General features: G+C 64.9%; 51 protein-coding genes (2 of these 51 only partly in view). 22 read left to right on the top strand and 29 right to left on the bottom strand.

Annotated elements, in window-relative coordinates:
* From ABIC94_RS24135 to ABIC94_RS24100, 8 genes are all read left to right on the top strand, one after another.
* On the top strand, positions 1–8,188 hold the 3' portion of the coding sequence (locus ABIC94_RS24135; protein ID WP_354375517.1) for a two-partner secretion domain-containing protein. It extends 1,415 nt beyond the left edge of the window; 8,188 of the gene's 9,603 nt are visible here — the last part of the coding sequence; the start codon falls outside the window, past its left edge; it ends in the stop codon at positions 8,186–8,188.
* A 1-nt stretch (position 8,189) separates the two neighbouring features.
* Entirely contained in the window at positions 8,190–8,510 is a 321-nt protein-coding gene (locus ABIC94_RS24130; protein ID WP_354375516.1) for a hypothetical protein, read from the top strand.
* Between the two features lie 345 nt (positions 8,511–8,855).
* Complete coding sequence (locus ABIC94_RS24125) at positions 8,856–9,230, top strand: hypothetical protein (RefSeq protein WP_354375515.1); 375 nt, start codon at positions 8,856–8,858, stop codon at positions 9,228–9,230.
* 221 nt (positions 9,231–9,451) lie between these two features.
* The gene (locus ABIC94_RS24120; RefSeq protein WP_354375514.1) at positions 9,452–9,742 is read left to right on the top strand and encodes a hypothetical protein; all 291 of its coding nucleotides are present in this window, start codon (positions 9,452–9,454) and stop codon (positions 9,740–9,742) included.
* 271 nt (positions 9,743–10,013) lie between these two features.
* Positions 10,014–10,430: a hypothetical protein gene (locus tag ABIC94_RS24115; protein WP_354375513.1), complete on the top strand. Its 417-nt coding sequence runs from the start codon at positions 10,014–10,016 to the stop codon at positions 10,428–10,430.
* A 67-nt stretch (positions 10,431–10,497) separates the two neighbouring features.
* Positions 10,498–11,289: a hypothetical protein gene (locus ABIC94_RS24110; protein ID WP_354375512.1), complete on the top strand. Its 792-nt coding sequence runs from the start codon at positions 10,498–10,500 to the stop codon at positions 11,287–11,289.
* Positions 11,290–11,414: 125 nt separating this feature from the next.
* A complete protein-coding gene (locus tag ABIC94_RS24105; RefSeq protein WP_354375562.1) occupies positions 11,415–13,157 on the top strand; it encodes a ShlB/FhaC/HecB family hemolysin secretion/activation protein in 1,743 nt (580 codons plus the stop codon).
* Positions 13,141–13,968 carry an AP2/ERF family transcription factor gene (locus tag ABIC94_RS24100; protein ID WP_354375511.1) on the top strand — a complete coding sequence of 276 codons (828 nt, stop codon included), beginning with the start codon at positions 13,141–13,143 and terminating at the stop codon, positions 13,966–13,968. Before ABIC94_RS24105 ends, ABIC94_RS24100 begins: the two co-directional genes overlap by 17 nt.
* A 105-nt stretch (positions 13,969–14,073) precedes the next feature.
* On the opposite strand, the gene ABIC94_RS24095 is transcribed toward ABIC94_RS24100, so the two are convergent.
* The 13 genes from ABIC94_RS24095 to ABIC94_RS24035 all read right to left on the bottom strand — a co-directional run bounded on the left by ABIC94_RS24095 (position 14,074) and on the right by ABIC94_RS24035 (position 27,233).
* Complete coding sequence (locus ABIC94_RS24095) at positions 14,074–15,141, bottom strand: aldose epimerase family protein (protein ID WP_354375510.1); 1,068 nt, start codon at positions 15,139–15,141, stop codon at positions 14,074–14,076.
* Positions 15,138–16,784: a Mur ligase gene (locus tag ABIC94_RS24090; RefSeq protein ID WP_354375509.1), complete on the bottom strand. Its 1,647-nt coding sequence runs from the start codon at positions 16,782–16,784 to the stop codon at positions 15,138–15,140. The genes ABIC94_RS24095 and ABIC94_RS24090 overlap by 4 nt, the downstream gene beginning before the upstream one ends.
* 77 nt (positions 16,785–16,861) lie before the next feature.
* A complete protein-coding gene (locus tag ABIC94_RS24085) occupies positions 16,862–17,395 on the bottom strand; it encodes a GNAT family N-acetyltransferase (RefSeq protein WP_354375508.1) in 534 nt (177 codons plus the stop codon).
* Between the two features lie 13 nt (positions 17,396–17,408).
* Entirely contained in the window at positions 17,409–17,996 is a 588-nt protein-coding gene (locus tag ABIC94_RS24080; protein WP_354375507.1) for a helix-turn-helix domain-containing protein, read from the bottom strand.
* A gap of 36 nt (positions 17,997–18,032) precedes the next feature.
* Positions 18,033–19,700: an alpha/beta fold hydrolase gene (locus tag ABIC94_RS24075; RefSeq protein WP_436318090.1), complete on the bottom strand. Its 1,668-nt coding sequence runs from the start codon at positions 19,698–19,700 to the stop codon at positions 18,033–18,035.
* Between the two features lie 54 nt (positions 19,701–19,754).
* A complete protein-coding gene (locus ABIC94_RS24070; RefSeq protein WP_354375506.1) occupies positions 19,755–21,014 on the bottom strand; it encodes a putative Na+/H+ antiporter in 1,260 nt (419 codons plus the stop codon).
* A 126-nt stretch (positions 21,015–21,140) separates the two neighbouring features.
* Entirely contained in the window at positions 21,141–22,484 is a 1,344-nt protein-coding gene (locus tag ABIC94_RS24065) for a lytic murein transglycosylase (protein WP_354375505.1), read from the bottom strand.
* Between the two features lie 100 nt (positions 22,485–22,584).
* Entirely contained in the window at positions 22,585–22,890 is a 306-nt protein-coding gene (locus tag ABIC94_RS24060) for a copper-binding protein (RefSeq protein ID WP_354375504.1), read from the bottom strand.
* A gap of 15 nt (positions 22,891–22,905) precedes the next feature.
* Positions 22,906–23,397, bottom strand: a complete 492-nt coding sequence (locus ABIC94_RS24055) for a cupredoxin domain-containing protein (RefSeq protein WP_354375503.1) — start codon at positions 23,395–23,397, stop codon at positions 22,906–22,908.
* Between the two features lie 73 nt (positions 23,398–23,470).
* Positions 23,471–24,895 carry a multicopper oxidase family protein gene (locus ABIC94_RS24050; RefSeq protein WP_354375502.1) on the bottom strand — a complete coding sequence of 475 codons (1,425 nt, stop codon included), beginning with the start codon at positions 24,893–24,895 and terminating at the stop codon, positions 23,471–23,473.
* A gap of 30 nt (positions 24,896–24,925) precedes the next feature.
* Complete coding sequence (locus tag ABIC94_RS24045; RefSeq protein WP_354375501.1) at positions 24,926–26,347, bottom strand: TolC family protein; 1,422 nt, start codon at positions 26,345–26,347, stop codon at positions 24,926–24,928.
* A complete protein-coding gene (locus ABIC94_RS24040; protein ID WP_354375500.1) occupies positions 26,344–26,712 on the bottom strand; it encodes a hypothetical protein in 369 nt (122 codons plus the stop codon). The genes ABIC94_RS24045 and ABIC94_RS24040 overlap by 4 nt, the downstream gene beginning before the upstream one ends.
* Positions 26,713–26,828: 116 nt before the next feature.
* Positions 26,829–27,233 carry a hypothetical protein gene (locus ABIC94_RS24035; RefSeq protein WP_354375499.1) on the bottom strand — a complete coding sequence of 135 codons (405 nt, stop codon included), beginning with the start codon at positions 27,231–27,233 and terminating at the stop codon, positions 26,829–26,831.
* A gap of 234 nt (positions 27,234–27,467) precedes the next feature.
* Between ABIC94_RS24035 and ABIC94_RS24030 the strand changes: the two genes are divergently transcribed.
* A complete protein-coding gene (locus tag ABIC94_RS24030) occupies positions 27,468–28,235 on the top strand; it encodes a M48 family metalloprotease (RefSeq protein ID WP_354375498.1) in 768 nt (255 codons plus the stop codon).
* Between the two features lie 95 nt (positions 28,236–28,330).
* Here ABIC94_RS24030 and ABIC94_RS24025 read toward each other — a convergent pair whose 3' ends face one another.
* The gene (locus ABIC94_RS24025) at positions 28,331–29,716 is read right to left on the bottom strand and encodes an MFS transporter (protein WP_354375497.1); all 1,386 of its coding nucleotides are present in this window, start codon (positions 29,714–29,716) and stop codon (positions 28,331–28,333) included.
* Between the two features lie 352 nt (positions 29,717–30,068).
* Between ABIC94_RS24025 and ABIC94_RS24020 the strand changes: the two genes are divergently transcribed.
* From ABIC94_RS24020 to ABIC94_RS24010, 3 genes are read left to right on the top strand one after another with little or no spacing between them, the layout of a single operon-like run.
* On the top strand, positions 30,069–31,052 hold the full coding sequence (locus ABIC94_RS24020) for an amidohydrolase family protein (RefSeq protein WP_354375496.1): 984 nt from the start codon (positions 30,069–30,071) through the stop codon (positions 31,050–31,052).
* Between the two features lie 25 nt (positions 31,053–31,077).
* Entirely contained in the window at positions 31,078–31,947 is an 870-nt protein-coding gene (locus ABIC94_RS24015) for an intradiol ring-cleavage dioxygenase (RefSeq protein WP_354375495.1), read from the top strand.
* 7 nt (positions 31,948–31,954) lie between these two features.
* Positions 31,955–33,016 carry a maleylacetate reductase gene (locus ABIC94_RS24010; protein ID WP_354375494.1) on the top strand — a complete coding sequence of 354 codons (1,062 nt, stop codon included), beginning with the start codon at positions 31,955–31,957 and terminating at the stop codon, positions 33,014–33,016.
* A 6-nt stretch (positions 33,017–33,022) separates the two neighbouring features.
* Here ABIC94_RS24010 and ABIC94_RS24005 read toward each other — a convergent pair whose 3' ends face one another.
* Entirely contained in the window at positions 33,023–33,979 is a 957-nt protein-coding gene (locus ABIC94_RS24005) for a LysR family transcriptional regulator (RefSeq protein WP_354375493.1), read from the bottom strand.
* A 24-nt stretch (positions 33,980–34,003) separates the two neighbouring features.
* The gene (locus ABIC94_RS24000; protein WP_354375560.1) at positions 34,004–34,501 is read right to left on the bottom strand and encodes a MarR family winged helix-turn-helix transcriptional regulator; all 498 of its coding nucleotides are present in this window, start codon (positions 34,499–34,501) and stop codon (positions 34,004–34,006) included.
* A gap of 173 nt (positions 34,502–34,674) precedes the next feature.
* Here ABIC94_RS24000 and ABIC94_RS23995 point away from each other — a divergent pair, with 173 nt between their 5' ends.
* A complete protein-coding gene (locus tag ABIC94_RS23995; RefSeq protein WP_354375492.1) occupies positions 34,675–35,940 on the top strand; it encodes an acyl-CoA dehydrogenase family protein in 1,266 nt (421 codons plus the stop codon).
* A 12-nt stretch (positions 35,941–35,952) separates the two neighbouring features.
* Positions 35,953–36,519, top strand: coding sequence for a flavin reductase family protein (locus ABIC94_RS23990; protein ID WP_354375491.1), 567 nt, complete (start codon positions 35,953–35,955; stop codon positions 36,517–36,519).
* A gap of 57 nt (positions 36,520–36,576) precedes the next feature.
* Here the strand turns inward: ABIC94_RS23990 and ABIC94_RS23985 are convergent, their stop codons facing one another.
* The 7 genes from ABIC94_RS23985 to gabT form a co-directional block, all read right to left on the bottom strand.
* Positions 36,577–38,055: an NAD-dependent succinate-semialdehyde dehydrogenase gene (locus ABIC94_RS23985; RefSeq protein ID WP_354375490.1), complete on the bottom strand. Its 1,479-nt coding sequence runs from the start codon at positions 38,053–38,055 to the stop codon at positions 36,577–36,579.
* Positions 38,056–38,304: 249 nt separating this feature from the next.
* Positions 38,305–39,261, bottom strand: a complete 957-nt coding sequence (gene speB, locus ABIC94_RS23980; protein ID WP_354375489.1) for an agmatinase — start codon at positions 39,259–39,261, stop codon at positions 38,305–38,307.
* Positions 39,262–39,272: 11 nt separating this feature from the next.
* Entirely contained in the window at positions 39,273–40,091 is an 819-nt protein-coding gene (locus tag ABIC94_RS23975; protein ID WP_354375559.1) for an ABC transporter permease, read from the bottom strand.
* Positions 40,092–40,116: 25 nt separating this feature from the next.
* Positions 40,117–41,373 (bottom strand): ABC transporter permease, encoded by a 1,257-nt coding sequence (locus tag ABIC94_RS23970; protein WP_354375488.1) that lies wholly within the window; start codon positions 41,371–41,373, stop codon positions 40,117–40,119.
* Between the two features lie 27 nt (positions 41,374–41,400).
* The gene (locus tag ABIC94_RS23965) at positions 41,401–42,429 is read right to left on the bottom strand and encodes an ABC transporter substrate-binding protein (RefSeq protein WP_354375487.1); all 1,029 of its coding nucleotides are present in this window, start codon (positions 42,427–42,429) and stop codon (positions 41,401–41,403) included.
* 85 nt (positions 42,430–42,514) lie between these two features.
* A complete protein-coding gene (locus tag ABIC94_RS23960; RefSeq protein WP_354375486.1) occupies positions 42,515–43,609 on the bottom strand; it encodes an ABC transporter ATP-binding protein in 1,095 nt (364 codons plus the stop codon).
* Between the two features lie 28 nt (positions 43,610–43,637).
* Positions 43,638–44,930 (bottom strand): 4-aminobutyrate--2-oxoglutarate transaminase, encoded by a 1,293-nt coding sequence (gene gabT / locus ABIC94_RS23955; protein ID WP_354375485.1) that lies wholly within the window; start codon positions 44,928–44,930, stop codon positions 43,638–43,640.
* 162 nt (positions 44,931–45,092) lie between these two features.
* Between gabT and ABIC94_RS23950 the strand changes: the two genes are divergently transcribed.
* The gene (locus ABIC94_RS23950) at positions 45,093–46,502 is read left to right on the top strand and encodes a PLP-dependent aminotransferase family protein (RefSeq protein ID WP_354375484.1); all 1,410 of its coding nucleotides are present in this window, start codon (positions 45,093–45,095) and stop codon (positions 46,500–46,502) included.
* Positions 46,503–46,529: 27 nt separating this feature from the next.
* Here ABIC94_RS23950 and ABIC94_RS23945 read toward each other — a convergent pair whose 3' ends face one another.
* The 5 genes from ABIC94_RS23945 to ABIC94_RS23925 all read right to left on the bottom strand — a co-directional run bounded on the left by ABIC94_RS23945 (position 46,530) and on the right by ABIC94_RS23925 (position 51,543).
* Positions 46,530–47,510 carry a Bug family tripartite tricarboxylate transporter substrate binding protein gene (locus tag ABIC94_RS23945; RefSeq protein ID WP_354375483.1) on the bottom strand — a complete coding sequence of 327 codons (981 nt, stop codon included), beginning with the start codon at positions 47,508–47,510 and terminating at the stop codon, positions 46,530–46,532.
* Positions 47,511–47,609: 99 nt separating this feature from the next.
* Positions 47,610–48,575: a Bug family tripartite tricarboxylate transporter substrate binding protein gene (locus tag ABIC94_RS23940; protein WP_354375482.1), complete on the bottom strand. Its 966-nt coding sequence runs from the start codon at positions 48,573–48,575 to the stop codon at positions 47,610–47,612.
* Positions 48,572–49,378 (bottom strand): citryl-CoA lyase, encoded by an 807-nt coding sequence (locus ABIC94_RS23935; RefSeq protein WP_354375481.1) that lies wholly within the window; start codon positions 49,376–49,378, stop codon positions 48,572–48,574. Before ABIC94_RS23935 ends, ABIC94_RS23940 begins: the two co-directional genes overlap by 4 nt.
* Before the next feature lie 13 nt (positions 49,379–49,391).
* Entirely contained in the window at positions 49,392–50,318 is a 927-nt protein-coding gene (locus ABIC94_RS23930; protein ID WP_354375480.1) for a dioxygenase, read from the bottom strand.
* 61 nt (positions 50,319–50,379) lie between these two features.
* Complete coding sequence (locus tag ABIC94_RS23925; RefSeq protein ID WP_354375479.1) at positions 50,380–51,543, bottom strand: CaiB/BaiF CoA transferase family protein; 1,164 nt, start codon at positions 51,541–51,543, stop codon at positions 50,380–50,382.
* Positions 51,544–51,671: 128 nt separating this feature from the next.
* Between ABIC94_RS23925 and cynR the strand changes: the two genes are divergently transcribed.
* Both cynR and ABIC94_RS23915 read left to right on the top strand, forming a co-directional pair.
* Positions 51,672–52,586: a transcriptional regulator CynR gene (cynR, locus tag ABIC94_RS23920; RefSeq protein ID WP_354375478.1), complete on the top strand. Its 915-nt coding sequence runs from the start codon at positions 51,672–51,674 to the stop codon at positions 52,584–52,586.
* Positions 52,587–52,644: 58 nt separating this feature from the next.
* Positions 52,645–53,556, top strand: coding sequence for a beta-1,6-N-acetylglucosaminyltransferase (locus ABIC94_RS23915; RefSeq protein ID WP_354375477.1), 912 nt, complete (start codon positions 52,645–52,647; stop codon positions 53,554–53,556).
* Between the two features lie 6 nt (positions 53,557–53,562).
* Here ABIC94_RS23915 and ABIC94_RS23910 read toward each other — a convergent pair whose 3' ends face one another.
* A complete protein-coding gene (locus ABIC94_RS23910; RefSeq protein ID WP_354375476.1) occupies positions 53,563–53,790 on the bottom strand; it encodes an alpha/beta fold hydrolase in 228 nt (75 codons plus the stop codon).
* Between the two features lie 112 nt (positions 53,791–53,902).
* Between ABIC94_RS23910 and ABIC94_RS23905 the strand changes: the two genes are divergently transcribed.
* From ABIC94_RS23905 to paoC, 5 genes are all read left to right on the top strand, one after another.
* Positions 53,903–54,181: a hypothetical protein gene (locus ABIC94_RS23905; RefSeq protein ID WP_354375475.1), complete on the top strand. Its 279-nt coding sequence runs from the start codon at positions 53,903–53,905 to the stop codon at positions 54,179–54,181.
* 25 nt (positions 54,182–54,206) lie between these two features.
* A complete protein-coding gene (locus ABIC94_RS23900; RefSeq protein WP_354375474.1) occupies positions 54,207–55,190 on the top strand; it encodes an AraC family transcriptional regulator in 984 nt (327 codons plus the stop codon).
* Positions 55,191–55,436: 246 nt separating this feature from the next.
* Positions 55,437–56,078 (top strand): aldehyde dehydrogenase iron-sulfur subunit PaoA, encoded by a 642-nt coding sequence (paoA, locus tag ABIC94_RS23895; RefSeq protein ID WP_354375473.1) that lies wholly within the window; start codon positions 55,437–55,439, stop codon positions 56,076–56,078.
* The gene (locus ABIC94_RS23890) at positions 56,075–57,025 is read left to right on the top strand and encodes an FAD binding domain-containing protein (protein ID WP_354375472.1); all 951 of its coding nucleotides are present in this window, start codon (positions 56,075–56,077) and stop codon (positions 57,023–57,025) included. Before paoA ends, ABIC94_RS23890 begins: the two co-directional genes overlap by 4 nt.
* Before the next feature lie 5 nt (positions 57,026–57,030).
* On the top strand, positions 57,031–57,190 hold the 5' portion of the coding sequence (paoC, locus tag ABIC94_RS23885; RefSeq protein ID WP_354375471.1) for an aldehyde oxidoreductase molybdenum-binding subunit PaoC. The gene runs 2,051 nt beyond the window's last position; 160 of the gene's 2,211 nt are visible here — the first part of the coding sequence; it begins with the start codon at positions 57,031–57,033; its stop codon lies beyond the right edge, outside the window.

Raw genomic sequence — 57,190 nt, 5'->3', positions numbered from 1 at the left:
GCTGTCGGTGGCCAGCATGGCGGTCACGGGCCCAACCTTCAGCAACGCGGGCGGGACGCTCACCGTCAGCAACAGCTTCAGCGCCAACGTGGGCCAGTTGAACAACACCGGCGGGACGTTGAACGCGGGCAGCCTGAACCTTGCGACCACGGGCGACCTGATCAACGTCGACGGCAAGCTGACCAGCGCCACCGATACCACCCTCACGGTCGGAGGCAAGGCCGACAACACGCGCGGGACGATTTCGAGCGCGGGCGCGCTGGCTGCGAACGTGGCTGGGGCCACCCTCAACGACAGCGGCACCCTGGCCTCCAATCAGAGCCTGACGCTCAACACCGGCTCGCTCGGGAATACCGCCGGCAGCATCCAGTCGGCACAAGCCGGAGTGCAGCTGGCGGTGGCGAACCAGCTGACCAACGGCAGCGGCGGCACCATCGGTGCGGCCATCGACCTGAACGTACAAGCCGGCTCGCTCGCCAATAGCGGCAGCTTGCGTGGTGCGAACGATGTCAATGTCGCAGTCGGCGGTGCGCTGACCAACGACGGCAGCCTCACGGCCGGACGGCACACAACGGTGACCGCCGGCAGCCTGCAGAGTGGCGCCACTGGCGTGCTCGGTGCCGGTATCCAGAACGATGGCAGCCTCGGCAGCGCGGGCGATCTGCGCGTGACCAGCAACGGCGCCCTTATCGCCAACGGCACCAACCTTGCGGCCGGCAACGCCACGCTGCAGGGCGGGAGTGTCGATCTGTCGGCCAGCCAGACCAGCGCGGCGAACATCGCGGTCACGGCCACGCAAGGCAACGTCACCACCAGCGGGGCGACCGTGGTCACGCCCGGCACGCTCGCCATCACCGCCAATAGCAACGCCGCGCAAACCCTCGTCAATGCGGCCGGACAACTCAACGCCGGCCAATTGCAGATCAGCGTCTCGAACCTCGCCAACACCAACGGCGGCCAGATCGTGCAGACCGGCACCGGGGCAACGGTCATCGCCACCCGCGGCACCCTGAACAACGACGGCGGCCGCATCGCGAGCAACGGTCAGGACCTCACGCTGCAAGGCACAAGCATCACCAACGCAGCCGGCAAGATCGAGCATGCTGGCACCGGCACCTTGAGCATTGCGGGCGGCAACTTCAGCGGCGCCAGCGGCCAGATCACGGCCAACGGCGCACTGGCGGTCGCCATGTCCGGCGCCTTTACCCAGGACGGCGGAGCAACCAGCGCCAAGCAGATCACCATCGACGCGGGGTCGCTCAGCAATCGCGGCGGCCAGATCGTGCAGACCGGCGCCGACGCCACGCGCGTCACGGTGGTGGGCGCCATGGACAACAGTGGCGGGACGCTGGCCAGCAACGGTGGTACGACTGTGGCGGCCGGCAGCCTGGCCAACCAAGGCGGCACCATTCGGGCTGCCGAGACCTCCGACCTCGGCCTGGCCGTGGGCGGCTTGCTCGACAACAGCAACCAGGGCGTGATCGGCGTGGGCGGCAGCACCACCATCGCGGCCGGCAGCCTGAACAACAACGCGGGCGGCGTGACCGCGGTCGGCGATCTGAGCGCCACCGTCGGCGGCGCGGCCTCGAACGTGGGCGGCACCCTGGCGGCCAACGGCAACACCACGCTCGTGGCCGGCACGCTGGACAACAGCGGCGGAACGGCTGCGGCGGTCACCGGCAACCTGAGTGTCACGACCTCGGGTGCGACGACGAACAACGGCGGCACCCTGCAGGCCGGCGCCGCGACCACGCTGCTGAACAGCGGCCTGAACAATGTCGGCGGCAAGGTCTTCGGCAACAGCCTGTCCGTGGACACGCGCGGCAATGCACTGGACAACAGCGCGAAGGGCACGCTGGCAGCGACCACCACCGTGAATGTGAACTCGGGTGCGCTGAACAACGATGCCGGCCTGATCCAGTCCGGCGCAGCGATGACCATTCACACAAATGGCAATGCGCTCAGCAACACCAATGCAGCAGGCTATACCTCCGGCCAAGGCGGCATCACCAGCAGCGCTACGCTGGACTTGACCGCAGGGAAGGTCATCAACACGGGCGGCTTCATTGGCGCAAAGAGCGCATTGGTCGCCAATACGCAGGCCTTCTCCAACACGGGCAAAGGCCAGGTGCTCGGGCAGTCCACGGTAACGCTCGACACCCATGGCGCCGCATACGACAACACCGGCGGCCAGACCCAGGCACTGGGCAACCTCAGCATCAACGCGGGCGAGATCGATAACACCGGCGGTCTCATCCGCTCGATCGAAACCACAGCACTCAATGCCGCGACCATCGTCAATGCCAGCACGCTGGGCGCTGACCAGGGCATCGAAGGCAAGAACGTGGCCATCGGCGCTGGCGACCTGAACAACATCGAGGGTGCCATCCGGGCTGATGTCAATGCCACCATCACCAGCGGCGGCACCGTGACCAACACCAACGGACTGATCTCTGCTGGCCACACGCTGGGCATCGTCGATCCGAACCGCGCGAACCCCACTGCCAAGACGCTGAATGTCATCAACACCGGGGGCACCCTGGTCGCCGGCACGGCCGCCGCACTCGGCGCAGACAGCAAGCAGATTGCGGCCTTCGGCAAGCTGGAGATCGACGCCAAGAGCTTCAGCGGCGACGGCACGACCGTCGGCGTCAACGACCTGAGCATCGCACTCGCGCAAGATGTGACGAACAACGCCGAGGTCAAGGCGGGCGGCAATCTGACCTACGCGACCACCGGCAAGCTGACCAACAACGGCAAGCTGCTGGCGGGTGGCACGGTCACCGCCAGCGGCAACGAGGTCGACAACACCGTGACTGGCGAGATCACGGGCGACACCACCATCGTCAGCGCCGCGAGTACGGCTACCAACCGGGGACTGATCGACGGGCGAGATACCCAGATCAATGCGGGCGCCACCACCACGAATGGCGTCACGACCGGAACCGGCACGGTCCGGAATCTGGGCACTGGCCGCATCTATGGTGACCTTGTGTCGATCGCGACTGGGACGCTGGACAACGACGCGGAAACCGTCGGCGGAGCGGCCCGCGCAGGGACCATCGCCGCGCGCGACATCCTGGACATTGGTGCCGACACCATCAACAACCGCGAGCATGCATTGCTGTTCAGTGCGGGCGACATGTTCATCGGCCGAGGCCTGGATGCCGAACGCTACGCCACCGGCCAGGGCGGTACGCTCAACAACCTGAGCGCCACGGTCGAGTCGTTGGGCGACATGACCATCGCGATGGGCCAGATCAACAATTTCGACAACCACTTCGCCGTGGTGCGAACCAGTACGGGCCCCGTCCTCGACAAGCAGACCATCACCCCCCTGGGGGGCATCGAACTCCCGGCCGACCAATTCGTGCTGGACCGCGGTGGCCGGATCTGGACGACCATCATCAACGGCCAGGTGGTCAGCGGCAGCGGCTGGATCGAACGCCAGTACACGACCACCACCGAAATCGACCAGGCCTCCAATCCACCCGATCCGGGCCGCATCTACGCTGGCGGCAAGCTGAGTATCGACGGCAAGCTGCGCAACCGCGACAGCCAGGTGATGGCGGGTCCTCAGTCCACGTTTGATCCTGCGGACATCGACAACACCCCCACGCAGGGCCAGCGGGTCGTGACCGTCGGCGGCCTGCAATCCTATGCACCACCCGAGAAGGGCAGCCAAGTCATCGGCAGCTTCATCCCAGAGCAAAAGTCGATCTACACCATCGACTTGGGATCGAGCTGCTTCAACGATTGCACCAGTGTGACGCCCTCGGGCACGAAGCCGAATGCCGCTCAAGGCACCGTGGTCAGCGACCGGGCCGGCATGGCCGGCGCGGTGACGGCCGGCACGCGAGCGCGCGCCATTGTGGAGGTGCCATCGGCGGTCGGAGGCTCCATCAAGACGAGCGGCAATACCGCCGATGGCGCGGGTGGCGCCGACGGCGCCTCGGGCACGGGCGGCACCAGCACCATCGCGCTGGTGGTGCGCACCAGCCTGCCCAACACGACGGTTCCCACCACCAGCCTCTTCGGCATTCACGCCGGTCCTGGCGGCTACCTGATCGAGACCGATCCGCGCTTTGCGAATTACCGGACCTGGCTGAGTAGCGACTACCTACTGAACAGCCTCGGACAAGACCCGAACAACATCCTCAAGCGCCTGGGTGACGGCTTTTACGAGCAGAAGCTCATCCGTGAGCAGGTTGCTCAACTCACGGGCTACCGCTTCCTGGATGGCTACTTCAATGACGAAGACCAGTACACCGCCCTGATGAATGCGGGAGCGACCTTCGCGAAGGAATACGGCCTGCGCCCCGGTATCGCACTGACGCCGGCACAGATGGCCCAGCTCACCAGCGACATCGTCTGGCTGGTGGAGCAGACCGTGACCCTGCCCGACGGCATGACGCAACAGGTGCTGGTGCCGCAGGTGTATGTGCGCGTACAGCCCGGCGACATCACGGGCTCGGGCAGCGTGCTGTCGGCCGATCGGATGATCATCAAGGGCAAGGGTGACCTGACCAACGGCGGCACCATCGCCGGGCGCACCCTGGTTTCCATCAACGCCGACAACATCAACAACCTTGGCGGCCGCATCGCGGGCGGCAGCGTCGCGCTGGATGCAACCAATGACATCAACAACATCGGCGGCACCATCACCGCGGCCAACTCGGTGTCGCTGAAGGCCGGACACGACATCAACATCGAGACCACCACCAGCGCACAAAAGGGCTGGCTGGCCAACAAGACCAACATCGACCGCGTTGCGGGCGTCTACGTCACCAATCCTGGCGGCACGCTGGTCGCGAGCGCGGGCAACGACGTGAACGTGATCGGCGGCATCCTGTCGAACAAGGGGCCGGGCAGCTTCACCTCCGTGACGGCCGGCAAGAACATCAACCTGGGCACCGTCACCGAATCCAGCAGCCGGCTGTCGATCTTCGGCCCCGGCACCTACGCCGGCGATGCTTCCAGCAAGGAAACCGGCAGCACCATCATTGGCAACGGCACCGTGCTGCTCAACGCCAAGGGTGGCGACATCAATGCGCGGGCAGCCACCGTGGACGCGGGCAGCGGCTTGCTGAGCCTCTCCGCCGCGGGTGACATCAACATCACCTCGGGTGTCGATGCCAAGGCGTCCATCGGGGCTGGCCAGTCCACCAAGAAGGGCACCTTCAGGTCGACCACCACCGGTTTCACAGGCGAGGCCCAGTCCAGCAACAGCATCGGCAGCAGCTTCACGGGCGGTGTGGTCGCGATGGATGCGGGCAACAACCTGAACATCGAAGGCGCGCGCATTGCCGGGCGCGACGGCGTGGCGCTCCACGGTGGCAACAGCGTCAACATCTACGAGGCGCGCAACACCGCCAGTGTCAGTGGCGAATTCAGCAAGAAGACCACCGGTCCCGTTCGGGATCAGATCCTCAGCCAAAACAAATCGAACGGGAACACCCTCGAAATCAAGACCGACATTGCCGCGCCGACCAGCATCAGCAGCGAAAACGGCGGCGTCCTGATCCAGGGCGGCGTGGTCAATATGCGCGGCGCGCAGGTCAGCGCGGCCAAGGACATCAAGATCGAGGGCAGCGATGTCAACATCGCCGCGGCGGAGAACCGACTGGAGGTCAACGCCTCCGAATCGAGCAAGGGCGGCAGCTTCAACGCCATCGGCTTCCATTCCTTCGGCAAGGGCATCAACGCCAAGCTGACCGACAAGATGGAGAGTTCCGCCACATCACTGACGAACACCACGCTCAACGGTGCGAACGTCAACATTGCCGCTATCGGTGCGCCCGGCAGTGCGGGCGGAACACTGAACCTTGCAGGCACCACGGTCAACACGCCGGGCACACTGACGCTGACGGGCGACCGGGTCAACCTGCTGCCACAGACCACCGAGGCGACCACGCGCAACACCAGCCAGGGCGGCGACGTGGCTTGGCAGAAGACCACCGACAAGGGCACCACCGACCAGAAGCTGAACTACAACCAGCTCAACGTGGGCCAGTTGGCGATCAACGCCAACCACATCCAGGCGGGCCTGGGTGCGAAGGACAGCGTTGAAGCCCTGGGCAAGCAGCCCGGCATGGATTGGGTCAACCAGCTGCAGAACGATCCCAAGCTCAAAGACAAGGTCGACTGGGTCAAGGTCGAGGAAGCGCACAAGAACTGGGACTACCGCCAGCAGGGCTTGACGCCCGAGGCGGCGGCGGTGGTGACCATCGTCGTGGCGTATTTCACGGCGGGGGCGGCGTCGGGCATTGGCGGTGCAGCAGGTGAGGCCGCTGCGGTAGGGGCCGGCGAAGGGGTCGCGCTCGCCGGCGGCGGCGCATTCGTGACGGGGACCGGCGCCGCGATTTCCGGCGTGGTGGGGGGAGCCGTGACGGCGGGCGTTACCGCACTCGCGAGCCAGGCAGCGGTGGCGCTGATCAACAACCAGGGCGATATCGGTGGCGCACTGCACGATCTCGGCAGCAGCGCGAGCGTCAAGAACCTGCTGACGGCCATTGTGACGGGCGGTGTTCTGGGGGGGCTTAACCTGAATCCGACGGGCCTGCCTACCGCAGGCGGGGGTAGCCAGGAGTTCTTTACTCAACTCGGACAGAACTTGCAGGCAGGGGCGGCGCGCGCGGTGATCGGGACAGCGATCAATGGCGGCAGCTTCGAGGAGAACCTGAAGGACGGATTGAAGAATGCCATCTTGGATACGGTCGCCGCGCAAGGCGCCAATGCCATCGGGGACAACTTCGAGGGCTTGAGCAACAAGGTCGCGCATGCGATTGCGGGATGCATGGTTGGTGCCGCACGAGCGGACAGCGCGAGTGGGTGCGGTGCTGGCGCGCTAGGTGCGGCCATCGGTGAGATCGCCGCGGAAGCCTACGGGCGAAAAGCTGACACCGTGCAGTTCGCCGCCATGATGAGCGCTCTCGCGGTGGCAATCACGGGCGGAGATGCGGCGCAGATCAATCTTGGAAGCCAAGCGGGCAGCAATGCCGCTGCCAACAATTTCTTGAATCACCCGGATACGGTCAAGCTTCGTCAGCTAGCAGCCGATTGCAAGACAAGTTGTACTTCGAGTCAGCGGGAACTGTTGGCCGATTTGCTAGCTAAAGATAGCGAAACAAATGCTGCGTTAAATAGCTGCGCAGGAAATCAGTCCTCGTACTGCCAATCCGTGCGTTCCGACTTCGCTGCCGCCGCGGCAACCTTCCTGCCAGCCGATGAGGAAATTTGGACTTGGGCACGCAAGCAGTCCGAGGCTTCCGCCGGAAAATACACCGCGGCGCAGATTTACGACGCTTACCGCTCGAGCTTTCAACCAGGTGCCGTGCCCAATATGACTGTTGGCGATCTGACGGAGGTCGCTGACTGGATGCGAGAACGCATTGTTGGCGACAAAAATGATCGCGCCAATAATCCTGGCGAAGAGCCTCTAAGCGTCATTGCGATGGGTTGGGCCGTTGGAAATTACAACTCTGCAGTTGGTGCACTTAGTTCCATTACAACTGCGACCGCTGGTGCGCTAAGAGTGGGGATGCAAAGTGCAGGGCTATCCCTCGTCTCCGGAAATTCGTTGACATCCGTGGCAAATGAAGGGGTTCCAAACTATTCCAGTGGACGTTCGTATGGGTCGTTCGTATACCGCGACGATCGAGGCAATGTGATAACACCAACTGGCGGCTCCACCTCTGTCGGTATTAAATGGACTGTCAGTGAGGTCAAGCCTGCCCCATCTTTTATTCAGAGTGGTGAAACTACATGCGGGCAGATGTGCGGCGCACGAATAGCTCAAGAGTTAGGATTTCCATCCGTTAATGAGCAAAGCTTCATAACGACGCTGGGGACGGGAACTACAACTCCAGAACAATTGGGAAAGGCGCTGGGAAAAATCACCGGCGGCAGTATCACGGGTGGGATGTGGCCGCAGGAAAGTGCGAAAATGACATCTACTCAAACCACGTCTGCGATCAATTACTTGACAAATAACGGAGCCAATTCGTTTGCTGCACTTTTCAATGCGCCAAGTTCAAAGCCGGGCGACGGGCATTGGGTGGTTGTTCAAGGGTTTGACTCAAAAGGGAACATAAAAATCCTTGACCCTGCGGGCTTGTCATATGTAATGAAGCCGGATGACTTCAAAGTGGCATGGAAGTACGGCGGTTTGGTAAAAAATGGAAAATAGAATGAAATCATTTGATCTTCTTGATATTTATTTTTTGAATTCCGTGTACAGAATGAAAATTCTGTACGAAGGAGTGGAATTTGAATTTCAAACGAGTCAAGTCAATCCCGACGGATTATGGGTGATCCCGGATGGTCAAACTCGGATGGTGTTCGGCAACTATGCGATGTACCAAGATAGGGTTTTGGCGCGAATTTTTGTTCTGGCTATTGGACGAGATTTACGATTTCCAATCAAAGGACTAGTATGGGAGGAGTTGGTGAACTTGATTGAAGACTTGGATGCTTTGGATGCGTTGATTGGCAGTCGATTTGATTTCTAAATTCTGCTTCTTTGCGGCGCTTGCTGTGGATGAGGTGCATAACATTGCTGCTGCCAAAGATCTGGCCAAGCAGTTGACGTCGCAATCTGTAAGATCGTCATTAATGGAACGGGAAATTGACGCAGGATGCGATTAAGAGGGCGAATGTGTGCCAAGTTTAGAGGCTGGTAGCCCGAGCAATCCTGCCATTCCTATCGGTTTTTGGAAAACATGAAACGAAACGTTCTGCAGCCCTGCTGGTGACTTCAAAATAAATTTTTACAAGAGTCCGGCTACCGGCGAGGTGTTTTATGGCTTGGATTGCAAGGCCGTATTCAATAAAATGCCTGGAGTGCCTAAAAAGCCATGAAAATTAAATGCATTCAACTGTTGAACGCAGATGGACAGGAAATCGAATCGTCACCTTGGCTGAAGCTTGGTCGTATTTATCACGTGATGAGGATTCATGTCGCCTTAGATGGGACGCGTAGATTTACCATCATTAGTCACCATCCCAAAGGAGAGTGGCCGCAGTGGGGTAGTCATCAGACTGAATGCTTTGAAATTGTTAGCGAAGCGATACCGTCAAATTGGCGTACTGTGGTTTACCAAGGCACGACCGATATCGCTCCTTCTGCTTGGCAAGAGTCTGGGTTCTATGAGGCATTTAGTGACCATGACCCAGTCGCTTATCCAATTTTCGTGCGAGAGCGGGACATTATTCTGAGTGAAGACCCCTGAGCCGCATGACGAGCCATGAAAGTTAAATGCATCCGATTATTGAACGTTGATGGACAGGAAGTCGAAATCGACGCTTTCGTTGGCACTTGGCTGCATTTTATCATTAAATGGAATTTACATTGAGTCTATGAAGTTTCGATTGGCGGGCAGACGCGTCGAATTGCCGTCACAGTATCAAGAAATGGCTTTGTGGTCGGTGCCATTCCGGCAGGAGGGCAAGAGTGAAAGAAATCAAATTAATGGCGGATTACGGATGCTTTCCTCTCTGGAAGGCTGGGCCAGGCGAGTACGGAAACATTGATCCTCGGAGCCTTGCCATATCGCTAAAACTGCAGGCAGAACTTATTCGTTGGGCGGATGCTTTTAACCAAACGCTGGACGCAAAATACCCCTCGAACTCTGGGTTCAAAAATAATGACGATGAGCTTGCGTTTAGGCGAGAGACGCTTAGATTGACCGAGTTGTTGAGAGCCGAACTTGGTCCGGAGTATGTTGTGAACGCGCATTTGTAGCGATTGCTTGCCCCATCCGCGCTGAGCGGCCTGCCCCTTGATGTGATGACCCGATACTGATTCAAGTGCCTGGGAAAAGCCGGTTGCAGGGCGACATTTACGTCGATGCGAAACTTTCGGGCTAGCATTGAAAACAATTTCAATTCTTGTCGGACCGAAATCTCTAGTTGGCAACGTGACAACCAACGAGATTGTTCGGATGTCTTTATTACGAGAAATGCAGGCTGGCTCGCCATAATTTCAGGCGCAATAACAATTGCGCCACAATAGAATGCCAAACAGTTTAATTATTCCAATTCTTCGAATTCCCGAGAGCTTATCGGAACTTCAAGAAAGTGTTGTATTCGAATTTCAGAGTACAAACAAATCTCCGCCATCCGTCTGGTATAAGACAACCAAACCCGACACCCACGCCCTGCTCGACGGGTTTATAAATATCCAAGGGAGCGTCGCAGATGACTCATGTTTGCTCGATATTTCTTTTGCCGAAGAGTCAATTAGAGAAGTCGGCGAGGCGGATTTGGCTTACTTTGTCGCCATCTCTGCCAAGGGCAATAAGAAATTTTTAACACTCATTGCACACAGTCTAAGAGCGTTTGGCGCTCGTGTCTTATATGACGACTCTCATTTTCTAGGAGGGATTGATAAGCACGATCTAGCGGAGTTGAAGGGCAAGATTGGTCTTTAAATGCAGGTGTTGGCGGTGACTAAGTCCTGATGGCGCATCCCAAATTCCTGTGCAGCGAGAAAATTGAATGGCAAAGTTTTCCATCTCAACGCTGATTTCTGAGCTCCGCCGCGTCTTGTTCTCAAACTGCTTCACGCAAATCCCCCTAATGCGATTACTTATCTCTTCTTTCCTCGCGCTCTCCCTGATCTCTGGCTGCGCGCGATCACCTGTCGTCCAGGAAGCGCCCGTCACGCGCATCATGGTGATTCCCGTGATGCCGATTGCGAAGCTGCACACCGAGAACAAGGGCGTCCCGTTGGGGGTGCTGTGGTATTCGATTGCTGATCGCATCAAGAGCTCGGACTTCAGCGAGCGCATGGAGGTGACGCGCAAGGACATGGGCCCGAAACTCACGGCTGCGCTGGTCCGGCAGTTGAACGCACAGGGCTTCGAGGCCCAGGTGCTCGAAGGCGTTGCAAGGTCAGCGGCGTCACCCGACAGAATCGACTATCAGAAGCTGCCCGCCACTGACCCCGTGCTGCACGTCTATTTCGAGGAAGTAGGCATGTATTCCGCCCGGTTCTCGAAGGACTATGTGCCGCGTGTCAACGTGGGTGCGTACCTGGTTCGTCCCCGCAGCGAGGTCGAGCTTTACAACGAGACCATCTACTACGGCGCTGATTCGAGTGGCAATTCGCGCACGAGCGTTCCGGCAGATGCTCGCCATCACTGGTCCAGTTTCGACGAGATCATCGGAAAGCCGCGGGAGGTTGCCGGGAGCTATGACGACGCGGTCAATGCGTTGGCCGCGAAGATCGCACAGAACATTCGGGCGCAGGCAGGACCAGCCTCTGGACAGTCTCCTTCAGCGCGATGACATCCATGGTGGACGCGCCCCTTATCGCAATGATGGCGACCACCAGCCGGCTGGGTGAACGCTGACCTCGGCCAAAAACAAGAAAGAGGGAGTCCCACTTGAAACACAACCTGCTGCTCGCCGCGATGGCGACGGTGCCACTGTGGGCACTGGCCCAGCAAACGCCCACCACCCCCCAGTCCTTCATAGAACAACAGCGTCAGCAGGAACGCGAACGCGCCCTGCGCGAGCAGAACGAGCGCACGGTCGACCAGCGCCCGCAGGCGGCGCCGCCTGCACCGGTGGCACGCATTCCTGCCTCCGAAGCCCCGTGCTTTCGCATCGACCGCGTGCTTCTGGTCGGCGAGCAGGCCGAGGCCTTCCAGTGGGCTGTTTCCGATCTGTCGGGTCCCGAGGGTAACGATTCACCCCTCGGCCGCTGCCTGGGCACCGCAGGCGTCAACGTGGTGCTCGCGCGCGCCCAGCAGGCGGCCATCGCGCGCGGCTTTGTCACCACGCGGGTGCTGGCCGCGCCGCAGGACCTCTCCACCGGCACCCTGACCCTCTCGCTGGTGCCGGGCCGCATCGCGGCCATCCGGACCACGCCCGATTCTTCCTCGACGCTGCTGGGCAGCGGCGCCTTGCTGGGCTCGGCCATTCCCGCCCGGCCGGGCGACCTGCTGAACCTGCGCGACATCGAGCAGGGCCTGGAGAACTTGAAGCGCGCCCCCACGGCCGAGGCCGACATCCAGATCGAGCCCTCGACCGCGTCCGATGCCCGGCCGGGCGACAGCGACCTGGTGGTCAAGTACGCGCAGGCCCGGAAGTGGCGCGTGGCCCTGAGCCTGGACGACAGCGGCACCCAGGCCACCGGCCGCTACCAGGCCGGCGCCACGGTGTCGGTGGACAACCCGTTCGGGCTGAACGACCTGTTCTACCTGAGCGCCAACCACAGCATCAACAGTCACTTTCTCTCGGAGCCGAGCTACGGTACTGAAGGCCAGACGGTGCACTACTCGCTGCCGTACGGCTACTGGATGCTGGGGTTCACGGCCTCGAACAGCCAGTACCACCAGAGCGTGGAGAGTTTCAACGGGCCCATCACCTACGCCGGCAAGTCCAACAATGCCGAGGTCAAGCTCTCGCGCCTGCTGTACCGCGACCAGAGCCGCAAGACGACGCTGGCGCTCAAGGGCTTCCGCAGGGAGTCGCGCAGCCTCATCGAAGACACCGAAGTGCCGGTGCAGCACCAGGTGGTGGGCGGCTGGGAGCTCGGGCTGAACCACAAGGAGTTCATCGGCGAGGCCACGCTGGAGGGCACGCTGGCGTTCAAGCACGGCACGGGCGGCTTTGGCGCCCGAACCTCGCCGCAAGAGATCTACCACCGCAACGATCCCAGCGAGCCGCTGGACGGTACCTCGCGCATGAAGCTGTACACGGCCGAGGTGAGCCTGAATGCGCCGTTCAAGCTGGGTGCGCAGAAGCTGCGCTATTCGGGCTTGATCCGGGCGCAGTGGAACCGCACGCCGCTGATGTCGCAGGACCGGTTCGCCATCGGCGGGCGCTACACGGTGCGCGGCTTCGACGGCGAGACGAGCCTGATGGGCGAGCGGGGCTGGCTGATTCGCAACGACATCGGGTGGGCGATCCCCACAGGTTCAGGCCAGAGCGGGGCGGAGCTGTATGTCGGCGCCGACTACGGGCATGTGGGCGGGCGCTCGACGGTGGACCTGCTGGGCCGTAGCCTGGCCGGTGCGGTCATTGGCGTGCGGGGGCAGTGGAGCAAGTTGAGCTATGACTTCTTCATGGGCGCGCCGATCCGCAAGCCCGAGGGGTATCGCACCGCCAAGACCACCTTCGGGTTCAATTTGAATGCGAGCTTCTTCTGAGCAATACACCATGCCTTTAGGGAAACCCAAATCTGCTGCGATGTATGGCATCCGTCTCCGGGTTGGGCATTGGGCTGTGGCTATCCAGCGCGATGGCGTGACCTTGGGCAAGATATTCAGTTTCACGGTGTATGGCAGCAAGGCTGCGGCGCTGCGCCAAGCTCAAGCCTGGCGCGACGAGATCATCAGACAGCACCCTCCGGCCACACGACAACAATTTGCGGCCACTTCACGGCGTAACAACACCAGCGGCTATACAGGGGTCAAACTCGCCAAGGACAAAGACGGCACGCCCAGATACTGGGAAGCCAGCACCCGCCTGGGGCCAGGCAATACCGTGCACAAGTTTTTTTCGATCAAACGCTACGGGGATGCCTACGCCAAGGAACTGGCCATCGCCGAGAGGCAGAGGCAACTGGAGTTGATAGAAGGTCGGATACAAACGCACCCCGACGAGGTCAAGCTGCGAGAGAGCCCTGTGCCACGCCTGTTGCCTGCCGATAACAAGCGGCCAAAGCGACTGCCGCAGGAATCACCCAATACGACCAACACCAGCGGATATCCAGGCGTTACATTTCGCGTGGACAAGAATTGGGACATTCCCTATTGGATGGCTATAACTCGCGTCGGTGGCAAGACGATGACCAAATCGTTTTCCATCAAGCGACATGGCGATGCTCAGGCCAAGAGGTTGGCTATTGCGGAGCGGCAGAGGCAGATAGAACAGGTGCGCAAACTGGCTGACGAGGGCAAAACGCCGAAGCGTGGGCCCCGCAGGCAAGAAATCTCCGCACCGACTGCGGTGGCGTGACCCCGCCGCAGTACGAACGCGCGTGCAAAACGCGGTCTCGTATGGCGAGGAGAAGGCAGTGCTGCCTCAACGGCAGAACAACGCGAGATTCAAGTAGCTAGAAACTCAAAGAACGCCGAAGCGGTGCAGCGTGCTGCTGCTGAACGCTTCGCCGGCCCGGAGCACGGTCGAAGGAAAGTCGGGCTGGTTGGGCGAATCGGGGTAGTGCTGCGTTTCCAGGCACAGCCCGGCGCCTTGGCTAAAGCTTTCCCCGTCGCGGCCGCGAATGCTGCCGTCGAGGAAGTTGCCCGAATAGAACTGCACCGCCGGCTCGGTCGTCAGCACCTCCATCACGCGTCCTGAAGGCTCGTGCTCGAGGCGTGCCGCCAGCGCCATGCCGTCCGGCTCGCGGTCGAGGACCCAGTTGTGGTCGTAGCCGCCGGCCACCTGCAGCTGCTCGTGCGGCTCGCCCATGCGCGCGCCGATTTGCGTGGGCACGCGAAAGTCGAACGGCGTTCCGGCCACCGGCGCCAGGCCGAGGGGAATCAGGCCCGCATCCACCGGGCAGAAGCGGCTCGCCGGAATCATCAACCGATGGCCCCGCACCGCGCCACCGCCCGCCAGGTTGAAGTAGTCGTGGTGGCTCAGGTTCAACACCGTGGCCCGGTCGGTCACGGCGCGGTAGTCGATGCGCCATGCGTTCTCGGTGGTGCTGAGCACGTAGCGCACGGTCACCTGCACCTCGCCAGGAAAGCCCTCCTCGCCGTCCGCACTGGTGTAGCGCAGCTCAATGGCCACCTCGTTCGCCGCGCTGTCCACCGGCACTTCTTCGATCTGCCAGAAGCGCGTGCCGAAGCCCTTGTGCCCGCCGTGCAGCGAGTTGGCGCCGTCGTTCACCGAGAGTTGATGCGCAGCGCCGTCCAGCGTGAAGCGCCCGCGCGCGATGCGGTTGGCAAAGCGCCCGACGATGGTGCCGAAGTGCGGATGCGGCTTCAGGTAGTCCTCGAGCGTAGGCAAGCCGAGCACGACATTGCCGCTTTGCCCATCGCGATCGGGCACGTGCAGCGCCGTGACGATGCCGCCGAGATTGATGGCGCTGAGGCGGAGGCCGCGGCCGTTGTCGAGGGTGTATTCGGTCACGGCGCGCCCGTCGGGCATGCGGCCGAACTCACGCGAGGTAATGGTGCTGTTCATCGGCGGTACTTCCAGTAGGCCGCGAGGCCCGAAAGATAGTGCTCCACGTCGTCGATGCGAACGCGAAAGCTGTGGTGCTTGATAAAGAACGAACCCGCAATGCGGTCGGGGTTCCGGAAAAACATCGCAAGCTCGGGCCAGAAATAGCCGTTGGCCAGATAACGCGCCCGATGCTCGAGTGCGCGGTCGAACTTGTCGCGGTCGAGCCCTGCGAGCAGCGGGCGCAGCGCGGGGTCGGCGTCGAGCCGCTCCACCATTTCGCGCGCGACCATCATCAGTTCGAGCAGCGTGGGAAAGGTGGTGATGCGCTGCAGCACGAAGTCCAGGTAGTCGGCCACGTTCTGCAGGCCGAACTGGTAGTAGCGCGTTTCGGGGCGATAGCGCGTGAGTTCGTTGACGCAATAGCTCAGCCAGTGATCGTGCGCGCGCCAATGCTCCGCGGCAATGAAATGCTCGAAGGCTTTTTCGACGACGGCGAGCCAGCGCGGATCGCGCGTGAGTCCGTACAGCCGCATCAGGCCGAAAGCGGCCTCCCCGTCGTAGTAGATGATGCGGAACGCATCCTTCACGTCGAGCCCGGGGTAGTTGAGCACGTGAACAAAACGCCCGCTGGCCGGGTCTTGCATGGCCTGGATGCCGAGCGCGAGTTGCTCCATCAGCGGCTGATACTGCGCATCGCCGGTGAGTTCGGTGTACTTGACGAAGGCCAGCAGGCATACCGCATTGCCGCCGAGCTTGATCTCGTCGCCGACGTCCAGCAGGTAGGCGGCGCGGGTGCCGTCGGGCAGGTCGACCTGGCGGATGAGGCGGTTCTTCAAGAAGGCCAGCGAACGGTCGATGGCCGCCTTCTGCACGTCGCTGCGGGTCAGCTCCCAGGCATCGAGCAACGCAAAGGTCGAGCTGGCATGGCGCAGGGTGTTGTAGGTTGGAATCGCGCGGTCGAAGCACGGGAACCAGCCGTAGTGGAACTCGCCCGTCGGCTTGACCTGCGCCGCGAGATAGTCGCTCGCGGTGTCCACGAGGCGGCGCACCTGGCCGGCGTTCCACTCGGGCAGCGTTCGATAGCCCGCCGCCTGCCCTTTGGCCGTGAGGGGCCATGCGCCCTCGGCGTCCACGTAGGCGCCCCGGGTCGTGAAGCACCACACCGGCGCGGCATCGTCCGCGGGAAACTCGATGTCGGTTCCGAAGCGCCGCTGTCCGTGCAGGCGCAGGTTGCCCGGGTTGGGCTCCGCATGCTCCACGGTGCCGCTGTAGAAGATGGCGCTGCCGTTGATCTCCGGCGCGAGCAGCGCTACTTCGAATTCCGCGTCGAAGGACACGCCCTGGTTGAAGTAGTTGCGCTTGGTTCGCGACAGGCGGGCCTTCAGCTCACCCCAGGTCAGGGGCTCGGCCTGGTCGGCAAGCTCTACGCGCATGCGGCGTGGCTGCAAGCCGATGCGCTCGATGAGTGCAAGCGCCGCATCGCAGGCCCTTTGCCAGGCTTCTTCGGCAGTGGCGCCGCGCCCGACCGCGACGCGTGCGCGGCTCGTGCCGTCGCCCATCGCGATGAACACGACACAACCGGCCTCGGGCGTGGCGGCGGCGCCCGGCAACGTGCCGTCAGGTGCGGCCAGTACCTGCCTGGCGCGAACCAGCAGATCCATGGGGAGAGTCGTTTCTTGGGTCATGCAGCCGCGAATGATGACAGGCCGCTCGTGCCCCGCGCAACGAGCCAGTCGCGCTAGCCCAACGCCCGGTAGAAATAAGTGGTGTCGCACGGCTCGCCGCCCGGCAGCAGTGCAAATCCCGGAATCACGCCGACGCGCGTCCAGCCCATGCGGGCATAAAGGCGCTCGGCCTCGGCGCTCGATGTGTCGAGCACGAGCAAGGTCTTTCGGTGTTCGCGCGCAAGCTGCTCGGCGGCCTGCATCAGCAGCGCACCGATGCCCTGGCGCCTGGCCCGCCGATGCACGAGCATCTTCGACACCTCGGCGCGATGCGGCTGGTTCTCGGGTTGATCGAGCACGAGCTGCACGGTTCCGACGATGCCTTGCGCGTCTTCGGCCACCAGCAGCGCGCGCTCGCCGCGTGCCACGCCCTCGCCCACGCGTTGCCAGAAGGCGAGTGCGCGATCGCGCGTGAGCGGCAGCATGAAGCTGACGGATGCGCCGCCCTCCACGCAATCGATAAGCACATCGGCAAGTTGCCAGATGTGCGCGTCGTTGACGCTGGTAAGAGCGCGAATGCTTGGCGCGAGTGTTGCCGTATCTGTCATCTCATCTCCACGATCATCTTGAAGCAAAGGGCGAGGTCGCGATCACAACGGCGTAGCGCGCGATCTTGCGGGTCGGGTTGTAGTAGCTCATGGGCCGGTCGAGCACCAGTGCCAGGCAGTCGCCCGCGTCGAGCCGGTGGCGTTCGTCGCCTAGCGTGACTTCGATGGTTCCTTCGAGCATCCACACCTGTTGGTGCACCTGCGGTTCCCGCGCGGCGGTTTCGTAGGCCACGCGGGCCTTGGGCGGAAACAGCACTTCGACGATATGGATGGGCGATGAGGTGCCTGCGGGCGACACGTTGCGGCGCACATAGCCGGAATGCGGATCGCGCCATTGCGGCTGGTCGGCCAGGCGAGACACCGGGCCGGCTTCGGGCTGAGGTGCCTCGAACAACGAGGCCAGCGGAACACCGAGGCCGGTGGCCAGTTTTTCGAGCAGCACCGCCGTCGGGCTGCTCTCGCCGCGCTCGATGAGCGAGATCATCGAGCGGCTGACGCCGCAATGCGTCGCCAGCGCATCGAGAGAAAGGCCGCGATCGGCGCGCAGGTCTCGCACGCGCTGCGCGATGCGCTCATTCAGACTGGGTGGTTGATTTTCCATGATGTCGGAGGAATATCCAACATCATGGAAACAAAGTCAAGGCAAGGCGCGAGCCGCCTCAGCGGCCTTGGGCTTGGATGAAGGCTCCCACGAGTCGGGCGTGGTCGCGACCAGTTCCTTGAGGTTGGACCAGGGCTTGGCCCCCGGCACGGTGGTGCCGCCGGCTATCGCGACCTTGGCGAAGGCAACCATCCTCTCGCGCAGGTATTGCTTGTCGCTTTCCGGCCAGGTCTCGATCGAATGGGGTGCGCGGGCCACCACGATTTCGCGCGCGCCGCGAATGCGGTCGTACGCGGCGACGGTGCCTTCCAGCGTTTCCGCACGGTCCCACAAGCCCTTGCCGAAGAACGCCGCCGGCCACTTGTGCATGCCCGCGAGCGGCGCGGAGTTGGGATAGAAAAGAATGTGATGGTCCGCCGCCATGCCACCGAGAAACAGGTTGCGGTCGGCCAGGTCTGGCGATGACGGCAGGTACCCCGCGCCGCTCGCAAAAGACGCCAGCAAGATCGCTCCCTTGATGTTCGCCAGCCCCTTGGGCGGAGCGCATTCGGGCACCGGCATGTCGTAGCTGCACGCGCCGGAAAAATTCTTGGCCATGGCCCAGGCCGTCGACATGGAGCCGCGCGAATAGCCGCCCAGCAGAATGGGAATGCGGTTCGACTTCATGCCGCCCAGCAGCTTGCCCGCTGCCTCGCCGCCCGCGAGCACGCGTCCGTCGGGCGAGAGAAGCCGCATGCCGTTTCCGGTGTCGAACTGCGCCAGCACGCGAAAGACGTCTTCGCCCTGCTCCAGCGTGTGGGTGTCGCTGAACCCGCCCGAGATGCCCTCGCCTCGCCGGTCGTAGGCCAGCACGTCGAAGCCCGCCTGGTTCAATGCATCGAGGTTCTCGCGCCACCAGCGCTGTCCCATGGTCTCCGTGGTGGCATTCGGAAACTTGATGTCCACTGCCCTGCCCGTGGCCGGGTCGATGCGGTAGGACTTTTCATCGGGATGCTGGATCGCCGTGAGCTGCCCGCCGCCGCCCGGCGCCATGACCACCAGCGCGCGCATCTTGCCGCCCTTGCCGTCGTCGACGCCGCGGCCTTCGATGTACCAGCCGCGCAGCTTGACCGGGTCGGTCATCTTCAGATCGATGCGCTCGAAGGTATCGCGCGGCACGGTGAACTCGACGATGTAGGTGGCGGCATCGGCCCGCGCAATGGCCTCCGCATAAGGCGCCTTCGCGAAGAAGGCCGGACGGCGGATCTGCCGCAGGTCCACCGCACCCTCGGGATCGATCTTTCCCGAAGGATCGACGACGCCGGTCGAGCGGGTCGAACGCGCCTTGTTCGGCGGCAGCCAGCGCTGCATCTGCGCATCGATGCGCGCAAAGCAGGCGGCATCGGCCTTGCAGGTACGCCAGCGCTCCTTCAGCCGTGCGTCGGTGAACTCGTCGACGTAATAGTCGCCGCCGGCATACCCTGCGGGAGGCCGATGCGCGGTGACGCCGAGCGGCACGCACACCGTTTGGCCACCGGGCTGCGGCAGGCGATAGCCGGGCAGCTCATGGTTGCGGTCGACGCCCACCCAGGCGCGGCAATCGGTGGGCGGGGGCTCCGCCCTTGTGTTTCTGTAAGCGGCATCGCCTTGGGAGGTGCAGCCGGCCATTGCCAAGGCGATGAACGCCGCGCCTGCGGCAAGGCCTGTGCGAGAGCGCATGAACATTTTCTTGCCTCCTTCATGTGCGGTGGCGGCGCGAGCATCACCGCGGCCGGTCCGCTACAACAGCATGAATGCCGCAGCCGCCACAGCCGTCGGCCCGAGCGCCCCCAGCAGCAGCCCACCGGCGCCGATGGTCTCGTCCGAGAACCCGCGCTTGAGCAACGCCACGCCCGCGGGATTGGGCGCGTTGGCAATCACCGTCAAACCGCCGCCGGCCACCGCGCCGGCGACGAGCATGTATTTCGATTCGTCCGAGATGTTCGCGATCAACGAGCCCAGGTAGGTGAGCGCCGCGTTGTCGGTGATGGCCGTGAGCCCCAACGCACCGAAGAACAGGGCCAGCGGCTGCAGGCTGGAAACCACCGGCTCCAGCCACCACCGCTGCATGCCGCCCAGCACCACCAGCCCGGCCAGGAAGAAGCCGACGAGCAGTGCTTCCTTGATGATCAGCGGGTTCTGATGACGCTCATACGCTTGCGTGAATCCGAGAAACATCAGAAAAAGCCCGAGAAACGCCACCGGATGATGGGCGAACAGCACGATGCCGGCAAGCAGCACCAAGTGCACCAGGGCCACGGCGGGCGGCACCGGCGCTTCGGACAGCGCTGCGTCCGCAGAAGACGCGGCGGGCAGGTGCCTGCGCAGCACGAAGGTCGCAATGGTCGCGTTGACGACCACGGCGGCTGCGGCCTTCCAGCCGAAGGTGGCGAGCATGAAGGCACTGTCCCACTGCCACGTCGAAGCCACCATCAGCACCGGCGGCGCGGCGTAGGACGTGAGGGTGCCGCCGATGGACACGTTGACGAACAGCACGCCCAGCGCCAGGTACTTCACCGCTTCGGGCACTTGCGGCCGGAAGATCTGGGGCGCGAGCATCAGCGCCGCAATGGTCATGGCCGCCGGTTCGGTGATGAGCGATCCCAGCAGCGGCACGGCCGCCAGCCCGAGCCAGGCCGATGCCATGGGCGTGGGCAGCGGCAGCACCCGCGCAATGAGGCTCACGCCCGACATGACGGTGCGCAGCACGGGGCGGGAGGCGGCCACCACCATCACCACGAAGACGAAGAGCGGCTCGGTGTAGTTGCGCGATTCCGCATAGCCGAGGGCCGGGCCGCCGCCGACCACCAAGGCCATGGCGAGGACGAGCACGATGGCCCAGAAGCCGAAGACGACTTCCACCTCGCCCAGCAGGTGGAACAGGCCGGCATGGCGGGGAAAGCGGTGCGACAGCCGCTCGAACTGCTTGGCGGCAAAGGTGTGGAGAAGCGCGACAGCGAAGAGGCCTGCGGCGATGTACTGGATGGTGGGTTCTTGCATGGAGCTGACGTGGCTGATCCGCGTGGCGGCCCGACCAGCGCATGAACCTGCGACGCCATGGAAAACGGCCTCGCACCCGGCGCCAGTTTAACGGGCGCGCACTACCCATGAATCGCAGCCGTCAAGCTATGGCTGCTGCAAGCGCTGCAGCAACTCGGTGCTCGGATAGCCGTCCGCGGGCAAGCCGACACTGCGCTGATAGCGGCGCAGCCCCTCACGCGTGGCGGGCCCCATCACACCGTCGGCAGTGCCGGTCGCAAAGCCGCGCTGGTTGAGCGCGGTTTGCAGCTCGACCATCTGGCTGCGCGTGAGCGCGGGCAGGTCCCGCGGCCACGGCGCCTGCACGCCGGGGCCACCGCTCAGGCGCTGGGCAAGCAGGCTGACTGCGAGTGCGTAGTTCGTCGAGTTGTTGTAGCGCAGAACGGTGCGAAAGTTCGGGCCGATCAAGAACGCCGGTCCGCGTGCACCCGCGGGCAGCAGCACGGTGGCTTCGGCAAACCCGGGCAGCGGCTGATCGTCGATAGCGCGCAGCCCCTCGGCCGCCCATTGCGCGCTCGACTGGCGCACGGACGTATCGGCACGGCCGTAGTCGAAGCCCGACGGCAACCGCACTTCCACACCCCAGGGCACGCCGGCCTGCCAGCCCGACCGCGAGAGAAAGTTCGCGGTCGAGGCCACGACATCGGCCATGCTGCCCCAGATGTCGCGCCGTCCGTCGCCGTCCGCATCCACCGCGTAGGCCAGGAAGTTCGAAGGCAGGAACTGGGTCTGGCCCATGGCACCGGCCCAGGAGCCGATCATCCGGTCGCGCGCGATGTCGCCGTTGTCGAGAATCTTCAATGCCGCAAGCAACTCGCGGCGCGCCCAGTCTTCGCGGCGCCCTTCGAAGCCGAGCGTGGCCAGTGCATCGATGACCGGGGTGCTGCCATAGTTGCCGCCGTAGTTGCTTTCCATGCCCCAGATGGCGACCACGACGGCGGCCGGCACACCGTAGCGCGCGGCGGCCGCATCGGCTTCGGCGCGAACCTGCAGCAGCTTGTCCTGGCCCGTCGCCACGCGCTGGGGCGTGACGGTGTTGTCGAGATAGTCCCAGACGGTGCGCACGAATTCAGGCTGGGCACGGTCCAGTTCAATGACGCGCGGCAAATACTGAACCTGGTCGAACGCGCTTCGCAGCGTCGCATCGCTGATGCCTTCTGCGCGCGCGGTGGTGCGGAAGTCTGCAACCCATTTTGCAAACCGCTGTTCGACTGCCGCATCGTCCGGGGCCACCGCCACCGCCCCCGGTGCCGCGGGCGCAGTGGCGGGGCGAGCTCCTGCCGTTGAACCCGGCGGCTTCGAGGCGGTGGTGGCCGTGGTGGTCGATGGCGCTGACGCACAGCCTGCCAGCAGCACGGCAATGGCCGCAGACGCAGCAAAGAGCGCGAACCTGTTTGAACAACGCAGAACGGTATGACTTGCTTGATGCATTGCTGGATTCTCACCGCTGGCTCGCAAGCGTTGTTACCAGACGCTGCGCTGCTCGCCCTGCCCGCCGCCGATGATCGGTGCCGGGCAATTTTTCAATGCGTCAGCGGGCCGCTTCGATCTGGGTGACGACGATTTTTCCGTCGATCTTTTCTGCCTGGAAGCGGACCTTGGCACCGGTCTCGACCTTGTCGAGCAGGGCGTCGTCCTTGACGCCGAACACCATGGTCATGCCGGGCATGTCCAGGCTCTTCAGCGGGCCGTGCTTGATCGTGACTTTCTTGTTGTCCTTGTCCACCTTCCGGACTTCGCCTTCGGCGAACTCCGAGGCGGAGGACTGCGCGCCGGCGGTGCCAGCGAACGAGAGTGCGGCAATGAATGCCGCGAGTGCGATACGGATTTTCGACATCTGGGTTTCCTGTTCTTACTTGCCGGCCGTGGTCACCTTCACGGCGCCCTTCATGCCCGCGTCGTAGTGGCCCGGCTGCAGGCAGCCGAAGTCGACCTTGCCTGCCTTGGTGAACTGCCACACGATCTCGCCGGTCTTGCCCGCGGCGAGGGTCACCATGTTCGGATCGGCATGCTCCATTTCCGGGTGCTTCTTCATGGCTTCGTAGTGCTCCTTGAGCTCCTTCTCGGTCCCGAGCACGAGCTCGTGCTTCAGCTGTCCGGAGTTCTTGACGACGAAGCGAACAGTCTCGCCCCGCTTGACGCTGATGTCGGCCGGCGTGAAGCGCATCGCGTCGGTCATGTCGACGTTGATCGTGCGCGTGGCCTTGGCGGCTGTGCCGGGCTTGCCGATCGCTGCCTCGGCGTCGTGGCCATGGCCACCGGCATGGTTGCCGGCAGCCGAAGCGCCTGTAGCCGCCAATGCGGCGAGCGCGGTGAAGGCAATATTGCGAAGCGTGTGTTTCATGGTTTTCCTTCTGAGGGTTGAGGTTGGGAGAAAAGAAAAAAGAGGCGCGTCGGGAAAGTGCGTCCGCGGACGATCAATGGCCGGCGTGGCCGGAACCGGCCTTGCCCGGCTTGCGCACCTGGACTTCGATGCTCTTCGCGGGCATGTTCTGCGCGGGCATGGCGGCCGCGCCGGCGCCGCGCTGGCGCGCGGGTTCGGGCGGCGGGCCATCCAGCTCGTAGGCCACCGTGCCCTTGGGATGCTTGAACCAGCCGGGGTTGCTGTAGTCGCCGGCCTTCTGGTTCCTGCGCACCTTCACGACGCTGAACATGCCGCCCATCTCGACCGAGCCGAACGGGCCCTGGCCCGTCATCATCGGCGCCGTGTTGTCGGGAATCGGCATCTCCATCTCGGCCATGTCGGCCATGCCGCGTTCGCCCATCACCATGTAGTCGGGCACCAGGTTCGTGATCTGCCTGGCCACGTCCTTGTGATCGAGGCCGATCATCGTGGGCACGTCGTGGCCCATCGCGTTCATGGTGTGATGGCTCTTGTGGCAGTGGAAGGCCCAGTCGCCTTCCTCGTCGGCCAGGAACTCGATCTGGCGCATCTGGCCGACCGCCACGTCGGTCGTCACCTCGTACTGGCGCGTGCTCCTGGGGGTCGGGCCGCCGTCGGTTCCCGTGACAAGAAACTCGTGCCCGTGCAGGTGCATCGGGTGGTTCGTCATCGTCAGGTTGCCGATGCGGATGCGCACCTTGTCGTTGAGCCTGACGTTGAGCGAATCGATGCCGGGAAAGATGCGGCTGTTCCAGGACCACAGGTTGAAGTCCAGCATGGTCATGATCTTGGGCGTTGCGCTGCCGGGCTCCACGTCGTAGGCGTTGAGCAGGAACACGAAGTCGCGGTCGACCTTTTCGATCAGCGGATGCTCGGCCTTCGGGTGCGTCACCCAGAAGCCCATCATGCCCATGGCCATCTGGGTCATTTCGTCCGCATGCGGGTGGTACATGAAGGTGCCGGGCCGGCGCGCGATGAATTCGTAGACGAAGGTCTTGCCCGGACGGATCGGCGGCTGCGTCAGGCCGGAGACGCCGTCCATGCCGTTCGGCAGCCGCTGCCCGTGCCAGTGCACGCTGGTGTGCTCCGGCAACTTGTTGGTCACGAAGATCCGCACCCTGTCGCCTTCGACCACCTCGATGGTCGGGCCGGGCGACTGGCCGTTGTAGCCCCACAGGTTGGCCTTGAAGCCGGGCGCCATTTCGCGCACCACGGGCTCGGCCACGAGATGAAACTCCTTCACGCCGTTGTTCATGCGCCAGGGCAGGGTCCAGCCGTTGAGCGTGACCACGGGGTTGTAGGGCCGTCCGCTCGAAGGCATGAGCGGGGGCATGGTGTCGGGCGTGGTGCGGGTCACGGGCTCGGGCAATGCGGCCATCGCCACCTTGCTCACGCTCGCGGCCGCGATGGCACCGGTGATGGCGCCCGCGCCGCCCAAAAAATTGCGTCTGTTGGTCATGTGGCTCAAATCGTTGGTGGGCGTGCGCGCTCAGTGGGCGGCACTTGCAGTGGCGGCCTCGCCGCCCGAACCGGCTGCGGCGGCCATGGCCGCGGGCTTTCCGATCACCGAAGCCGCCAGTGCGGCATCGGCCAGCCAGAACTGCTGCTGGGCGTTGATGGCGTTGGTCACGCTCGCGATCTGGTCGCGCGCTTCGGCCAGCAGCTCGAAGACGCCGATCAGCATGCCGTTGTAGCGAAGCACGTTCTCGTCGGCCATGGCCTGGCGCAGCGGCACGATCTCGTCGCGGTAGTGCCGCGCGATGTCGTAGGCCGTGCGGTAGGCCGAGTAGCCTTCGCGCAACTGCGACGATGCGCCGCGCACCGCGGCGTCGTAGCGGTTGGCCGCAGCCAGCGACTGCGCGTTCAGTGCATCGCGCTGCGCCGAGCCCCAGTCGAACAAGGGCAGCCGGATGTCGAGTTCGAAGCCCCGCCGCCTGCTTTTCGTGCCTTCCGCGTTGTCGAATACCGTGTCGCGCCGGCCGCCCACCTCCACGTCGACGAAGGTCGACAGCAGGTTGATGCCCTGCGACTTGCCCGCCAGGTCGAGCTGCGCGCGTGCGAGCTGCACGTCGAGCCGCTGCTCGGTCGCGGTGGCGGCCACTTCCTTCGGCTCGCGCGGCGCCTTGGGCAAGTCGGGCAACCGATCCGGCAAGGCCAGCCTGGCGGCCTGCGCATCGTCGAGCCCCAAGGCACGAACCAGTTCCTCGCGCGCGGCCGTGGCGGCGTGTTGCGCCGAAGCCAACTGCGTGGTCGCATCGGCGTAGAAGACCTGCTGGCGCGCGCGCTGCAGCTTGCTGAAGTTTCCGATCTGCTGCATGCGCCGCGCGAGTTCCGCGCTGGCCTGCGCCGAGCGGTTGACCTGCTCGGCGTACTTCAGCATCTGCTGCGTGGCCACGGCGCGGACCCAGGCCTGCCGCACCTGCGTGACCTGGTCGACCACGGCGCCGGTGAGCTGCACCTTGGCCTGGCTGGCCTGGCTTCGCGAGATGGACAAACGCTGCGGCAGCAGGATGAGATCCACCAGGCCGAAGGACAACAGCCTGCCGAGCTCGAGCTCGCTGTTCAGGCGCATGCGCTCGAAAGTGAAGACCGGATTCGGCAGCCGGCTCGACTGGTTGGCCGCGGCGATGTCGCCCCAGCTCTGGGCGACCAGGGCCTGCACCGACGGACTGTTGGCCAGCGCGAGCTGCACCGCGTCGGTTTGCGACAACGGCCTGGACAGCAACTCCTGCGTCAGCGCCGAGCGGCGGTCCCGCTGTTCTTGCGTGCGGCTGAGCTCGAGCTTGCCGCCGGTGAACTGCCGGGCGTTGGTGTTCGTGTCCTGCAGGGCGTCGTCGATGCCGACCGAGGCGCAGCCGGCCAGAAAGGCGGCCGCCACGGCGACGGCCGTCAGGCGCAAGGCGCGCCTCATGGCTTCTGCTCCTTTTTCGCGGGAGGCATCGGCATCGTGTGGCCCTGGTGCGCGGCAGGCGCGTCGGCCGCGTCCTTGGCCGGATCGGTCCCGGCCGCGCCGTCACCCGCCGCCTCCTTGGCGTAGGCCTGCCATCCGCCCCGCTGGCGGACGGTCTCGTTGGCCTCCTTCCACGGAATGGGCTTCTCGTCAGTGAAGGGCCTGTAGCCCTCGAGCGCGGACTTGTAGGTCGGGACGGCGGGTGCTGCCTCTGGCGATGCGGCGGCAGGCGCTAGCGCAGCATCGGACGCGGGCTGCGCGATGGCAGCCAGCGCCGCCATCGCGGGCAAGACGGCCAGCCAACGGATTGGCAATGAATGGAACATGGAGTCCTCGCAACTTGTTCATGAACGGAGTGCGCCAAGGCGGCCCGAAAGGGCGTGGCGCAGCGATGCATGAGCGTTCGCGGCGGCCCGTGACGGATCACGGGCGCACGAACGCGTTAGGCGCGAGGAGGTTTGTCGAGAACGCGTGGCGCGAGCGTGGCCATCGCGAGGGGCGGCTCCGCCAGGTCCGCGCGGGGCAGACCGTGGAACACCGCGAGTTCCAGCGTGCTGATCAGCGCGGTGCCGTGGCATGCACCGCAGGTGCCGCACTTGTGCATTGCGTCGGGTTCGGCGCTGGCGGATTTGCCGGCGCTGTCATCCGCGGTCTGCTTGGCTTCCTGATGATGGTCCGCATGCCCGTCGCCGTGCTGGTGCCCGGCGGAGGCCGTTGCGCCGGCATAAGCAGCGGTATGGACACCGCCATGCCCCGGATCGCAAAAGGCCATGGCTGCCGCAGCGTACCCCTGGAACGGCACGGCGAACATCATGACCCAAAGAACGAACAGGCGGACCCGAAACATGCGGGGAATTCTAACGGTCGGAGCAACAGCAACAAGCCCGGTGCGGGAATCGAATTCGCGGCCCATCCAACGAAAGAATTACAAAAGCCACCCCGCGTCAAAGCGATGGCCTCGAGCGCTGGAGCTCACCTATGATGGCGCCGCTGTTGCGCAGCGGCAGACGGCCAAGCCCGTCTGCCGCGGTGCCATCAGCCTGATACATCGACTTTTAAATATTCAAAGAAAGGGAGCTTCATGCACCATCTCAAACCCATCGCCATCTCCGTCATCATGGCTGCAGCCCTCGCGGGCTGCGGCGCCATCAAGAACGCAGACACCGGCGCACTCACGCAAGCCGGCGGCTCCGCCTACAAGGCCATGTCGCTGACCGACTCGGACATTGCAACGATGTCCGACCAGTCGTGCGCCGCCATGGACCAGAAGAACCAGATCGCCCCCGCCAACAGCCGCTACACCACGCGGCTGAACCAGGTGGTGCGCGGCATGCCCACCAGCGTGAACGACAAGACGGCCAACTACAAGGTCTACCTGACCAAGGACGTGAACGCCTGGGCCATGGCCAACGGCTGCATCCGCGTTTACAGCGGCCTGATGGACCTGATGAACGACGACGAGCTGCGCGGCGTCATCGGCCATGAAATCGGCCACGTCGCCCTGGGCCATTCCAAGGGACGCATGCAAACGGCTTACGCGGCCTCGGCCGTTCGCGGTCTTGCCAGCGCAGCCGGCGGTGTCGTGGGCCAGCTGTCGCAATCGCAGGCGGGCGACCTCGGCGAGAAGTTCATCAACGCCCAGTTCTCCCAATCGCAAGAGAGCGCGGCCGACAACTATTCCTTCGACCTGCTGACGGAACGGAAGCTGGAACGCAAGGGCCTGGTGAGCAGCTTCCAGAAGCTCGCCGCGCTGAACACCGGCGGTTCGGGCAGCTCGATTCTGAGCTCCCACCCGCCGTCGAGCGACCGCGCTGCGGCGATGCAGAAGCGCCTCCAGAGCGCGAAGTAAAAAGAAGGTAACAAGAAGGGCCGGGGCAATCCCGGCCCTTTTTGCATCACCCATCGGTGATGCGATGACAACGTCACGGGCGCCGCCGCGAGCGGTCAGCCTCCAGGCGTTCCCGACACGCCCGCCGCAACCTTGTTGTTCAACGCAGGACCGGCCTCCGCGCGCAGCGCAGATGCCGATGCCGACCGGTCGTGCTTGATGAGCAGCACCGCGACCATGCCGATGACAGCCGGAATCGCAATGGCAATGAAGTTCTGGTGCAGCGGGAGGTTCATGCCGACCAGCATGCCGATCAGGATCGGCGCCAGGATCGCACCGCTGCGGCCGACCCCCAATGCCCACCCGAGACCCGTGGCGCGCACGGCCATCGGATAGAACTGCCCCGCGTAGGCGTTGGCCACGATCTGCGTGCCGATGGTCGACGCGCCGGCCAGCCCGATGAGAGTGAACAGCGCCGGCGTGGGCATCTTGTAGCCCAGCAGAGTGAGCGAAACGGCTGCCAGCGCGTACATTCCCGCGAGCACGTATTTGATGTGGAACCGGTCGGCGAGCCAGCCGCCCACGATGGCGCCGACCATTGCACCGACGTTCAGCACCAGCACGAACGTCAATGCCGAGCCCAGGCTGTAGCCTGCACTCGCCATGAGCTTGGTCAACCACGAACTCAGCGCGAAGACCATGAACAGGCACATGAAGAACGCGATCCAGAACATCACGGTGCTGAATCCGCGGCCGTCGTAGAAGAGATGCTTGATCGGTGCGCTGTCGGCCCTGTCCTTGGCGGGAACGACGAAGCTGTCGGTTGCCAGCGGCTGGTAGCCCGGCTCGAGCCGCGAGGCGATGTTCTTCAGCTCTTCGGTCCGGCCCTTGGCCAGCAGGAACGGCATCGATTCAGGAACCGACTTCAGGATGAGCGGAATCAGGATCACCGGCAAGCCGGCTGCGAAGAACACCGATTGCCAGCCGTAGGCCTCTATGAGCCCCTTGCCGAGCAACGCCGCGATGATTCCCCCGACGGCATAGCCGCTGAACATCAGCGTGACGAGCGTGGCACGAATCTTCTTGGGCGAGTACTCGGTCATCTGCGCCACGACATTCGGCATCACGCCCCCGATGCCGAGCCCGGCGAGGAAGCGCATCGCGCTGAATGCGACCGGGCTCTCGGCCAGCCCCGCGGCGGCCGTGAAGACGCTGAAGAAGCCGACGCAAATCGCGATCGCCCAGCGGCGGCCGATCCTGTCGGCAATGGTCCCCATGAAGATGGCACCGAACATCATTCCGAAAAGCGCGGAGCTGACCATGAAGCCGGCGTTGGTCGCGTCGACGCCCATCTTCTTCATGATCGAAGGCAGCGCGATGCCGACGACCGCCAGGTCGTAGCCGTCGAACACGATGATCAGCGCGCACCAGAACAGCACGAGGCCATGGAAGCGGTTGAAGCGGGCATCGTCGGCCAGCTTGTGAAGATCGATTTGACGCATGACTCTTGTCTCCGGTTCGAATAGCAAAGATGCCTTGTGCGCCGCCCTGGTCTCGCGTGGGATTGCAGGGTGACCGGCGATGCTGGCGATCATGGGCTTCCCGGTTTGGCAGGTCCAACGCATTTTCCGGATGCCCTTTATGCGGCTTGTGAATGTTGGGGCGGGTCTACCCATGGGTTGCGCTCGCCCGTGCGCGGCTGCTCGCCCCTTCATACGATCTTCGAATGCGCGCTATCACCGATCTTTGTTGGACCGTGCCTGTCCGCGCCCGTAAATTGACCGCAGGCTAAGCGCCGCTGTGGAGCTGCCGTGAGTCAGGTGTTTGCGGCGCGCCCGCACAAAGGAGATAGGTATGCAAGGAAAGATCGGTCTCGAAGAACATTTCGCGATCCCGGACACGCTGCAGGATTCGGCCGGCTTTGTACCCGGCGTCTACTGGAAGGAGCTCAGCAGCCGCCTTCTCGACATTCACGACGGGCGCCTGCGCCAGATGGATGAGAACGGCATGGAGATGATGATTCTTTCGCTGAACGCGCCCGCCGTTCAGGCCGTACCCGACCCCGAGAAGGCCTACGAGCTCGCGGTGCGCGCGAACGATTTTCTTGCGGAACAGGTTGCCAAGCGGCCCGACCGCTTCCAGGCGTTTGCCGCGTTGCCGATGCAGGATCCCGAGAAGGCCACGCAGGAACTCGAGCGGTGCATGACCGAGCTCGGCTTCCGCGGTGCGCTGGTCAACGGGTTCTCGCAGGTCGGCACGCCCGACAACGTCGTCTACTACGATGCGCCGCAGTACGCGCCCTTCTGGGCCGCAGTGGAGCGGCTCGATGCGCCGTTCTACCTGCACCCGCGCAATCCGCTCGCGAGCTGGGCGCAGATCTACGAAGGCCACCCGTGGCTGCTCGGCCCCACGTGGGCCTTTGCGCAGGAAACCGCCGTGCACGCCCTGCGCCTCATGGCAAGCGGCCTGTTCGATCGGCACCCCGGCCTCAAGATCATTCTCGGCCACCTGGGCGAAGGCCTGCCCTACAACATGTGGCGCGTCGATCATCGCAACGCCTGGGTCGAGGCGCCCAAGGGCTATCCGGCCAAGCGCAAGCTTTGCGACTACTTCCACGAAAACTTCTACCTCACGACCTCGGGCAACTTCCGCACCCAGACGTTGATCGATGCGATGCTGGAAGTCGGATCGGACCGGATCCTGTTCTCGACCGACTGGCCTTTCGAGAACGTCGACCATGCGTCGAACTGGTTCAACGACACGAGCATCAGCGAGGCCGACCGGAAGAAGATCGGCCGCACCAACGCGTTGTCGCTGTTCAAGCTGCCTCAATCCTGAGCCGTCCGGAAAGGCAGGAGCACGAATGATCGACATCGACGAGTGGACCATCACCGGCGCCGCGCTGAAGGCGCAGGGCACCACGCCCAACCCGCGCCTGAAGACCGTGATGGACAGCCTGGTGCGGCACCTTCACGACTTCGCGCGCGAGGTGCAGCTCACCGAAGCCGAGTGGGCCTCGGGCATCGACTTTCTCACGGGTGTCGGAAAGATCACGGACGACAAGCGCCAGGAGTTCATCCTGTTGTCCGACGTGCTGGGCCTTTCGACGCTCGTCACCGCACAGTGCAACCGCCGCCCGGCGGGATGCACCGAGGCGACGGTGTTCGGCCCCTTCTACGTACCCGACGCGCCGGAGTACAACCACGGCGACGACATCTCCAACGGCGCGAGCGGCGAACCCTGCTTCGTCAGCGGAACCATCCGGGGGTTCGACGGCGAACGGATTGCCCATGCAAGCATCGACGTGTGGCAGTCCGACGACGAAGGCTGGTACGACGTGCAGCGCCCCGAGCTGGACCATGCGCAGGGCCGGGGCCATCTGAGCAGCCTCGAGGACGGGCGCTACTACTTCAGATCCGTCGTGGCCGTGCCCTACGCCATTCCCCACGACGGCCCGGTGGGCCAGATGCTGGAGAAACTCGGCCGCCACCCGTGGCGTCCCGCGCACCTGCATTTCATGATCAAGGCGCCGGGCTATGAAACGCTCATCACCCATGTGTTCCGCTCGGAAGGCAGCTATCTGAATTCGGACGCCGTGTTCGGCGTGCGTTCCTCCCTCATCGCCGACTGGAAGCGCCACGAACCCGGCGTGGCTCCGGACGGAAAACGCATGGATGTGCCGTTCTACACGCTCGACTACGACTTCGTACTGAACACCGCACCGAAGAACTAGAAGCAGCATGGACCGCTTCGTCTACACCGCGAACCCATCGCGCATCGTTTTCGGTCCGGACAGCATCGACCAGCTTCCAGCGGAGATCGATCGCCTGGGCGCCCGGCGTGCTCTGGTCTTGTGCACGCCCAACCAGCGCGGCCAGGCGCAAGCCATTGCCGACCGGCTTCCCGGCCGCGTCGCATTCATCTTCGACGAAGCCGTCATGCACGTGCCGATCGAGATTGCGCGCAAGGCACGCATGCTCGCTTCGGAGCTGAAGGCGGATTGCGCCCTGGCCGTCGGAGGCGGATCCACCATCGGGCTCGGCAAGGCCATTGCCCTGGAGTCCGGCCTGCCCATCATTGCGGTGCCGACGACCTACGCGGGCAGCGAAGTGACGCCCATCTACGGCATCACCGAAGGCGGCCTGAAGAAGACCGGGCGCGACCCGCGCGTGCTTCCGAGCGTCGTGGTCTACGACCCCAGGCTCACGCTGTCGCTGCCCTTGGACCTGACGGTCACGAGCGCGATCAATGCAATGGCTCACGCGGCGGAAGGCCTGTACGCGCACGATGGAAATCCTGTCATCGCATTGATGGCCGAAGAAGGAATTCGCGCTTGCGCGGCGTCGCTGCAGCCGCTTCGGGACAACCCGCGCGATCTGCCCGCACGCAGCCTGGCGCTCTACGGCGCCTGGCTCTGCGGCACGGTTCTGGGTGCCGTGTCGATGGGCCTGCACCACAAGCTGTGCCACACCTTGGGCGGCACGTTCGACCTGCCGCACGCGCCAGTGCATACGGTGGTTCTTCCGCATGCGCTTCAGTACAACGCCGGCGCGGCGCCAGAGGCCATGGCCCGCATCGCGAGAGCCCTCGGCGTCGCGGATGCGCCCATGGGTTTTTTCGAACTGGCAAGAACCCACGGCGCCCCCCTGTCGCTGAAGGCGATCGGCATGCCGGTCGACGGGCTCAAAAGGGCTGCGGAATTGGCGGCGTCGAACCAGTATCCGAATCCGCGGCCGCTCGAGAGGGTCGCGCTGCGCGCCTTGCTCGACCGCGCATTGGACGGTGCGCCGCCAAGGCCGTGACGACGATCACTTGCTCCGCGTCGCCGGTGACACGAGTTCACGGCTCGATCGCTCGTGGAAGAGACCGAATATCAGCTCGCGCAGCCAGCGGTTGCCGCTGTCCTGGTGAAACCGCTCGTGCCACTGCTGGCGTATTTCAAAGGGCGTGACCTCGAAGGGAGCCTCGACGCTGTGCAGGTCCGCGCGTGACGCCACCATTGCCTTGGCGAGGCGGGCGGGTGCGGTCAGCAGCAGGCCCGAGGTGGCGACGATCGACGAAAGGCCCAGCGAGTGGGCGGCAGTCAGAACGACCCGCCGCCGATCGAGCGCGCCCGCCCTCTCCAGGGTTTGCTGAAGCTGGGAGTCGGTCGTTCCGTGCGGCCGGTAGGCGATGTGTTCGGCCGCAAGATAGTCGTCGGGCTCGATGCGCTCGCGGGTGCCCAGGGGCGACGCCTTCGACATCAGCACGACGAATGTCTCGTCGAACAGCCGCTGCTGATAGAACGACGGCCCCATCGATTCCCAACTGCCCAGCGCAATGTCGATCTGTCCGTGGAGCATTCGCTGCCGGGCGTCGGCCATGGAGACGTCCACGGTTTCGAAGCGAACCCCGGGCGCGATGCCACGCGCAACCGACAGCAGCTCGGGCATCATGACCAGTTGCCCGATGTCGTTGACCGCAATGCGAAAAATGCGGCTGGATGTCTCCGCCTCGAAGGTCCGGCCTTGATCGACGGCCTGCATCAGGCAGGCGATTCCTTCCTCGATGGGGGCGATGAGCCGCTCGGCGACGGGCGTGGGGACCATCCCATCCGCCGACCGCACGAACAGCGCGTCGTTGAAGCGTTCGCGCATGCGCTTGAGGGCGTTGCTCACCGCGGACTGCGTCATGCCGAGGCGATCGCCCGCGAGCGTGACGCTGCGCGTGGCATAGATCGCCTGGAACACCAGGAAGAGATTCAGGTCAATGGAGTTGATGTTCACCGCGCCGCCTCTTTCGCCGAGCCGTCATTCGTTGTCCAGGACCGCCAGGTTGTCGTAGACCATCCGGAGCATGTCCCGCAGCGACTCGGCTTGCGCGGCGGTCAGCCCGGACAACGATACGCGCTCGTACACCTGGGCCAGCGGGATGATTCGCAACGTGAGGTCGCGCCCCGCCTCGGTCAGGCTCAGTGCGAGCGCGCGGGCGTCCGCGTCCGACCGGTCGCGCACCAGCACGCCGCGCTGCAGAAGACCGTCGACCACCCGCGAGAGCGTGGAAGGGTCCGTCGACGTGTGCAACGCAAGGTCGGAGAGCCGCTGGTGCGCCTTGTGGTGCAACGCGACGCAGACCCGCCATTCGGTCAGCGAAAGCTTGAACTGCCTGAGCTCCTTGCTGAACGACTGGCCCATTCTCATCCCTGCGCGCGCAAGCAGGTAGGGAATGGCCCGCTCCAGGTCGTGATCCGCTGATTTATCTGCAGTTGCATTCAATTTTGGTGTCGCCTCGGCACGTGTTCCACGCATCTGCCGAGTCTCTGTATCGGGTGATTTTCTCTTGGCCATGACGAATGCTACAGGCGAATCGCACCATCGATATAGCGTAAACCCCAAGCATTTATTAATTGCATTTGCAAGTTTCATGCGCTTCAATCGAGGCCTGCCTATCGAGTTCCCCATACACCCATCTGGAGACCACCATGACTGAAGCCGTGAACCCGTTTGCCCAACTAGACCGCGTCGACCTCCCCGCTCCGGGCCGCGAGTCGCCTGTGAAGGACGCGCCTCCGCTTGAAAAAATCGTTGCGTCTGCAAGCAATTTGGTGCCAATGCTTCGCGAACGGGCGCAACGCACCGAACAGGACCGCCGCGTTTCCGAGGAAACCACGCGGGCGTTCCATGACGCGGGCTTCTTCAAGCTGATGCAGCCTGCGCGCTACGGCGGCTTCGAGTACGGATTCACCGCATTCATCGATGTGGTCAGCGAACTCGCACGGGGCTGCACCTCGTCGTCCTGGGGCTGCTCGCTGGGCGCCATTCACCAATGGCTGGTGGCGATCTTTCCGGAGGAGGCGCAGGACGACGTGTGGCGCAAGGACCCGAGCGCGATCGTTTGCGGCTCGTATGCGCCCGCGACCATGGCCGAGAAGGTCGACGGCGGCTACCTCGTGCAGGGCAAGTGGCTCTTCGCGTCGAACGTGGACAACTCCCAGTGGGCACTGCTGGGCGTTCAGTTTCCGCCTGAAGAAAAAGGCGCCCCGCCGACGGCCGGCTTTCTGCTCGCGCCACGCGCGGACTGGGCCATCGAGGACAACTGGCACGTGGCCGGCCAGGCGGGCACGGGGTCGAAGGCGATCATCATCGACAAGCCGTTGTTCATTCCGGGACACCGCAAGCTGACCTTCGCGGAAGCTTCGTCCAACAGCCCGCCCGGTGCCAGGGTCAACACGAATCCGATCTACCGCATTCCTTTTCTTTCGGCGGTGCCGGTTTGCCTGGTGTCGCCCATCATCGGCACCGCGCAAGGCGCGGTCGACGAGCTGATCGCGCTGGCCGGCACGCGCGTCACCCGGGGGGCGGTTGCCGGAGGCGGCAGCCGGCTGAGCGAGTTCTTTCCCGTGCAGTCGCGCCTGGCCGAAGCCTCGGCGAGCGTCGATGCCGCGCGGCTCCTGCTCTACCGCGACACCGCCCAGGTGGAGCAGATGGCGGTCGACGGCCGCGTCATCAGCATCGAGCAACGGATCCGCAACAGGCGCGACCATGCGTTTGCCGCACGTCTCTCGCGCGATGCCGTCGAAGCGATATTCGCCAGCGTGGGAGGCGCGGGCCTCTCGCTGAACCAGCCGATCCAGCGCATGTGGCGCGACACGAATGCCATCTCGCGCCACATCAGCCTCAACTGGGACGCGGTCTCTTCGATGGTGGGCCAATACCTGCTCGGCCTGGAGCCGAAGGGCCAGTACTGATCGGGCAACGCCATGTACTCCTGGGCTCTCATTACGGGCGATGCGGCCGAGACGGTCGATGCCCGCCAGTTGCGTCAGGCGCTCGGCGCCTTCCCCACGGGGGTGTGCCTCGTGACCACCACCACGTCGGACGGCAAGCGCGAGGGCATGACGATCAACTCGTTCGCTTCGGTGTCGCTGGATCCCCCATTGATTCTGTGGAGCATCCGCGACGACACCCGCAGCGCCGATGCGTTCCTTGCGGCCCGGCCGTTCAACCTCAGCGTGCTGACCGCCGGGCAGCGCGACCTGGCCTGGCATTTCGCGAAGCCCGCAGTGGACAAGTTCGAGCGCTTTGCCGAGGCATTCGAGGTCGCGCCGAATGGGTGTGCGAGGCTTGTCGAGAGCGTCGCGACCTTCGAATGCTCGACCTACTCCCGCCACCAGGAGGGTGACCACACCATCATCCTCGGACGCGTGGACCGTTTCTCGCGAACAGACGCACCGCCCTTGCTCTTTCATTCAGGGCAGATGGGGTCGCTGTGGGAACTTGCCGAAAACCTGGCGCGGCCGCATGGCAACGATGCGGCGCCGGCTTGACTGGCGAGACGGGTCGGCGCAAAACGCCGACCCGTCGCCCAAGGAGCCCTGCCGCTTCTACTTCTGGATGTCGCCCAGGCAGAGATACTTGATCTCGACATAGTCGTCCATGCCGTGGTGCGAGCCCTCGCGCCCCAGGCCCGATTGCTTCACGCCGCCGAAGGGCACGTGCTCGGTGGCGATCACGCCGGCGTTGATGCCGACCATGCCGTACTCCAGCGCCTCCGCCACGCGGAAGATGCGGCCCACATCCCGGGTGTAGAAGTAGCTGGCCAGGCCGAACTCGGTGTTGTTGGCCGCATCGATGGCGTCCTGTTCGGTCTTGAAGCGGAACACGGGCGCGAAGGGGCCGAAGGTTTCTTCCTTTGCGCACAGCATGTCGGAGGTGGCTTCGGCGATCACCGTGGGTTCGAAGAACTGGCCCTGGATCTTGTGGCCACCGGCGAGCAGCTTGCCGCCCTTGGCAACGGCATCGTCGACATGGCGCTGCACTTTTTCGACGGCCGCATCTTCGATAAGCGGCCCTTGCACCACGCCCTCTTCGAAGCCGTTGCCGACCTTGAGCGCCTTGACCTTGGCCGCGAACTTCTCGACGAAGCTGTCGTAGATGCCGTCTTGCACATAGAGCCGGTTCGCGCACACGCAGGTCTGGCCGGCGTTTCGGTATTTGCTGGCCATGGCGCCTTCGACCGCCGAATCGACATCGGCATCGTCGAACACCAGGAAAGGCGCGTTGCCGCCCAGCTCGAGCGACAGCTTCTTGACCGTCGGCGCGCACTGGCTCATGAGGATGCGGCCGACTTCGGTGGAGCCCGTGAAGCTCAGGTGGCGCACGACATCGCTCTCGCACAGTTCCTTGCCGATGGCGATGCTGTTCTGGCTGTCGGCCGTGAGCACGTTGAGCACGCCGGCCGGAATGCCCGCGCGCACGGCCAGCTCGGCCGCGGCCAGTGCAGTGAGCGGCGTGAGCTCGGCCGGCTTGATGACGACCGTACAGCCCGCGGCCAATGCCGGTGCCACCTTGCGGGTGATCATGGCCAGCGGAAAGTTCCACGGCGTGATGGCGGCGCACACGCCGATGGCCTGCTTCATCACCAGCAAGCGGCGGTTGTTGTCGAACTGCGGCAGCACTTCGCCGTTCACGCGCTTGGCTTCCTCGGCAAACCATTCGATGAAGCTCGCGCCGTAGGCCACCTCGCCCTTGGCTTCAGCAAAGGGCTTGCCCTGCTCGGCGGTCATGAGGCGGCCCAGGTCTTCGGTGTTGGCGATCAGCAGGTCGAACCACTTGCGCAGCACGATGCTGCGCTCCTTGCCGGTCTTGCGGCGCCAGGCTGCGAGCGCCATGTTCGCAGCAGCGATGGCGAGGACGGCGTCGGCGCGCGTAAGGTTGGCGACGTTGACCAGCTTCTGACCAGTGGCCGGGTCGTTCACGTCGAAGCGACTCTTGCCCTTTGTCCATTCGCCGGCGATCAGCGCGTCGGTCTTGAGCAGGGTCGGGTCGTTCAACAGTGCGAGGGGGGAGGTTTTGATGTTCATGGTTCTGGTTCGTTTGTGATCTGTTGAGGGTCTTGAACGGGCGCTGCTGTTCAAGGTGCGCTCCCGCCGACGGGCGCGTTATCCAGGGCGGTCGTTGATCGAACGGAACAAGCGCAGCGCTCAGTGTGCACAGGGCATCGGGTGCTCCCCGCAGCGAAATAAAGGAGGAGCCGAAGGCGGGGGACATTCGCGGAGGGGAGTAACCCGGTGGCCTTTGCACGCGCCCTGAACAGCAGCGCCCCGAACAACTCAGCGAAAAGGCACCCCAGGCAGCACGCACAACATTTCGTAGAGAAGATTGGCACCGAGCAGCGCGGTATTCCCACTGACGTCATAAGGCGGACTCACCTCCACCAGATCGGCCCCAACCACATTCAAGCCCCGGCACCCACGCACGATCTCCAATGCCTGCGGCACGGTAAGGCCGCCGATCTCTGGCGTGCCGGTGCCGCCAGCGAACGAAGGGTCGATGCCGTCGATGTCGAAGCTGATGTAGACCGGATGCGTCGGCCCGATGCGCTCGCGCACCTGCGCCATCAGCGGGGCCAGCGACTGGTACCAGACCTCGTGCGCCTGCACCACGGTAAAGCCCTGTGCGCGCGGCCAGTCGAAATCGTCCGCCGCATAGCCGGTGCCGCGCAGGCCGATCTGCCAGACCTTGTCGCAGGCCAGCAGGCCATCTTCGACGGCGCGGCGGAACGGCGTGCCGTGGGCGATGCGCTCTCCGAACATGTCGTCGTTCACGTCCGCATGCGCATCCACATGCACCAGCGCGACCGGGCCGTGCTTGCGCGCCAGCGCGCGCAGGATGGGCAGCGCAATGGTGTGGTCGCCGCCGAGCGTGAGCGGCGCGCAACCGGCGGCCAGTACCGTGTCGTAGAAGGCCGAGATGATGTCGACCGACTTTTCGAGCGAATAGGTGTTGATGGGCACATCGCCCAGGTCGGCCACATTCAGCTTGTCGAACGGCGCCGCGCCCGTCGCCATGTTGTAGGGCCGCAGCAGTGCCGATTCGGCACGGATCTGGCGCGGCCCGAAGCGTGCGCCCGGGCGGTTGGAAGTGCCGATGTCCAGCGGCACGCCGATGAACGCCGCGTCCAGCCCTTGCGCGGACGTTGCAGCGGGCAGCCGCATCATCGTGCCAGGGCCGGCGAAGCGCGGCATCGTGTTGCCGCCGAGCGGCTGGTTCGGGGTGGTGATGGGCATGGTGTGCGCGTTCAACGCCGCCGGCCGCGCAGCCACTCGAGCGCCAGCAGCAACGTGGTGGTGAAGATGATGAGCAGTGTCGCCACCGCGGCAATGGTGGGCGAGATGTTCTCGCGAATGCCGGTGAACATCTGCCGCGGCAGCGTGACCTGGTCCGGCCCCGCGAGAAACAGCGTGACCACCACTTCGTCGAACGACGTGGCAAAGGCGAACAGCGCGCCCGAGATCACGCCCGGTGCAATCACCGGCAGCGTGATGCGCATGAAAGTCCTGAACGGGGTCTCGCCCAGGCTCAGCGATGCGCGCACCAGGTTGTGGTTGAAACCGGCCAGCGTGGCGAGCACGGTGGTCAGCACGAAAGGCGCGCCCAGCGCCGCATGCACCATGATCAGCCCGATGTAGGTGTCGGCCAGGCCGATGGGCGCGAAGTAGAGATACGTGGCGACGCCCACCACCACGATTGGCACCACCATCGGCGAGATCAGCACGCTCATGAGCAGGCCCTTGAAGGCGAAGTTCGTGCGCGAAAGCCCCACCGCCGCCAGCGTGCCCAGCACGGTCGCCAGTACCGTGGCGGCCGGCGCCACGATGAAGCTGTTGCGCGCCGCGCGTGCCCACTCGGGCGATTCGAACAGGTGGCGGTACCACTGCAACGACCAGCCCCGGATCGGGTAGGCCAGAAAGGAGCTGTCGGAAAAAGACAGCGGAATCACCACCAGGATGGGCGCCAGCAGAAAGGCCAGCACCGCGACGCAGCCGGCGCGCACCAGCCACCAGCCGAGCTTGTCGGCGAAGGTGGCATAGGCCGGGAATTGGGGAAGCTTCAGCATCATGCTTGTGTGTCTTTCGTGCCGCTCAGCCGAGGCTCAGCTCGGCCTTGCCGATGCGGCGGTACACGGCGTACAGCACCAGCGTGGCGACGAGCAGCACGGCGCCCAGCGCGCAGGCCATGCCCCAGTTGATTTCCACATTGGTGTAGCGCGCGATGTAGTAGCTCAGCATCTGGTCGTCCGCGCCGCCGAGCAATGCGGGCGTCACGTAATAACCGATGGCCAGGATGAAGACCAGCAGCGCGCCCGCGCCGATGCCGGGATAGGTCTGCGGCACATACACCCGAAAGAACGCGGCCAGCGGCGAGCTGCCCAGCGAGACGGCCGCGCGCAGGTAGGTGGGCGGCACGCTCTTCATGACGCTGTAGAGCGGCAGGATCATGAACGGCAGCAGGATGTGCACCATGGCGATGATCACGCCGGTGCGGTTGAACAGCAGCGCCAGCGGATGGTCGATCAGCCCGATGCCCATGAGGCCGCGGTTGACCAGCCCTTCGGATTGCAGCAACACGATCCATGCCGCCACGCGCACCAGGATGGAAGTCCAGAACGGCACCAGCACCAGGATCATCAGCACGTTGGCCTTGCGCGCCGGCAGGGTCGACAACCACCACGCCAGCGGATAGGCCAGCAGCAGGCAGAAGAAGGTGACCACAGCGCTGATCTGGAAGGTGCGCAGCAGGATGCCTGCAAAGGCGCGCTGGTCGGCGGGCATGCGTTCGACCTCGCCGGCCACGTCGCGCCGCAGGTCGACCGAGGCGAGCAAGTAGTCAGGCGTCCAGCGCGAGCCGTTCTTGGCAATGGCTTGCCAGAACGGCGGCTCGCCCCAGCGCGGATCGAGCTCCAGCATTCGCGCCTTGACCTCTTCCGGCGTGCCGGCAATCGGCAGCGCGCGGAAGGTGCCCATCACGAGCGAACGGGCGCCCGCGATCTCGGTGTTGAGGCGGCGCGCCAGGGCGCCCGCGTCGGAGCTGTCGGGCAGCTTCGCCAGGTCGGCCGCGATCGCGGCATAGGCCGCGGGCGCGGGTGCCTCCTTGCGGTTCCAGTCGTCGAGTGCGCGCACGGTGCGCGGCAGCGCATCGGCCACCTCGGGGTTCTCGACCGCGCGCTGCAGCAGCGCCACGATGGGCACCAGCAGCGTCAGCAGCAGGAACACCAGCAGCGGCACCGTGAGCGCGAAGGCGCGCCACTTGCGGCGGGCGTCGGCGCGCGCCAGCGCACGCCGCAGTTCGCCGGGCGGCGCTTCTGCTGAAACCAGGGGAACAGTCGTTGCCGCGTGCATGGCCTCTTTCTGGTGCTTGCCCGTCGATTACTGGGTGGCCCAGGAAGCGAAGCGCTTCTCGAGCGCCTCGCCCTGGTCGGCCCAGAAGGCGACGTTGAACTGCAGCGCATCCTTGGCGTTGGTCGCCGAGGTCGGCAGGTCGGCCAGCACCTTGGGGCTGAGCGAAGCCAGTGCCTTGGTGTTGGCGGGGCCGTAGGCGATGTTCTGCGCGTAGACCGCCTGGTTGGCCGGCTGCATCACAAACTGGATGTACTTCAGCGAGGCTTCCTTGTTCGGCGCGCCCTTCGGAATCACCAGGTAGTCCAGGTCGTAGATGCCGCCCGGCCAGTAGATCTTGAGGTCGCGGCCTTCGCGGTTGGCTGCGTCGATGCGGCCGTTGTACACGGTGGTGAGCACCACGTCGCCGGCCACCAGGAACTGCGGCGGCTGGGCGCCGGCTTCCCACCACTGGATGTTCGGCTTGAGTTCGGTGAGCTTCTTGAACGCGCGCTCGGCACCGTCCTTGGTGGCCAGCACCTTGTAGACGTCGGCCGGCTTCACGCCGTCGGCCATGAGCGCGAACTCCAGGTTGTAGCGCGCGCCCTTGCGCATGCCGCGCTTGCCCGGGATCTTCTTCACGTCCCAGAAATCGGCCCAGCTGGTGGGCGCGGTCTTGAGCTTTTCGCCGTTGTAGGCCATCACGGTCGACCACACGAACAGGCCCACGCCGCAATCGGTCACTGCGGCCGGCAGGAAGTCGGCCTTGTTGCCGATCTTCGAATAGTCGAGCTTCTCGAACAGGCCTTCATCGCAGCCGCGCGCCGCGTCGGGCGATTCGACTTCGACCACATCCCAGGTGACCTTCTTGGTTTCGACCATGGCCTTGATCTTGGCTTGCTCGCCGTTGTATTCGACCGGAATGATCTTGGTGCCGGTCTTCTCGTAGGGCTCGTAGTACGCCTTCTTCTGCGCGTTGGCGTTGGCGCCACCGAAGTTGACGACGGTGAGCTGCTGCTGGGCAAGCGCCGGCAGCGCGAAGCTGGCAACGACGGTGCAGGCGAGGAGTGTCTTTTTCATGGTGGAGGTAGTCCTGGGTGATGAACGGAAGCGGGAACGGGAACGAGAAACGGGACGGGATTCAGAGCGCATGCCAGAGCGCGCGTCACGACGCATACATGCGCGCATGCGCAATCGGAAATTCGAGCGCCACCGACTCGCCGGCCTGCGGCGCGGCTGCGCCGTCCAGGCCCGTGAGCGGCAGCTTCACGGTGGCTTCGGCCTGGCCGCCGCCCACGCTGCAGAGCAGCCGCAGGTGGTCGCCGAAGTAGATGACGCGCGCCACCTCGGCCGACAGCATGTTGGCGCCGTTCGCATCGGGCCGGCGGTGCAGCACCACGCGCTCGGGTCGGATGCACGCCTCCACGGCCGCACCCGCGGCGGCGGCGTTGACGTTGAGGCCGTTCAGCACGCGGCCATCGGGCAGCGTCATTTCGGCGTGTTCGCCGGCCCGGCTCAGTTGCCCCTTGAGCACCGTGTTGTCGCCGACGAAACCGGCCACGAAACGATTCGACGGCTTCTCATACAGCCGGTCGACCGTGTCCAGCTGCTGGATCACGCCTTCGTTGAACACCGCGACGCGGTCGCTCATCGTGAGCGCCTCGCTCTGGTCGTGCGTCACGTAGACGAAGGTCACGCCCAGTTGGCGATGCAGGTCCTTGAGCTCGATCTGCATGTGCTCGCGCAACTGCTTGTCGAGGGCGCCCAGCGGCTCGTCCATCAGCACCAGCTGCGGTTCGAACACCAGCGCACGCGCCAGCGCCACGCGCTGCTGCTGGCCGCCCGAGAGCTGGCCCGGAAGCCGGTCGGTCATGCCGCGCAGCTGCACCATGTCGAGTGCACGCTGCACGCGGCGCTGCTGCTCGTCCTTGGACACCTTGCGCACGGTGAGCGGATAGGCCACGTTCTGGCCCACGCTCAGGTGCGGGAACAGCGCGTAGTTCTGGAACACCATGCCGAAGTGCCGCTTGTGCGGCGGCGTGCCGGTGATCTGCTTGCCGTTGAGCAAGATTTCCCCGGAGGTCGGCGACTCGAAGCCCGCCAGCATCATCAGCGTGGTGGTCTTGCCCGACCCCGAAGGCCCGAGCAGGCTCAGGAACTCGCCGCGGTGAATGTCCAGGTCGAGCTGGCGCACCACCAGGTGCTCGCCGTCGTAGGTTTTCTGGACGCGCTGGAAACGCACCAGGGGTTCTTCTGTCATGGAGGAGTTCAAGAGAAAAAGGGACCGATCAGCGCAGTGCGGCGAAGCTGTCCGCGAGAAGCGTCAGCCCTTCGTCCACAAGCAAGTCGGATGCCGTCAACGGCACCAGCACGCGAATTACATTGCCGTAGCTGCCGCATGACAGCAGGATTAACCCGCGCCGCGCCGCTTCCGCGACCACTTGGCGGGTCAGCGCGGCATCGGGCCGCGCGGTGTCGCCCTCTTCGAACAGCTCGATGGCCACCATGGCACCGAGCCCCCGCACGTCGCCGATGGCCGGCACGTCGGCCGCGATGCGTCGCAGGCCGGCCGTGAGCCGTTCGCCCAGCGCCCTGCTGCGCGCCAGCAGCTGCTCGTCGTCGAACACCTTGAGCACCGCCAGCGCCGCGGCGCAGCCGATGGGGCTGCCGGCATAGGTGCCGCCCAGGCCGCCGGGCGCGGGGGCGTCCATCACCTCGGCGCGGCCCACCACGCCGGAGATCGGGAAGCCGCCCGCCATCGACTTGGCGGTGGTGATCAGGTCGGGCGCCACGGGCCACTGCTCGCTCGCAAACCAGGTGCCGGTGCGGCCGGCGCCGGTCTGCACTTCGTCGGCAATGATCAGGATGCCGTGGCGGTCCGCCAGCGCGCGCAGGCCCTCGACGAAGTCGTTGGGCGCGACGTAGAAACCGCCCTCCCCCTGCACCGGCTCCAGGATGAACGCCGCCACGCGCTCGGGCTCGATATCGTTCTTGAACAGCAGCTCGACCGAGTGCAGGGCATCGTCCACGCTCACGCCGTGCAGCGCGTTCGGGTACAGCGCATGGAACACCTCGCCCGGAAACGGGCCGAAACCGACCTTGTAGGGCGCCACCTTGCCGGTGAGGCCGAGCGTCATCATCGTGCGGCCGTGATAGCCGCCGTTGAAGGCGATGACGCCCGGCCGCCGGGTGTAGGCGCGGGCGATCTTCACGGCGTTCTCGACCGCTTCGGCGCCGGTGCTCAGGAAAATCGATTTCTTCGCGAATTCGCCCGGCGCCAGTGCGTTCAGGCGCTCGGCCAGCTCCACATAGGGTTCGTAGGCCAGCACCTGGAAGCAGGTGTGCGAATACAAATCGACCTGCGCCTTGACGGCCGCACTGATCTCCGGATGGCAGTGGCCGGTATTGAGCACCGCGATGCCGCCGGCAAAGTCGATGTAGCGGCGCCCCTCGACGTCCCAGACCTCGGCGTTGGCGGCCCGGCTGACGAAGATTTCATGGGCCTGGCCGACCCCGCGGGCGACGGCCGCGCCGCGGCGGGCCATGAGGGCGGCATTGCTGAGATGGGGTTCGCGCTGCATGGATACGACCTGTACCTGAAAGAAGATGCTGGCACTTTAGGTTTCACGTCCGGCCCTGACCATGTACACCGCGAGTCATGAATCGGCGGACTGTACTGGTCTTGTATCCTGTACATACTTTCCTCAATATGGTGCAGATCGGTCTACCGGGACCTCCCTCGAATGCTCATTCTTCACCCCGAACAGCCGACATCGCTCGTGAGCCAGATCGTGGAAGGGCTTCGCGGGCTGATCGGCACCCAGAAGCTGAAGGCCGACAGCAAGCTGCCTTCGATCCGGGCCTTTGCCGCGGCGCACGGCGTCAGCGTTTTCACCGTGGTGGAGGCCTACGACCGGCTGGTGGCGCAGGGCCTCCTGGTGTCGCGCGCCAATGCGGGTTTCTTCGTCAAGCGGCGAAGCGAGGACACCGCCCCGGGCGGGCCCGCGACGCAGCAGGACGACCCGCGCTTCGATGCGCGGTGGTACCTGCAGCAAATCTTCGAGAACCGCCACCTGCCGCTCAAGCCGGGTTGCGGATGGCTGCCGCACGACTGGCTGTTCGAGGACGGCATGCGCCGCAGCCTGCGCACCCTCGCGGCCGGCGGCACCGACATCGGCGGCTACGGCCTGCCGTTCGGGCACATGGCGCTGCGCATGGTCGTTGCCGAATCGCTTTCCGAGCGGCAGATCGTGGTGGAGGCGAACCAGGTGCTGCTCACCCAGGGTTCCAGCCAGGCGCTGGACCTGGTGGCCCGCCAGCTGCTGAAGCCGGGCGACGAGGTGCTGGTGGACGACCCGGGCTACCCCAACCTGATGTTCATGCTGCGTTTTCTCGGCGTGCACCTCATCGGTGTGCCGCGCACGCCCACCGGCTATGACCTGCCCGCTTTGGAGGCGCTGCTGGCGGTGCACCGGCCCAAGGCGTTCTTTACGCAGGCCCGGCTCCAGAGCCCGACCTGCTCGCTGGCCTCGCTGCCGCAGCTCGTGCGGCTGCTGCAGCTCGCACAGGAGCACCAGTTCGTGCTGGTCGAGAACGACATCTACGCCGACATGGACGCGTCTTCCCGGCCCTCGCTGGCCAGCCTCAGCCAGTTGCGCCAGGTCATTTACGTCAGCAGCTTCTCCAAGACGATTTCCCCGAACATCCGGGTCGGCTATGTGGTGGCGGAGCCCGGGCTGATGGAAAGGCTGGCCCAGCTGAAGATGGTTTCGGGGCTTACGTCTTCAGACATCACGGAACGGCTGGCCTTCGGCGCCGTGACCGACGGGCGCTGGCGCAAGCATTTGAAGTCGCTGCGCGACCGGCTGGCGCAGGCGCATGCCGGCGTGGCAAGGCAACTGGAAGCACAGGGCTTCGAGCTGTTCCACGAGCCCGCCGCAGGCTTGTATCTGTGGGCACGCCACCCGGACATTACCGACACCGCCGAGTTGTCCCGGCTGGCCGCCGCGGAGGGCATCATGCTCGGCCCGGGACAGCTGTTTCTCGTCAACCCGCGCCCCACGGGATGGCTGCGCTTCAACGTGGCGTTCAGCGAAGACGAGCGGATCTGGCGCTTTCTCGCACGCAGCATCGACGAGCGCAAAGGGGATTGAAGGGAGATCGATGCGGCGGCGGCGGCGTCAGTCCACCCGGATGTTACGGGCCTTCACGACGCGGCTGTAGATTTCCGCATCGCGGCGCACCATGGCGGTCATTTCGCCGCGTGTGACACCCAGCGGCTCGCTGTTGAGATCCCTGATGCGCTTGGCCAGGTCGGGGTCCTTGCTGGCTTCCACGAACACCGCATTGAAGCGGTTGAGCACCGCCGCCGGCGTGTTCGCGGGCGCCCAGATGCCGTGCCACGACATCATCGAAAAGCCCGGCATCACTTCTGACAGCGTGGGCACATCGGGCAAGGCCGGGTGGCGGGTGGGGCCCGAATACGCCAGTGCCTGCACGCGGCCGCTGCTGATCAGCGGGTACCCCGTGGCAATGGGCTCCATCAGCGTGTCGACCTGCCCGCCGACGAGATCGGCAATGGGGCTGGCACGATAGGGCACATGCAGCATGTTGATGCCCACCTCGTCTTTCAGCGACTCGACGATCAACTGCGACGGGCTTCCCGCGCCGTAGGAGGCGTGCGAGTAGGTGCCCGGCTTCTCCTTGGCCGCGGCCACCAGCTCCTTGATGGTCTTGGCCGGGAACTTGGCGTTCGCGATCAGCACGAGGCCCTGGCGCATCGTCGTGGCGACGGGGACCAGGTCCTTCTCCGGATCGAACGGGAGCTTGCTGTAGATGTACGGGTTGATCGTGAACGCCGTCGAGAGGTTGTAGAGGAAGGTGTAGCCATCCGCCGGCGCCTTGGCCACCGTGTCCGAGGCAAGGTTGCCGGCCGTGCCCGGCTTGTTGTCGATGAGCACGGGCACGCCGAGCTTCCGGCTCGCATAGTCGCCGTACATGCGCGCGAAGATGTCGGGCGGCGTGCCGGGGGCGAACCCCACCACGATCTTGATCGGCTTGCTCGGCCATTCCGGTGTTTGGGCACCTGCCAGGCCCGGGGCCAGGCTGCCGGCGAGGCCCAGCACCAGGCCGAGCATCGTCTTGAGGGTTGTCGAACGCATTTTTGTCTCCTTGGGCAACTCCGTGCCCGTGTTTTGGTCGATCCGTCTGCCGCCCGGTGTGGCCGGGCATCCGCTCTTTTTCTCTTCTTGTCTTTTTCTTCAATCCACCTGCGCACCCGAGCGGCGCACAGCCTCGCCCCATTTCGCGATCTCGGCCGTGCCGAAGGCGGCCATTTCCGCCGCAGTCATGGCCACGGGCTCGATGCCTTGTGCCGCCAGCTTGTCGCGCACCTCGGCTTGGGCAAGCACCGCCTGCGTGGCCTCGCGCAGGCGATCGCGTTGCGCGGCGGGCATGTCGGCCGGTGCATACAACATGAACCAGGCCACCAGGTCGAAGTCCGCGATGCCCTGCTCGGCCAGCGTGGGCACCTCGGGCGCGGCCATGCTTCGCCTGGCGCTCGATACGCCGAGCGCGCGCAGCTTGCCGGCGCGCACCTGCGGCAGCACGGCGGCCGGGTGATAGAACATGAACTGCACGTTCCCGGCCATCACCTCGGTGAGCGCCTGCGCGCCGTCGCGATACGGCACGTGCACGAAATCCTTGGCCAGCCGCAGGTTGAGCAGTTCGCCCGCAAGGTGGCCCGAGGTGCCGTTGCCGGCCGATGCAAAGCTCACCGACTTGCCGCTGGCCTGGCGCAGATCGGCCACGCTCTTCCACGGCGCCGCGGCCGGCACCACCAGCAGCGTGGGGGTGGCCCCGACGAAGCCCAGCGGCACGAAGTCGCGCTGCGGCTGGTAGGAAAGCCGCTTGTAGAGCGAGGCGTTGATGGCATGCGTGCCCACGGTGCCCAGCAGCACGGTCTGTCCGTCTGCCCCCGAGCGGGCCACCAATTCGCTGCCGATGGCACCGCCCGCACCGGGCCGGTTGTCGACGATCACCACCTGCGACAGCTGGCGCCCCAACGCTTCGGCCAGCACGCGCCCCACGATGTCGGTCGAGGTGCCGGCAGCGAAGGGCACCACCAGCTTGATGGGGCGGGCATTGCCGGCCTGGGCCCATGCGCTCCCCTGCGCAAGCATTGCGGCGGCGAGGCCTGCCGCTGCCAGGATCGCGCGGCGCTTCATGCCGCCTTCCCGAACCCCGGAGGCACGGTGCCGTCGTATTGCAGCTCGCGCGTCGCCTGGTAAGACAGCGCAAAGCCGCTCGGCGTTTCAGCCTCTTCCGCCAGGTGGGCAATGAGCCCCGCCGTGCGTGCGAGGATCGGCACGCCCCGCAGCGACGCCACCGGAAAGCCGACGCCCAGCAGCACCGCGGGAATCGCCGCGGAAACGTTCATTCGCAGGTCCTTGCCGACGATGCCCGGAATCACCTCTTCCAGCGCTTGCGCAATGCGCACGTAGCGCAGGTCGGCCCCCGCCTCTGTCGCCACTTCGATCAGGCGGTCGACGCGCGGATCGCGCTCCTTGTGAAGCGGATGGCCGTAGCCCGGAATGGCCGCACGCGCGGCCTTCAGTTCGGTGATGGCTGCCGTGGCTGCGTCGGGCAGCGCGGCACCCGCATCGACGCGCGCCGCCACGTCCATGAACAGGCGGCCGGCCGTTTCGGATGCACCGAGGATGACCGAGCCGCAGCCGAGGATGCCGGCCGCCACCGCGCCCTGCAGCGCATCGGGCGCCGCCGCGAAGGTCATGCGGCTGGCCTGCACGCTGGGCACGAGGCCGTGCTCGGCAATGGCCACCAGCGTGGCGTTGAGCACGGCGCTGCAGGCGGCATCGGGGCGGCGCCCGGTGAGCAGCAGGAAGAAGTAGTCGGCAAAGGACAGGTGCCCGATCAGCTCCTGGCACAGGTCCTGCCCGCGCACGACGATGGTGTGTTCGTCCGAGGTGCAGATGGCGGTGCTCGGGACGGTGGACTTTCCGATCTTCATGGGGCTTCGTCTTTCAGGCGTGTTGGGGTTCGAGGCGGAAGTCGTAGTGCGCCGACCAGTACGGCGTTTCCAGCGTCTTGCCATCGGGCGCGCGGCCCGCGGAGTGCGATTCGAAGTCGACGATCAGGCTCGGCCGCACGCCGAACACAGCATCGGATTCGATGTACGGGCTGCCCGCCACGAACAGGTGCGTGGTCACGGGCACATGGCCCGGCGCCGAAACCATCATGTGGATATGGCCGGGGCGGTTCGGGTGGCGGCCCATCGCATCCAGCATGCGACCCACGGGGCCGTCGACCGGAATCGGATAGAAGGTCGGGCGAATCGACCAGAACCAGTAGCGGCCTTCGCTGTCGGTGCGGATGCGACCGCGCGCGGCCATTTCGGCGCCTTCGATCTGCATGTCGTACACCCCCTCGCCGTCGCCCGACCAGATGTCGAGCAGCGCGCCTTCGAGCGGCCGGCCGTGGGTATCGGTCACGCGGCCGCTGTAGAAAGTGGGCTCGCCCCTGGCGCCCTGGGCCACGTCGGCGCCGAGCGGGAGATCGGGTGCGCCTTCCCAGTAGAACGGGCCCTGCACCGTGGCGTCGGTCGCGCGCGTGGCTTCGTTCACCTCGGTGGCTTCGGTAGCGCCGACCCCTGCCCGGCCACGCTTGCCGGCGGCGGCGCGCAGCTGGTCGAGCATCACCACCATCATCGAGGCGCCCAACGTGTCCGACAGCAGGATGAACTCCTGGCGCCTGTCGGTGCAGGTCTGGCCCACGGCCGTCAGGAACTCGATGCCCTGCATCCACTCGTCGGGCTTCAGGTCCACCTCGCGGATGAAGGCATGCAGATGGGTGATGAGCGACTGCATGATCTGCGCGAAGCGCGCATCGCCGGCGCCCTCCAGGCGCTGCAACACGGCTTGCGTCAGTTCGCTTTCGTTCGATGGGGTCATGTTCTGTTGTCTCCTGGCTCGTTTTGATTGAAAGGCTGCATTCAGGTCGGCGCCGAGGGCCTCAGCTTGCGCCGCCGCGCGGCTGCCCCAGGCGCTTGCGGATCGGATCGACGATGGACGCGTTGTCGGCCCCGAGCGTGGGCGGCGCCGTGACCTCCAGCGGGCGCTCGCCGTCGAAGCTCACGGGCGAGCGGATGGTGTGCCATTCACCGCCTTCGGGGTGCGGCGCGCTCACCTGCAGTTGCAGGTGCCGCGCCTGCGGGTCTTCCATGGCCTCGCGGGTGTCGTACATGGGTGCATGCGGCACGTCCTCGGCCTCGAGCCGGGCGCACCACGCGGCGCGGGTCTGCTGGCGGAACAGCTCGCCGAGCAGCGTGATCAGGTCTTCCTGGTGGGCGATGCGCGCCTCGCGCGAGGCAAAGCGCGGGTCCGCGAAAAGCTGCGGCCGCTCGATCGCGTTGGCCAGGCCCTGCCAGAACTTCTCGGGCGAGGACATGTGCAGCGCAATCCACAGGCCGTCCGCGCACTCCAGCACATAAGACTGCGACACGCTCGGCCGGCTGAACGGCCCCATGACCTCGCTCTCCGAAAAGAAGTGCGTGAACGCGTCGAGGTTGAAATGGCACATGGCTTCCAGCATCGACACTTCCACCGCGCGGCCGCGGCCGGTGCGGCCGCGTTCGACCAGCGCGCCGAGCACGCCGTAGGCGGCGTAGAAGCCGGTCATGGCGTCGGCGAGCGCCGGGCCCACCACGCGCGGATTGGCCGGGTTCACCAGCAGCTTGAGAAAGGCGCTCGCGGCTTGCGCCACCGTGTCGTAAGCGGGGCGCCCGGCTGCGGGGCCGGTCTGCCCGAAGCCGCTGATGGCGCAATACACCAGCCGAGGATTGAGCGCCCGCAGCCTGGACTCGCCCGCACCGAGCCGCTCGGCGGCGCCGGGGCGGAAATTCTGGATGTAGACGTCCGCGTCCTTGACGAGCTCGTCGAACACGGCCGCGTCCTCGGGCAGCTTTGGGTTGAGCGTAATGCTGCGCTTGTTGCGGTTGTAGGTCTGGAAGTGGGGGCTGTAGAGGCCGCCGCGAAAGGCCCGGAACGGATCGCCCGCGCCGGGCTGCTCGATCTTCACCACCTCGGCGCCCAGGTCGGCCAGAAACATGCCCGCGGCCGGCCCGGTGATGAACGTGCCTTGTTCCAGCACCTTGATGCCGCTGAGGACTTTTTGCACCGGGAAGTCTCCTGTGGGTTGTTGTTCGAGGGGCTGGAAGAAACTGTAGGCGGCGGCGGTCAATCCTGAAAATGATTGTTTTTCATCGTTAGCATCGATGCGATCGATCATCGCCTCCGGAGAACGCCGTGGAACTCAGGCACTTGCGCTACTTCATTGCCCTGTCGGGCTCGCTGAACTTCACGCGCGCCGCCGAACGCCTGCACGTGACGCAGTCGACCTTGTCGCACCAGATCAAGCAGCTCGAAGAGGAGATCGGCGTTCCGCTGTTCGACCGCATCGGCAGGCGCGTGAGCCTGACCGAGGCCGGCGACGAGTTTCTGCACTACTGCACCAAGGCGCTGCACGAAATCGACCTGGGGCTGGGTGCGCTGCGCCAGAACAGCTCGGAGGTGACGGGCGAGCTGCGCGTGGGCTCCACGCACACCTTCAATCTCGGCTTCATTCCTGACTGCATCGCCAGCTTTCATGGAAAGCACCCGCGCGTGAAGGTGGTGGTCGAGGAGCTCTCGGCCGACCAGATCGCCGCGCGGCTGCAGCAGGGCACGCTGGACCTGGGCATTGCCTACCGGCCGAGCGCGCCCGGGTCGCTTCAGTTCGAGCCGCTCTACAACGAGGAGATGGTGCTGGTGGTGGCGAAGAAGCACGCGCTCGCACGGCGCAAGCGCGTGCGCATGGTGGAACTGCATCGCCTGCCCATGGTGCTGCTGCCGGCCAGCTTTGCCACGCGCCAGATGCTCGACGAATGCTTTCGCTCCTGCGGCGCGCAACCCCACGTGGTGGCGGAGATCAACACGCTGGCGCCCATGATGGACCTGGTCGCCAAGACGCAGCTCGCGTCCATCATGGCCGCGAACGTCGTGACGGCGCAGTCGGGTCTCGTGGTCATCCGGCTGGAAAGCCCCACGCCGGTGCGCACGCCCGGCATGTTGTGGTCGCCCGTGGCGCGCGACGCGGCAGCCACGCGCGCGTTTTCGACCATCGTGCGCAAGCTGGCGCTGCGCAGCAGCCTGCAGGGTACCCAGTCGCGGGGCCCGAGCTAGTGTCCGGGGCATTCTTCTTGCATCATCGAAAGCCCGACAGCACTGACCACACCGCGATATGAGCCCGGTATTTCTATTGCTTGTCCATGCGGATCCACAGCAGGTCAAACGGCTGCTGCAGCGGCTCGTGTCCGTGGGCCGCTGCATTGTTCATGTCGATGCAAAGTCCGATCTTTCGGCTTTCCGCATCGAAGACTCGCGCGTGAGCTACGTGCACGACCGCATCGACGTGCGCTGGGGCGCCATCTCGCAGGTCGACGCCACCTTGAGGCTCATGCGCGCTGCGCTCGCAAGATGCGAGGCGTCGCAAGTGAGCCATTTCGTGCTGCTCTCCGGAAACTGCTACCCCGTGCGGCCGCTGGAAGAGCTCCGTGCCTACTCGCGCTCGCATGCGGGCATGAACTTCATCAAGATGATTCCCCTGGCGAGCTCGCGCAAGCTGCACGAGCGCATTCGGCATTTCTGGTTCTACGAAGACCTGCCGGTCGATGGACGCAAGTTCACGCTGGTGCGGCTGGCGCGTGGCCTTTTGCAACTGGCCGGCAAGCTCGGTCGCCGTTCGCTTTCGCTTTTTCCCCAATGGCATTTCGGCTCCCAGTGGTGGGCGCTCAATCCCGAAGCGGTGGGGTACCTCGTTTCGCATCCGCTCGAAGAGCCCGTGAAGCGCTTTCTGCGGTTCTCCAAGGCGCCGGACGAAATCTACTTTCATACCCTGCTCGCACATTCCCCGCTGCGGCACAGCGTGAAGCGCGTTAGCGGATCCGGCGTGTGGGACGCGGCCAACATGCACCTGATCGACCCCTCGCTGTCACGCTGGTTCCGCGCGGCGGACTACGAGGAGATCGTTGCGTCGGACAGGTGGTTCGTGCGCAAGGTAGGAAGCGGCGTCTCGGGCGACCTGTGCGACATGCTGGACGATATCGACGACGACGACGACTTGGCCTCGGAGCCAGACAGGAAGACTGCGTAGCGCGGTTCAGCCGTAGCGCCGCACGAAATCGGCGATCCGTTCCGCGCAATACGCGGCGTGGGTTTCGAGCAGCATATGCGGGCCATCCAGAACATGCGCTTCCATGCGCGGCAGGTCTTGCAGCCAGGAGAGGATCTCGGCGCAGTCGAAGTAGCTGTCATGCCTTCCCCACAGCATGAGTGCCGGCGGCTGATGGTCGCGCAGATATCGTGCGATGTCGTCGAAGCGGGACACGTAGTTTCCATAGTCCTTCACCAAGGCGCGTTGCAGCTCCAGATGGCCGGGCCGGCCCTTCAGACAACCGCGGGATGACGTTCCTGAAGGTACGCGACGAGCTCGGGAACCCATGCAGGAGCAAGACAGCCGGGTGGTTCCGGTTTCCGCCCGCCACGGCGGAAAGTTTGCAGCCTGCGATATCGAAGCTTTCGCGGCGTGCTGGTTCGGCTTTCATTCGTGGTTCTCCTTTCGTCAGTTGAATCAAGGGGTACGCTCCGGCCGCGGCAAGCGGGGCAAGTGCACGTTCTGGAGGGGCTCTCGACCAATCGTTTGCGCATTCCGCTCGATTTCTTGCCTGATCCTCTGGCGCTACCGCTCTTTTGCGGATGAAGATTTGCCCGAACGTTAGAGTGTTCCGCGGAGGCTCCAGCAACATGGCACCCAGATCCCACGACACGGCCGCCCAGCCCGTTCCGCCGCAAGAGGCCATGGTCCGCATCATCGGCGCGCGAACGGCGGGATCGGGCGACTTCGAGACGCTCATTGCCGGCCTGGCCTTCTTCCGGCGCGACGCCCCGGCACCGCCTGTGGTGTGCATGGTCGAGCCGAGCATCGTTCTTGTCGCTCAAGGCGCAAAGCAGATGTGGGTGGGCGGCGATGCCTATCCCTATGACGCGTCGCGCTTTCTCGTCACCTCGTTGAATGTTCCCGCCAATTCCGAAGTGCTGGCGGCAAGCCCTGAGCGGCCCTGCCTTGGGCTGATGCTGAAGCTGGACGTGCGGGTGCTGGCAGAACTGGTCGCGCAGGGCGGCCTGCCGCCGCATCGAGATCGTTCGCCCGGAGTGGGCGTGGGAATCGGCGTGGCAACACCCGCGCTGCTGGCGCCGTTCGGGCGGCTGCTGGAGCTGCTGGACGAGCCCGCGGCCATTCCCGTTCTTGCGCCCCTGATCCACCGCGAGATTCACTACCGGCTGCTGATGAGCGACCAGGCGCCCAAGCTGCGGCAGATCGCTTCCGTGGATGGACAGGGCTACCGGATTGCAAGAGCCATCGATTGGCTCAAGCTGAACTATGCCTCGCCGCTCCGCGTCGATGAGCTCGCAGCGCGCGTGCAGATGAGCACGCCCACGTTCCACCACCACTTTCGCCAGCTCACCGCCATGAGCCCGCTGCAGTACCAGAAGTGGCTGCGACTGAACGAGGCGAAGCGGCTGATGCTGAGCGAGCACTCCGACGCGGCGAGCGCCGCCTTCAAGGTCGGCTACGAAAGCCCTTCGCAGTTCAGCCGCGAATACAGCCGGTTGTTCGGTGCGCCGCCCAAGCGAGACATCGAGGAGTTGCGGGACGGCGCCCGCGGCGCCAACGTGCAAACGCATGCAAAAGACTTCGTTCGACGCCGCCCTGCTCTGAACGATTGAGCCTTTGTGCCACCGGCGCTTGCGCGCACAGAGGATCAGGCAATAAATGAAGCGGAATGCTCTATCGATTCCGCGTGTGCTGCCAGAAAAATGGCGATCCGGCCTTGCCTTTCGGGCCGAGGACTTTTTGCTGTCAGGGAACTCATCCGGCAACAAAGAGCCCGCCTCCTATTGCCATCGCTGATGGCTCGCGATATCAGCGGTGATCGCCCACGAACCCACGAACTTCGAACAACAGGAGCCCACATGGACAGTTCCACGCCCCCCCTCATCTCGCGCCGCGACGCCCTCATTGCAGGCGCCGCCACCGCTGCGGCGGTTTCGTCTTCCGCTCCTGCCGCGGCGGCGCCGGCTGCCCCCTCGGCGGCGGCAGGCCCCCGTGCGAAGCTATCGCTGACCGTCAACGGCAAGTCTCATTCGCTCGACCTCGATACGCGAACGACCCTGCTCGACGCACTGCGAGAACACCTGAACCTGACCGGCACCAAGAAGGGCTGCGACCACGGCCAGTGCGGCGCCTGCACCGTCATTGCCGACGGAAGGCGCATCAACTCCTGCCTGACGCTCGCCGTCATGCACGAGGGCGGGCAGATCACCACCATCGAAGGGCTTGGCACCCCGCAGAACATGCACCCGCTGCAGGCGGCATTCGTCAAGCATGACGGCTACCAGTGCGGCTACTGCACGCCGGGCCAGATCTGCTCGGCCGTCGGCGTGATCGACGAAGTGAAGCGCGGTGTGCCGAGCCACGTGAGCGCCGACCTCACCGCGCGCCCGATGCTCTCGGCCGAAGAGCTGCGCGAACGCATGAGCGGCAACATCTGCCGCTGCGGCGCCTATTCCAACATCGTCGATGCCATCACCGAAGTGGCGGGGAGCAGAACATGAAGCCGTTTACCTATGAGCGCGCGCAATCTCCCGCGCAGGCTGCCGCAGCCGTGGCCCGCAACCCGGGGGCCAAGTTCATCGCCGGCGGCACCAACCTGCTGGACCTGATGAAGCTGCAGATCGAAGCGCCGACGCACCTGGTCGACGTGAACGGTCTTGCCCTGGACAAGATCGAGCCGACATCCGAGGGCGGCTTGCGCATCGGCGCCATGGTGCGCAACACCGACCTGGCCGCCGACGAGCGCGTGCGCCGCGACTACGGCGTGCTGTCCCGCGCGCTGCTGGCCGGTGCCTCCGGCCAGTTGCGCAACAAGGCCACGACGGCGGGCAACCTGCTGCAGCGCACGCGCTGCCCCTACTTCTACGACACGGACCAGCCGTGCAACAAGCGCCAGCCCGGCAGCGGCTGCAGCGCCATCGGCGGCATCACTCGCCAGCATGCGGTGGTCGGCACGAGCAAGGCCTGCATCGCAACGCACCCGAGCGACATGGCCGTAGCGATGCGCGTGCTCGACGCGGCGGTCGAGACGGTGCGCCCCGACGGCCGCACGCGCGTGATTCCGATTGCGGATTTCCACCGCCTGCCGGGGGACACACCGCACATCGAAACGGCGCTGGAGCGGGACGAGCTGATTACCAGCGTGACGCTTCCCAAGTCCATCGGCGGCACGCAGATCTACCGCAAGGTCCGGGACCGTGCCTCCTATGCCTTTGCGCTGGTTTCGGTTGCGGCCATCGTGCAGCGCGACGGCACCGGTCGCGTGGCACTGGGCGGCGTGGCGCACAAGCCGTGGCGCCTGGAGGCCGCCGAGGCCGCGATGCCGCAAGGCGCCAAGGCGGTGACCGCGCAGCTGCTGGCCGGCGCGCAACCCACGCATGAGAACGCATTCAAGGTGTCATTGGCCGAGCGCGCGCTGGCTGCGGCGCTGGTGCAAGCGAGGAGCTGATCATCATGAAATTCGACACACCCGCCACGACCAACCCGATCGACCAGCTCAAGATCATCGGCAAGCCGACGGACCGGATCGATGGCCCCGTGAAAACCACGGGCTCCGCACGCTACGCCTATGAACGCAACACCGAAGTGCCCAACGCCGCCTACGGCTACGTAG

Source organism: Variovorax paradoxus, assembly GCF_040544635.1.
Lineage (GTDB): Bacteria > Pseudomonadota > Gammaproteobacteria > Burkholderiales > Burkholderiaceae_C > Variovorax > Variovorax paradoxus_R.
This window is presented reverse-complemented; position numbering and strand designations above follow the sequence as displayed.

Bases quoted from the DNA above. Each gene is read 5' to 3' on its own strand.
- ABIC94_RS24130 (WP_354375516.1), top strand. From the start codon at position 8,190: ATGAAATCATTTGATCTTCTTGATATTTATTTTTTGAATTCCGTGTAC.
- ABIC94_RS24125 (WP_354375515.1), top strand. From the start codon at position 8,856: ATGAAAATTAAATGCATTCAACTGTTGAACGCAGATGGACAGGAAATC.
- ABIC94_RS24115 (WP_354375513.1), top strand. From the start codon at position 10,014: ATGCCAAACAGTTTAATTATTCCAATTCTTCGAATTCCCGAGAGCTTA.
- ABIC94_RS24110 (WP_354375512.1), top strand. From the start codon at position 10,498: ATGGCAAAGTTTTCCATCTCAACGCTGATTTCTGAGCTCCGCCGCGTC.
- ABIC94_RS24105 (WP_354375562.1), top strand. From the start codon at position 11,415: ATGGCGACGGTGCCACTGTGGGCACTGGCCCAGCAAACGCCCACCACC.
- ABIC94_RS24100 (WP_354375511.1), top strand. From the start codon at position 13,141: ATGCGAGCTTCTTCTGAGCAATACACCATGCCTTTAGGGAAACCCAAA.
- ABIC94_RS24095 (WP_354375510.1), bottom strand. From the start codon at position 15,141: ATGAACAGCACCATTACCTCGCGTGAGTTCGGCCGCATGCCCGACGGG.
- ABIC94_RS24090 (WP_354375509.1), bottom strand. From the start codon at position 16,784: ATGGATCTGCTGGTTCGCGCCAGGCAGGTACTGGCCGCACCTGACGGC.
- ABIC94_RS24085 (WP_354375508.1), bottom strand. From the start codon at position 17,395: ATGACAGATACGGCAACACTCGCGCCAAGCATTCGCGCTCTTACCAGC.
- ABIC94_RS24080 (WP_354375507.1), bottom strand. From the start codon at position 17,996: ATGGAAAATCAACCACCCAGTCTGAATGAGCGCATCGCGCAGCGCGTG.
- ABIC94_RS24075 (WP_436318090.1), bottom strand. From the start codon at position 19,700: ATGTTCATGCGCTCTCGCACAGGCCTTGCCGCAGGCGCGGCGTTCATC.
- ABIC94_RS24070 (WP_354375506.1), bottom strand. From the start codon at position 21,014: ATGCAAGAACCCACCATCCAGTACATCGCCGCAGGCCTCTTCGCTGTC.
- ABIC94_RS24065 (WP_354375505.1), bottom strand. From the start codon at position 22,484: ATGCATCAAGCAAGTCATACCGTTCTGCGTTGTTCAAACAGGTTCGCG.
- ABIC94_RS24060 (WP_354375504.1), bottom strand. From the start codon at position 22,890: ATGTCGAAAATCCGTATCGCACTCGCGGCATTCATTGCCGCACTCTCG.
- ABIC94_RS24055 (WP_354375503.1), bottom strand. From the start codon at position 23,397: ATGAAACACACGCTTCGCAATATTGCCTTCACCGCGCTCGCCGCATTG.
- ABIC94_RS24050 (WP_354375502.1), bottom strand. From the start codon at position 24,895: ATGACCAACAGACGCAATTTTTTGGGCGGCGCGGGCGCCATCACCGGT.
- ABIC94_RS24045 (WP_354375501.1), bottom strand. From the start codon at position 26,347: ATGAGGCGCGCCTTGCGCCTGACGGCCGTCGCCGTGGCGGCCGCCTTT.
- ABIC94_RS24040 (WP_354375500.1), bottom strand. From the start codon at position 26,712: ATGTTCCATTCATTGCCAATCCGTTGGCTGGCCGTCTTGCCCGCGATG.
- ABIC94_RS24035 (WP_354375499.1), bottom strand. From the start codon at position 27,233: ATGTTTCGGGTCCGCCTGTTCGTTCTTTGGGTCATGATGTTCGCCGTG.
- ABIC94_RS24030 (WP_354375498.1), top strand. From the start codon at position 27,468: ATGCACCATCTCAAACCCATCGCCATCTCCGTCATCATGGCTGCAGCC.
- ABIC94_RS24025 (WP_354375497.1), bottom strand. From the start codon at position 29,716: ATGCGTCAAATCGATCTTCACAAGCTGGCCGACGATGCCCGCTTCAAC.
- ABIC94_RS24020 (WP_354375496.1), top strand. From the start codon at position 30,069: ATGCAAGGAAAGATCGGTCTCGAAGAACATTTCGCGATCCCGGACACG.
- ABIC94_RS24015 (WP_354375495.1), top strand. From the start codon at position 31,078: ATGATCGACATCGACGAGTGGACCATCACCGGCGCCGCGCTGAAGGCG.
- ABIC94_RS24010 (WP_354375494.1), top strand. From the start codon at position 31,955: ATGGACCGCTTCGTCTACACCGCGAACCCATCGCGCATCGTTTTCGGT.
- ABIC94_RS24000 (WP_354375560.1), bottom strand. From the start codon at position 34,501: ATGCGTGGAACACGTGCCGAGGCGACACCAAAATTGAATGCAACTGCA.
- ABIC94_RS23995 (WP_354375492.1), top strand. From the start codon at position 34,675: ATGACTGAAGCCGTGAACCCGTTTGCCCAACTAGACCGCGTCGACCTC.
- ABIC94_RS23990 (WP_354375491.1), top strand. From the start codon at position 35,953: ATGTACTCCTGGGCTCTCATTACGGGCGATGCGGCCGAGACGGTCGAT.
- ABIC94_RS23985 (WP_354375490.1), bottom strand. From the start codon at position 38,055: ATGAACATCAAAACCTCCCCCCTCGCACTGTTGAACGACCCGACCCTG.
- speB (WP_354375489.1), bottom strand. From the start codon at position 39,261: ATGCCCATCACCACCCCGAACCAGCCGCTCGGCGGCAACACGATGCCG.
- ABIC94_RS23975 (WP_354375559.1), bottom strand. From the start codon at position 40,091: ATGCTGAAGCTTCCCCAATTCCCGGCCTATGCCACCTTCGCCGACAAG.
- ABIC94_RS23970 (WP_354375488.1), bottom strand. From the start codon at position 41,373: ATGCACGCGGCAACGACTGTTCCCCTGGTTTCAGCAGAAGCGCCGCCC.
- ABIC94_RS23965 (WP_354375487.1), bottom strand. From the start codon at position 42,429: ATGAAAAAGACACTCCTCGCCTGCACCGTCGTTGCCAGCTTCGCGCTG.
- ABIC94_RS23960 (WP_354375486.1), bottom strand. From the start codon at position 43,609: ATGACAGAAGAACCCCTGGTGCGTTTCCAGCGCGTCCAGAAAACCTAC.
- gabT (WP_354375485.1), bottom strand. From the start codon at position 44,930: ATGCAGCGCGAACCCCATCTCAGCAATGCCGCCCTCATGGCCCGCCGC.
- ABIC94_RS23950 (WP_354375484.1), top strand. From the start codon at position 45,093: ATGCTCATTCTTCACCCCGAACAGCCGACATCGCTCGTGAGCCAGATC.
- ABIC94_RS23945 (WP_354375483.1), bottom strand. From the start codon at position 47,510: ATGCGTTCGACAACCCTCAAGACGATGCTCGGCCTGGTGCTGGGCCTC.
- ABIC94_RS23940 (WP_354375482.1), bottom strand. From the start codon at position 48,575: ATGAAGCGCCGCGCGATCCTGGCAGCGGCAGGCCTCGCCGCCGCAATG.
- ABIC94_RS23935 (WP_354375481.1), bottom strand. From the start codon at position 49,378: ATGAAGATCGGAAAGTCCACCGTCCCGAGCACCGCCATCTGCACCTCG.
- ABIC94_RS23930 (WP_354375480.1), bottom strand. From the start codon at position 50,318: ATGACCCCATCGAACGAAAGCGAACTGACGCAAGCCGTGTTGCAGCGC.
- ABIC94_RS23915 (WP_354375477.1), top strand. From the start codon at position 52,645: ATGAGCCCGGTATTTCTATTGCTTGTCCATGCGGATCCACAGCAGGTC.
- ABIC94_RS23905 (WP_354375475.1), top strand. From the start codon at position 53,903: ATGCAGGAGCAAGACAGCCGGGTGGTTCCGGTTTCCGCCCGCCACGGC.
- ABIC94_RS23900 (WP_354375474.1), top strand. From the start codon at position 54,207: ATGGCACCCAGATCCCACGACACGGCCGCCCAGCCCGTTCCGCCGCAA.
- paoA (WP_354375473.1), top strand. From the start codon at position 55,437: ATGGACAGTTCCACGCCCCCCCTCATCTCGCGCCGCGACGCCCTCATT.
- ABIC94_RS23890 (WP_354375472.1), top strand. From the start codon at position 56,075: ATGAAGCCGTTTACCTATGAGCGCGCGCAATCTCCCGCGCAGGCTGCC.